We start from the raw sequence: 48041 nt of genomic DNA, 5'->3' as shown, positions 1-48041 counted from the left end.
GCCGGGCCAGCTCGGCGCGCATGATCAGCGCCATCACGCCGCCGATCAGGAAGAACGCGAACGACGTCGCCAGATAGAGCGTGCCGATCGTCTTGTGGTCGGTGGTCGTCAGCCACTTCACCACGACATTGCCGGGCTGCTTGCGCCGGACCGGCAGCTCGTCGGCGTGCGAGCCTTCAGCTGCCGCGGCACCCTGGGGTTCGTTGAGGATGCTCACAGGTTGTTCGTCCTCTGGTTCTTCTCGTGGCTCGTCTGCGCGATGCCGGCCGGAATGTAACCGGTCTGCCCCTTCTGCGCGAGCTCCTTGAGGTGCTGCGCGTAGCGCTCCGGGGAGACGACCTTCACGTTGAACAGCATCCGGGAGTGGTCCACGCCGCAGAGCTCGGCGCACTTGCCGAGGAAGGTGCCCTCCTTGTTCGGGGTCACCTGGAAGGCGTTGGTGTGACCGGGGATGACGTCCTGCTTCATCAGGAACGGCACCACCCAGAAGGAGTGGATGACATCACGCGAGGTCAGGACGAAGCGGACCGTCTTGCCCTTGGGCAGCCACAGCGTCGGGCCGGGGTTGTTCGTCTGCGGGTTCCGCGTGCCGGGCGTGCCGACGTCGTAGACACCGCCGGCGTTGGCCGGGAACTGGTTCCGCAGCTGGTCCGGAATGGCGTCCAGGTTCTTGTCGGTCTTGGCGTCACCGGAGGAACCAGGGACGTTCTCGATGTAGTTGAAGCCCCAGCTCCACTGGAAGCCGACCACGTTGACCGTGACGTCGGGCTTCTTCGAGGTGTCCAGGAGCTTCGACTCGTCCCGGGCCGTGAAGTAGAAGAGCACCGAGATGATGATGATCGGGACCACCGTGTACAGGGCCTCGATCGGCATGTTGTACCGAGTCTGCGGAGGAACCTCGACCTTGGTGCGGCTGCGCCGGTGGAACATGGCGCTCCACAGGATCAGGCCCCACACCAGCACGCCGACGGCGAGCGCGGCAGCCCAGGAGCCCTGCCACAGGGAGAGGATCCGCGGAGCCTCTTCCGTGGTCGGGGTGGGCATGCCAAGGCGGGGGAAGTCCTTGTATGTGCAACCGGTTGCGGTCGCCAGGACCAGGCCCGCGGTCAGTGCCTGCAGCAGCTTCCGCCGCATCGGGCGCCGCGGCGAGCGGTCGGAGCCGTTGGGACTCACGTAGCGCCTTCCCGAGAGTCTCGCCCGCGCGGTCGGCTGCGGCCTTCTCGCTGGTCGGTCGCCGCCCTGCGTCGGGCAGGGGTTTGGATGTTTATGCGGACCAAACCCTAGCCCACCCTCTCCGAGGGTTCGCGGGGAGGGGTGCCTACTAACCCGGGTGGTTCGCTTGATTGGCGGCTGCGGGTGCGTTGTGGCTGGTCGCGCCCCGCGGCGGAGCCCCTGATGTCACGGCCTCGCGCCCCGGGCCGGCCGCCTCCACCAGGGTCTTAACGTTGCCGTATGGCCTACTTCGACGCTTCCTCCGCCGTTCCCCTCCATCCCGTTGCCCGTCAGGCCCTGTTGGCCTCTTTGGATGAGGGATGGGCCGATCCCGCCCGGCTCTACCGGGAGGGACGCAAGGCCCGGATGCTGCTCGACGCCTCGCGGGAGGCGGCTGCCGAGGCCGTCGGCTGCCGTGCGGACGAGGTGGTGTTCACGTCGTCCGGCACCCGGGCCCTGCACACGGGGGTCGCGGGGGCGCTGGCCGGGCGGCGGCGGGTGGGACGCCACCTGATCGTGTCGTCCGTCGAACACTCCTCCGTCCTCCATTCGGCGGAGGTGTTCGAGGCGGACGGCGGGACCGTCACCCGGGTGGCCGTCGACCGGGCGGGAGCCGTCGACCCGGCGGGGTACGCGTCCGCGCTCCGGGCGGACACCGCGCTGGCGTGCCTCCAGTCGGCCAACCACGAGGTGGGGACCGTGCAGCCGGTGGCCGAGGTGGCGGAGGTGTGCCGGGCGGCCGGGGTGCCCTTGCTGGTGGACGCGGCGCAGTCGCTGGGCTGGGGGCCGGTCGAGGGCGACTGGTCGCTGCTCGCGGCCAGCGCGCACAAGTGGGGCGGGCCGTCGGGGATCGGACTGCTCGTCGTACGCAAGGGCGTGCGGTTCGCCGTCCAAGGGCCGGTGGACGAGCGCGAGTCGGGGCGGGCGCCCGGGTTCGAGAACATCCCGGCGATCGTGGCGGCCGTGGCCTCGCTGCGCGCGGTCCGGGCCGAGGCGGCCCAGGAGGCGGTACGGCTGCGGGGGCTGACGGAGCGGATCCGGGCGCGGGTGCCGGAGCTGGTGCCGGACGTGGAGGTGGTCGGCGACGCCGTGCGCCGGCTGCCCGGGATCGTCACGTTCTCCTGCCTCTACGTCGACGGCGAGGCGCTGCTGCACGAGCTGGACCGGGCCGGCTTCTCGGTGTCCTCCGGCTCCTCCTGCACGAGCAGCACGCTGACTCCCAGCCATGTGCTGAAGGCGATGGGGGTGCTGAGCGAGGGGAACGTACGGGTGTCCCTGCCGCCCGGCACGGCGGAGGCGGACGTGGAGCGGTTCCTGGAGGTGCTGCCGGAGACGGTGGCGGGCGTCCGGGAGAAGCTGGGGGCGCCCGCCCCGGTCGCCCGGGGCAGTGCGGAGGAACTGCTCGTCGACTCCCTCGGCAAGCGCTGCCCGGTCCCGGTCATCGAACTGGCGAAGGTGTTCGGCCGGGTGCCGGTGGGCGGGACCGTCCGGGTCCTCTCCGACGACGAGGCGGCCCGCCTGGACATCCCGGCGTGGTGCGAGATGCGGGGGCAGGAGTACGTCGGGGAGGAGCCGGCGGCCGGGGGAACGGCGTACCTGGTACGCCGGGTGAGCTGACCGGCCCCGAAGGGGCCCGGGGCTGTATCAGCTGAGGTGGGCCCGCACTTCCTGGCCGGCCTCGTCGCCGTACGCCTTCACGAACCGCTCCATGAAGTGCCCCCGGCGCAGCTGGTACTCCTGCGTCCCCACGGTCTCGATGACCAGCGTGGCCAGCATGCACCCCACCTGGGCGGCGCGCTCCAGGGAGACGCCCCAGGCCAGTCCCGACAGGAACCCCGCGCGGAAGGCGTCGCCGACACCCGTGGGGTCGGCCTTGCGCTCCTCCTCCGGGCAGCCGACGACGATCGGGTCCTCGCCGGCCCGCTCGATGCGCACGCCCCGGGAACCGAGCGTGGTGACCCGGTGGCCGACCTTGCCCAGGATCTCCGCGTCGCTCCAGCCGGTCTTGGACTTGATGAGCCCCTTCTCGTACTCGTTGGAGAAGAGGTAGGTCGCCCCGTCCAGCAGTATCCGGATCTCCTCGCCCTCCATCCGGGCGATCTGCTGGGAGAAGTCGGCGGCGAACGGAATGTTCCGGGAGCGGCACTCCTCGGTGTGGCGGAGCATCGCCTCGGGGTCGTCGGCGCCGATGAGGACCAGGTCGAGACCGCCAACGCGATCGGCGACCGTCTTCAGCTCGATCAGCCGGGCCTCGCTCATCGCGCCGGTGTAGAAGGAGCCGATCTGGTTGTGGTCGGCGTCGGTGGTGCACACGAAGCGGGCGGTGTGCAGGGTCTCGGAGATACGGACCGATTCGGTGTCGACGCCGTGCCGGTCGAGCCAGTCCCGGTACTCCTCGAAGTCGAAGCCGGCGGCGCCGACCAGGAGCGGCCCGGTGCCGAGCTGGCCCATGCCGAAGGCGATGTTGGCGCCGACGCCGCCGCGGCGTACGTCGAGGTTGTCGACCAGGAAGGAGAGCGAAACCGTGTGCATCTGGTCCGCGACGAACTGGTCGGCGAAGCGGCCGGGGAAGGTCATGAGATGGTCGGTGGCGATGGAGCCGGTGACTGCGATACGCACGAGTTCTCCTGCGGGAGGCTGCGTTGACAGTTCACGCTACCCGGTCCTGAGCCGCCACTGAAGCTGGCGAAACTACCCGATAGTAGCTCTTTTGCCGCAGGCCGGGCCGTGTCTACGGTGCGGGCATGACGAACCTCGAGGTCACCCCTTCCGCCCCGGCCGATCCCGACGGCGACCTCGCCGCGCTGCGCGGCGACTGCGCCCGGATGGCGCCGCACTGGGCGGTCCCGGAGCACCCCGCTTCCCGGCCGGTGCCGCCGTCCCTCATCCACGGGGTGCGCGTGCCGGCGCGGTCCGCGCGGCTGCTGGACGCGATGTCGGACTACGGCGACTGACCGCGGGGCGCGAGCAGCGGGAACCGCGCGCTCCCCTCCCGCGTCCCATCGCCGTCCCCCGCGCAGGGGACGCGGGACACGACGCAGCGAGGAGCGATGCGGTGAACACCGAGCGGTCTGAGAACTCCGGCGGCCCCGAGGGGCGCGACCGGTCCCCCGCGGCCCCGCAGCCGGGTGGCCGACGCCCCACCGCCGTCATCGTCGCCGTCGCCACCGCGGCCGTCCTGCTGGTCGGCGGCGGTGGCGCCTATCTCGCCACGGGCAACGGCACGGACGGCCGTACGGGTGGTCCGGCCGCCGCCGGCGGAGCCCACGGCACTCCCCCGCCGCTCACCCTGGACGGCTGGGCGCACTCCGGCACCGGCGGAATCGCACCCGGGGAGCCGGACCCGTACGGCGCCCGGTACGTGGCGCGGGGCGAGCTGCCCGACGGGCCCGGCTCGGCGCCGGTGTACGAGCCGGGGGCCGAGGTCGGCCGGGAGCGGGTGGTCCGGCTGGCGCAGGCGCTCGGGGTCGACGGGGCGCCGGTGGCCGAGGGGCGGATCTGGCGGGTCGGCGGGCAGGACGGCTCCGGGCCGAGGCTGACGGTGAACCGGGACGCTCCGGGTGGCTGGAGCTTCGACCGGTACGCGCCCGGGACCGACAACTGCCGGAAGGTCACCGTCTGCGCGCAGGACCCGGGCGCTCCGGCCGGCGACCCGGTGAGCGCGGCCGAGGCGGAGAGGGCGGCGGCACCGGTGCTGAGGGCGGCGGGGCTCGACGGCGCGAGGACCGACGCGAGCCGGGTCATGGGTGCCAGGCGGGTGGTCGACGCGGAGCCGGTGGTCGGCGGGCTGCCCACGTACGGCTGGACGACCGGCCTGACCGTCGACCGGAACGGCGAACTGGTCGGCGGGCACGGGCTGCTGGCGACGCTGGTGAAGGGTGACACGTACCCCGTGGTGGGCGCGGCGAAGACGCTGGAGCTGATGAACGGGGCTTCGGGGGACGGCCACCGGATGGGGATCGGGGGGTGCGCGAGCCCGGAGCCGCTGAAGGACCGGCTGGAGCAGCCGTGCGGCGCGTCCACGGGGGCGCCGAAGGCGGCCGGGGACACGGTGACGGTCGAGAAGGCGGTGTTCGGGCTGGCCGCGCACTCCGTCGGCGGGCGGCAGACGCTGGTGCCGTCCTGGCTGTTCCAGGTGCGGGGGTCCACGGCGGGCGGCGCGTTCACGGTGACGTATCCGGCGGTCGACCCGGCGTACCTGACCTCGGCGTCCGCGTCCCCGGCGCCGGAGCCCTCCCAGCCGTCCCAGGCGCCCGGGAAGAGCCGGAGCGTGAAGGTGGACGCCTATACGGCCGACGGGCGGACGCTGAGCCTGAGCTTCTACGGCGGGGTGTGCGCCGACTACCGGACGTCGGCGCGGGAGAGCGGCGGCCGGGTGACGGTGACGGTCACCGAGCGGCCCTGGCCGGGCCGGGTGTGCGTCCTGATCGCCAAGGAGTACGTGAAGACGGTGACCCTGGACGCGCCGCTGGACGGGCGGACGGTGGTCGGCACGGACGGCAAGGCGGTCCCGAGGGCGAAGCCGGGCTCGCTGCGGCCGGACGCGTCGGCGCAGCCGCGCTGACCGGGCGGGAAAGGTGAAGGCGGCGGCCCCCGGAAGGGGACCGCCGCCTTTCCCGGCCGTCAGAGCGTGCGGCTCTGCCGGCCGTCGGCTCAGCTGAAGGAGTCGCCGCAGGCGCAGGAGCCGGTCGCGTTCGGGTTGTCGATCGTGAAGCCCTGCTTCTCGATCGTGTCGACGAAGTCGACGGTGGCACCGCCGAGGTACGGAGCGCTCATCCGGTCCGTGACGACCTTGACCCCGCCGAAGTCCTTCACGACGTCGCCGTCGAGCGAGCGCTCGTCGAAGAAGAGCTGGTAGCGCAGGCCGGAGCAGCCGCCGGGCTGGACGGCGACGCGCAGCGCGAGGTCGTCGCGGCCTTCCTGGTCGAGCAGGGCCTTGACCTTGGCCGCGGCGGCGTCGGTCAGGATGATGCCGTCGGTGACGGTGGTGGTCTCGTCCGATACGGACATCTACATCTCTCCCGGGTTGTACGGAGACTGCTTGCCGACGAGTGCAACCGGCGCTTCCGCGGATTCATTCCGGGCCGGGCATTCGCGTTGTCGCGTTTCTGCTTCCGACTTCATGCTCGCACATGGTCCCCGGCACCGACAGCGGCCCGCGGAGGGACCGGAGCGGGATTCACGTCACATGGACGCTATGGCCATCGTCAAAGTGACGTGAACCGGTTATGATAGATAGCGTCAGTTAGACGAAAAGTAGAAAGGGTGCGTGTGGTGACCACCGCCCAGACCCCGGAGCTCGACGTGCAGCCGACTCCGCTCGCCCTGCTGCTGCTCGGCCGCGAGGCCGACCCGAAGAGCGAGCGGGGCGTCGAGTGTCCCGGAGACCTCCCGTCGCCCTCGGACCCCGACCTGGTCGAGCGCGCCCGCGCCGCCAAGGCCCGGCTCGGCGACAAGGTCTTCGTCCTCGGCCACCACTACCAGCGCGACGAGGTCATCCAGTTCGCGGACGTCACGGGCGACTCCTTCAAGCTGGCCCGGGACGCGGCCGCGCGCCCGGAGGCCGAGTACATCGTCTTCTGCGGTGTGCACTTCATGGCCGAGTCGGCGGACATCCTGACCTCCGACGACCAGAAGGTCGTGCTGCCCGACCTCGCCGCCGGCTGCTCCATGGCCGACATGGCGACGGCCGAGCAGGTCGCGGAGTGCTGGGACGTGCTGACCGAGGCGGGCATCGCCGAGCAGGTGGTCCCGGTGTCGTACATGAACTCCTCCGCCGACATCAAGGCGTTCACCGGCAAGCACGGCGGCACGATCTGCACCTCCTCCAACGCCAAGCGCGCCCTGGACTGGGCCTTCGAGCAGGGGGAGCCCTCGGCAACAAAGGTCCTCTTCCTGCCGGACCAGCACCTGGGCCGCAACACCGCCGTCCGCGACATGGGGATGTCCCTGGACGACTGCGTGGTCTACAACCCGCACAAGCCGAACGGCGGGCTGACGGCCGAGGAGTTGCGGGCCGCGAAGATGATCCTGTGGCGGGGGCACTGCTCGGTCCACGGCCGCTTCGGCCTGGACTCGGTCAACGACGTGCGCGCGCGCATCCCCGGCGTCAACGTGCTGGTCCACCCCGAGTGCAAGCACGAGGTCGTGGCGGCGGCGGACTACGTCGGCTCGACCGAGTACATCATCAAGGCCCTGGAGGCGGCCCCGGCCGGTTCCAAGTGGGCGATCGGTACGGAACTGAACCTGGTCCGCCGGCTGGCGAACCGTTTCGCCCCGGAGGGCAAGGAGATCGTCTTCCTCGACAAGACGGTCTGCTTCTGCTCGACGATGAACCGCATCGACCTCCCCCACCTGGTCTGGGCGCTGGAGTCCCTGGCCGACGGCAGCCTGGTCAACCGCATCGAGGTCGACAAGGAGACGGAGGCGTTCGCCAAGCTGGCGCTGGAGCGGATGCTCGCGCTTCCCCAGTAGGACCCCGCGCCTGCCCGGCACGACAGGAAGGGCCGGGTCTCCGCCGAGACCCGGCCCTTCGTCATGCCGTCACACTCCGGCCGGCTCCGGCGCGTCCTGAGGCACCGGCGGCTTCTTCGCCGCCCGCTTCTCGGCCCGGCGCTCCTTGCGGAGCTCCAGCATCGCGTAGAGCGTCGGCACCAGCAGGAGCGTCAGCAGGGTCGACGTGATCAGGCCGCCGATGACGACCACGGCGAGGGGCTGGGCGATGAAGCCGCCCTCGCCGGTGACGCCCAGCGCCATGGGGAGCAGGGCGAAGATCGTCGCCAGCGCCGTCATGAGGATGGGGCGGAGCCGGTGCCGGCCGCCCTCGATCACGGCTTCCACCACGCCGTGGCCCTGCGCCCGGTACTGGTTGATCAGGTCGATCAGCACGATCGCGTTGGTCACCACGATGCCGATCAGCATCAGCATGCCGATCATCGCGGGCACGCCCATCGGGGTGCCGGTGGCGAGCAGCAGACCGATCGCGCCCGTCGCCGCGAACGGGATGGAGACCAGCAGGATCAGCGGCTGGGCGAGCGAGCGGAACGTCGCGACCAGGACCATGAAGACGATCGCGATGGCGGCCAGCATGGCCAGCCCCAGGTTCTTGAACGCGTCGTCCTGGTCGGAGGAGACCCCGCCGATCTCGGCCGTGGCACCCGCCGGCAGCTTCAGGTCCTTGATCTTCGACTGGAGCTTGGTGCTGATCGCACCCGTGTTGTCAGCCGTCGGCCTCGCCGTGATCGTGGCGGCGCGCTGCCCGTCGATGCGGGTCAGGGACACCGGCCCGTCCACCAGCTTCACCGTGGCGATGTCACCGAGCTTCACCGGACCGAGGCGCAGCGCCTTGAGCTGGGCGAGCGTGGTCGCGGGCTTCGCCGACCTCACGACGACGTCCCGCTCGGTGTCGTCGAGGACCGCCTTGGCCACCGTCGTACCGCGCACGGCCTGCGCCACCGCGGCGCCCAGCTTCTGGTCGTCGAACCCGGCCGCCGCCGCCCCGGCCTTCGCCCTGACCGAGATCCGCGGCACGCTCTGCGCGAGGTCGCTGGTGACGTCCGTGACGTGGTCGAGGCCGGCGACCGTGGAGCGGACCTGCTCCGCCGCCGTCCGCAGCGCCTCGGCGTCGGACGCCTTGACGACCACGCTGAGGTCCTGGGCGCCGAAGCCGTCACCGGCCGACACGGTGGTCGTACCGATGCCCTCGAGCTTCTTCAAGCCGTCCTCAAGCTGCTTCTGCACGTCGTCGTAGGACGCGGAGTCCTTCAGCATCACCTGGTACGACGCCTGGTTGGTGTCGGTGCCGCCGCCGAAGGCCGCCATGAAGCCGGACGAGCCGACGGTGACCTGGTAGTCCTTCACCCCCTCGGTGGTGGCGAGCAGCTTCTCCACCCGCTTGGCCTGCGCGTTCGTGGCGGCGAGGCTGGTGCCGGGCTTCAGCTCCTGCTTGACCGTGAGGACTTCCTGGTCGCCCTGGTCGAAGAAGTTCGTCTTCAGCAGGCCGGACATGCCGAACGTGACGACCAGGACGACGAGCGCGATGAGCACGCTGGTGAGCCGGCGGCGCGTCGCGAACCGCAGAACGGGCACGTACGCCCGCTGGAGGCGGCTGCCGGCCTCCTTCTCCTCGGCCTCGCGGCGGGCCTGCGCCGCGTCCTCGTGGGTGCCCTTGGGGGCGCGCAGGAACCAGTACGACAGGACCGGCACGACCGTCAGCGACACGAGCAGGGAGGCCAGCAGGGCCGCCGTCACCGTGAGGCTGAACGAGCCGAACAGGGCGCCCACCATGCCGCCGACCAGGCCGATCGGCAGGAACACGGCGACCGTGGTGAGGGTGGAGGAGGTGACCGCGCCGGCCACCTCGCGCACCGCCGTGAGGATCGCCTCCTTGCGCTCCTCGCCGTAGCCGAGGTGCCGCTTGATGTTCTCCAGGACCACGATCGAGTCGTCGACGACCCGGCCGATGGCGATGGTCAGCGCGCCGAGCGTGAGCATGTTCAGGGACAGGCCGCGCGTCCACAGCACGATCAGGGCCAGCACCACCGACAGCGGGATGGAGACCGCCGTCACCAGCGTCGAGCGGACCGACGCGAGGAAGACCAGGATCACCAGGACCGCGAAGACCAGGCCGAGCGCGCCCTCCGTGGTCAGGCCCTTGATGGACTTGGACACGGCCGGGCCCTGGTCGCTGACGACCGTGAGCCGCGCGCCCGCGCCGAGGTCCTCGCGCAGGCCGGGCAGCTTGTCCTCGACCGCGTTCGAGATGGAGACCGCGCTGCCGTCGTGGTCCATCGTGACGCTGACGGCGAGGCTGGGCCGGCCGTCGGTGCGGGTGAGGGAGTCGGCCGGGGCGGGCCGTTCCTCGACGGTGGCCACGGCGCCGAGGCGCACCGGCCGCTGCACGCCCTCGCCGGTGACCATCAGGTCCTTGATCTGCTCCAGCGAGGTGAAGCCGCCGCCGACCTGGACGGTGCGGTTGGCGCCGTCCTCGTCGAAGGAGCCGGCCGGTATGGTCGCGCCGCCCGCCTGGAGGGCCTGGCCGAGCGCGGCCGGGGTGAGGCCGGCCCGCGCCAGCTTCGCGTCGTCGGGGGTGACGGTGACCTGGAGGTCGCGCACACCGGTGACCTGGACGCGGCCGACGCCGTCGATGTCCTTCAGGGCCGGCACGACGGTGGTGTCGAGCTGGTCGGCGAGCGCCTGCTGGTCCTTGTCGGAGGTGACGGCGAGGACCACGGTCGGCATGTCGTCCGTGGAGCCGGAGACGACCTGCGGGTCGACGTCGTCCGGGAGCTGGTTGCGGGCCCGGTTCACGGCCTGCTGGACGTCGGAGACGATCCGCTTGGTGTCGTTGCCGTAGTCGAAGGACGCCATGATCACGGCATTGCCCTCACTGGCGGTGGAGGTGACACCGGTGACGCCGTCGACGCCTTGCAGGTTGTCCTCGATGGGTTCGACGACCTGCTTCTCGACCACGTCGGGCGAGGCACCCTGGTACGGCGCGATCACCGACACCATGGGCAGTTCGATGGTGGGCAGCAGCTGCTGTTTGATCTGGGGTATCGCGATCAGCCCGAAGGCGAGCGCGATGAGGGACACGAGCCCGACGAGGGCGCGCTGGGCAAGGCTGAACCTGGACAGCCAGGACATGGGTCAGGGTCTCTCATCTGTGAGCGGCAGAAGTCTCCACCACCCTGAGCCATCCCGGAGGGCCCTTCCGTAGGCCCCAGGTCCCGTTCCTCCGCCGCCCCCTACTCCGCGCGCAGTAGACCCGGGTGGAGATCAGTCCATCCTCGGACGTACCAGCCCCGACTCGTACGCGATGACGACGAGCTGCGCCCGGTCCCGCGCGCCCAGCTTGGCCATGGCCCGGTTGACGTGCGTCTTCACCGTCAGCGGGCTGACCGCCAGCCGCTCGGCGATCTCGTCGTTGGAGTGGCCGCCGGCGACCAGGACGAGGACCTCCCGCTCCCGGCCGGTGAGGGTGCCGAGCCGCTCGGAGCGGGCGGGGTCGGGGCCGTCGCCGTCGTCGCCCCCGGCGAGGAAACGGGCGATCAGGCCCTTGGTGGCCGCCGGGGACAGCAGTGCCTCGCCACCGGCCGCGACCCGGATGGCGTTCAGCAGTTCGTCCGGCTCGCTGCCCTTGCCGAGGAAGCCGGAGGCACCGGCGCGCAGTGCCCGCACGACGTAGTCGTCGACCTCGAAGGTGGTCAGGATGACCACGCGGACCTGCGCGAGGGACGGGTCGGCGCCGATCTGCCGGGTGGCGGCCAGGCCGTCGGTGCCGGGCATCCGGATGTCCATGAGGACGACGTCGGGGCCGTGCTCCTTCGCCAGCCGGACCGCTTCCGCACCGTCCGATGCCTCCCCGACCACCTCCATGTCGGGCTCGGAGTCGACCAGCACCCGGAACGCGCTGCGCAGCAGTGCCTGGTCGTCGGCGAGCAGGACGCGGATGGTCATACGGGCTCCCCCTGGGCCGTCGTCGTCTTGACGGGCAGGATCGCATGGACGCGGAACCCGCCGCCGTAGCGGGGTCCGGTGGTCAGGGTGCCGCCCAGGGCGGTGACCCGCTCGCGCATGCCGAGCAGCCCGTGCCCGCCGCCGTCCTCGGACGCACGGCCGGCCTCGGGGCCGCCGGGCTCGCCCGGTCCGTCGTCCAGGACGGTGACCTCGACGTTCGGCCCGACGCGTACGACGCTCACCTCGGCCCCGGCCTCGGGACCCGCGTGCTTGCGCACATTGGTCAGGGCCTCCTGGACGATCCGGTAGGCGGCCAGGTCGACGGCGGCGGGCAGTTCGGTGCCCTGGTCGGCGCGGGCCACGGATACCGGCAGGCCCGCGCTGCGGAAGGTGTCGGCCAGCTCCTCCAGGCGGCTCAGGCCCGGAGCGGGTTCGGTGGGGGCCTCAGGGTCACCGCTCTGGCGGAGCAGGCCGACGGTGGCGCGCAGCTCGCCGAGCGCGCTGCGGCTGGCCTCCCGGACGTGCGCGAGGGCCTCCTTGGCCTGGTCGGGCCGCTTGTCCATGACGTGCGCGGCGACCCCGGCCTGCACGTTCACCAGGGCGATGTGGTGGGCGACGACGTCGTGCAGATCGCGGGCGATGCGCAGCCGCTCCTCGGCGACCCGGCGGCGGGCCTCCTCCTCCCGGGTGCGTTCGGCGCGCTCGGCGCGGTCCCGGATGGCCTGGACGACCGCGCGGCGGCTGCGTACGGCGTCGCCGGCGGTGGCGCCGATGCCCGTCCAGGCGAGGACGCCGAGGTTCTCCTGGGCGTACCAGGGCAGCGGGCCGGCGAGCATGGCGGCGGCCGTCAGCACGGTCATGGTGAGCAGGCCGAGGCGCCAGGTGGTGGAGCGGTCGGTGGTCGCGGCGACGGTGAACAGGGCGATGACGGCGGACATCGCGACCGGGGCGCGGGGGTCACCGGTGACGCACTCGACCAGGGAGACGGTGCCGGTGACGGCGAGGACCGTCCTGGGTGCTCGGCGCCGGAAGACGAGCGCTGCCGCGCCGGCCAGCATGAGGACGAGGCTGAGGACGGCCGGGGTGCGGATGCTCCAGGTCAGACCGTGGTGGCCCTGGGGCGCGGCGAAGGAACCGGCGGCCATGCAGGCCAGCACGCCGGCGGCGAGCGCCGCGTCCGCCGCCAGGGGGTGCGCCCTGAGGCCGCAGCGGGCGCGTTCGAGAGTGCTCACGGTGTGCACAGTACGGTCCCGGCACCGGCCGGCGGCAGGGTGCCGGTGCGGGCGGTGCCGGACGCCGGGCGATGTCGGAGACCGAGGACCAGGCGGCACCGGACGCCGGGCAGCGGAAGACACCGGACGCCGAGGACCAGGCGACACCGGACACCGGGCAGCGGAAGACACCGGACGCCGAGCGGTGCGGGGGCCGACCGGGGGCGGGGGCGGGCAGACGTCCCGTCCCCTGCGTTGTGCCTGGACCGGCCGGGGGCCTCAGCCCGGGATCAGCCCGTCGTCGCTGAGCATCTCCCGGACCTCGTCCAGCGTCGCGTCCGGCGCCGGGAGGATCAGCTCGGAAGGTTCCAGCGCGTCGTCCGGGAGCGGGGTGCCGAGCCGGCGGACGGAGTCGAGGAGGGCGCCGAGCGTGCGGCGGAAGCCCTCCTCGTCGCCGCTCTCCACCTCCTCCAGCAGTTCGTCGTCCAGCTTGTTCAGCTCGACGACGTGGGAGTCGTCCAGCGTCACCTGGCCCTCCCCCATGATCCGTACGATCACGTCGGCCTCCTCGGCTCGGGCCCCGGCGCCGGGCTACTGCTTGTCGAAGCGCGGGGTGTCCTGCGGCTGCTGCTGGGACTGCCCCTGACCGGTGCCGCCCTCGATGGCCTGCTGCGGGGAGCCCCCGGCCAGCTCGGCCTTCATGCGTTGCAGTTCCAGCTCTACATCCGTACCACCGGAGAGCCGGTCCAGCTCGGCCTGGATGTCGTCCTTGTGCATGCCGGACTGGTCGTCGAGGGCACCGGAGGCGAGCAGTTCGTCGATGGCGCCGGCCCGGGCCTGGAGCTGGGCGGTCTTGTCCTCGGCGCGCTGGATGGCGAGGCCGACGTCGCCCATCTCCTCGGAGATGCCGGAGAAGGCCTCGCCGATGCGGGTCTGGGCCTGGGCGGCGGTGTAGGTGGCCTTGATGGTCTCCTTCTTCGTACGGAAGGCGTCCACCTTGGCCTGGAGGCGCTGGGCCGCCAGGGTGAGCTTCTCCTCCTCGCCCTGGAGGGTCGCGTGCTGGGTTTCGAGGTCCGTGACCTGCTGCTGGAGGGCGGCGCGGCGGGACAGCGCCTCGCGGGCCAGGTCCTCACGGCCGAGCGCGAGCGCCTTGCGGCCCTGGTCCTCCAGCTTGGAGGACTGCTGCTGCAACTGGTTGAGCTGGAGCTCCAGGCGCTTGCGGGACGTGGCCACGTCGGCGACGCCACGGCGGACCTTCTGGAGCAGCTCCAGCTGCTTCTGGTACGAGTAATCGAGGGTCTCGCGCGGGTCCTCGGCCCGGTCAAGGGCCTTGTTCGCCTTCGCGCGGAAGATCATCCCCATACGCTTCATGACACCGCTCATGGGCTTCGCGCGCCCCCTTCTGACGGACTCCAGCTCACAGATCCTGCGACAGGACCCACAGTACGGGCCCTGCTTCCATTACCGCACTGTTCGCGGGGTGATGCGCTCATCCCCGAGGACGACTGCGGACCGTTCCGCTCCGGCGTAGGGAGTAGGTGATCCACCCCGATGCCGCCGGAAGCCCTCTGTGTGTCCCCTCTGTCCCCCTAGAGACGTCCGGTGTTGCCGGATCGTTCCCCACCGGGCTGGGGTCCATGCCGGTGCAGCCCTTACCCTTGGGTTTTGTGTTCCGTAGCCGTGCCAAGGAAGAGAAGGCCCCGACCGCCGACAAGGCGCCGGTGACCCTCTCCAAGCAGCCCCGCGACCCGCAGGCCCCGAAGGGCAGGCCCACTCCCAAGCGCAGTGAGGCCCAGTCCCAGCGCCGCAGCGTCGCCCGTACTCCGACGAACCGCAAGGAGGCCGCGAAGCGCCAGCGCGAGGAGCGGCGCCAGGCCCTGGAGCGGCAGCGCCAGGCGCTGGCCAGCGGCGACGAGCGCTACCTGCCGGCCCGGGACAAGGGCCCGGTCCGCAAGTTCGCCCGGAACTGGGTGGACTCGCGGTTCAACGTGGCGGAGTTCTTCCTGCCGCTCGCGGTGGTCATCCTGGTGCTGAGCGTGGTGCGGGTGCCCGCGATCCAGAGCATCGCGCTGCTGCTGTGGCTGATCGTGATCGTGCTGATCGTGCTGGACGGTGCGGTCAGCGGCTTCCGGCTGAGGAAGCGGCTCCAGGAGCGCTTCCCGGACGAGAACACGCGTGGCGCGGTCGCCTACGCCCTGATGCGGTCCTTGCAGATCCGCCGGCTCCGGCTGCCGAAGCCGCAGGTCAAGCGCGGAGAGCGGCCCTGAGCGCTGACGCTTTCACCGGGGGCGCGGCCGATGCCTGGCTGGACGGGCTGGGCGGCCTGCGGGATGTCGTGTGCCAGGAACTGGTGGCCCGGCAGCTCGACGAGCAGATAGCCGGGCGGTTCCCGGTCGGGCAGCGGCTGCGGGTGCTCGACGTGGGGATGGGCCAGGGCACGCAGGCGCTGCGGCTGGCCCGGCTCGGCCACCATGTGACCGGGGTCGAGCAGGACGCGACGATGATCGCCGCCGCGCGGGACGCCGTGGCCCGGGAGCCGGAGGGCATCCGGAAGCGGGTGCGGCTGGTGCAGGGCGACGGGCGGGACACCGGTGTGCACTTCCTGCCGGGCAGCTTCGACGTGGTGCTGTGCCACGGCGTGCTGATGTACGTGGAGGAGCCCGACCCCCTGGTGGCGGGGCTGGCCCGGGTGCTGGCGCCCGGCGGTCTCCTCTCCCTCCTGGTCCGCAACGGCGACGCGCTCGCCATGCGTCCGGGCCTGTCCGGGGACTGGTCGGGGGCCCTGGCCGCCTTCGACACCACCTCCCACCTCCCCCATCCTCGAACGGACTCGGACGGGGGGACCCCCCTCCGCCTCGGCCCGGACGTGCGGGCCGACCGGCTGGCGGCCCTCACCGCCACGCTCGACGGCATCGCCGCCCCGCTGCACGCCTGGTACGGCGTCCGGGTCTTCACGGACACGGCGGCGGACGGCGCGGCGCTCCCGGACGACCTGGGGACCCTGCTCGCGGTCGAGGAGCGGGCCGGGCGCACGGACCCCTACCGCGGGGTGGCGGCGCTGCTGCACCTGTGCGGGGTACGGGGCTGAGCACGTTCGGGGGAACAGCGCGGGACGGATGATCACCACACGGTGAGACTCGGGACATGGACGCTTCCCGTACCCGCGCGCGTGCCCTTGGAAGAGCCGTCCCGGCCGCCGCGCTGGTGTGCTGCGCGGCCCTCGCCGCCGGCTGCACCTCCCCCGCCGCCCAGGCCGGGCGGGACGCCGCGGCGGCCACCCGGGCGGCCGTGCCGATGGCCGCGAACGACTTGCAGAGCCAGTACCAGAAGGTGATCCGGGAGGTCCTGCCGTCGGTCGTGCAGATCCAGGCGAGCCGGGACCTGGGCTCCGGGGTGGTGTACGACGACAAGGGGCACATCGTCACCAACGCGCACGTTGTCGGGTCGGAGAAGACCTTCCAGGTGACCACGGCCAACAACGAGGAACCGCTCACCGCGAGCCTGGTCTACTCCTACCCCGAGCAGGATCTCGCCGTGGTCCGGCTGGACAGGGTGCCGGACGGGCTGAAGCCGGCGGTGTTCGGGGACTCCGAGAAGGTGCAGGTCGGCCAGATCGTGCTGGCCATGGGGTCGCCGCTCGGGCTGTCGTCCAGCGTGACCGAGGGCATCGTCTCGGCGACCGGACGGACCGTCAGCGAGGGTGACTCGGGCGGCGGCACGGGCGCGACGATCGCGAACATGGTGCAGACCTCGGCGGCGATCAATCCCGGCAACAGCGGCGGCGCCCTGGTCGGCCTCCAGGGGCAGGTGATCGGCATCCCGACGCTCGCGGCGGCCGACCCGACCTTCGGGAACAGCGCGGCGCCCGGCATCGGGTTCGCGATCCCGTCGTCGATGGTGCGGACGATCGCCGACCAGATCGTCCGGGAGGGCAAGGTCGTCGAGTCCGGGCGGGCGGCCCTCGACATCACCGCGCGGACGGTCGTGAACGACCGCTACCAGCCGAGCGGGGTCGCGGTGGTCACCGTCCGCGCCGGCGGCGCGGCCGACCGGGCGGGCCTGCGCGCCGGCGACATCATCACCGCGGTGGGCGGCCGGCCCGTCACCACCATCACCTCACTCGCCGAGGCGCTGGCGGGCGACAAGCCGGGCCGGCGCACCACGGTCACCTACCAGCGGGACGGCACCGAGAAGACGGTCGAGGTGACACTGGGCGAGCAGTGAGGAGGGTGCCCCCTCCTCACCCCGTTCACGGCCGGGTCACGCGTCGGCGTGCAGGCTCATCGGCCCGTAGATCTCGGCCGTCTCCTCGAACAGCCGCACCTGGTCGGCCCCGCCCTCCAGCAGCGCCTTCCAGTGCTCCCCGATCCAGGACTCGGCATCCCCCTGCGTGGTGAACTCCTCGGGCTGCACCGCCGGCTGGACCTCCGTCCCGTCGGCCTTCTCGAACCGCCACGTCCATGCCGTCATCTGGGCCTCCTTTGATCCAACACCTGCCCCCGCAGCGTATGCGCTCCGCCGGGTCGGCCGTTAGAGGCGGTGGATCATCCGGGTGGCCGGTCGCGCGAGACCTCGGGGGTCAGGCGAAAATCGGTCCGTGGAAGTAACTCTGCTCGGTACCGGCGCCCCGGCGGGACTGCCCCGCCCCGACTGTTCCTGTGCCGTGTGCGCGACCGCGCTCGGGCCGGACGCGCGGGCCGCGACCGCGGCGCTCGTGGACGGGACGCTGCTGCTGGACCTGACGCCGGGCGCGGCGTTCGCGGCGGCCCGCGCCGGACAGTCACTGGGCGGGGTACGGCAGGTGCTGCTGTCGCATCCGCACGACGGGCCGGCGGTGGAGGTCCCGGCCGGGCTGCCGCAGCCCGGCCGGGTGCCGGACGGGCGGGAGTTGGCGCTGCTGACGGGGCACCGGGTGCGGGCCGTGGCGATGGACGCGGGCGGCACCGGGTACGCGGTGACCGGGCCGGACGGGCAACGGCTGCTGTACCTGCCGCCGGGCGGGGCGCCGGCGGGGCTGGAGGGGGCGACGGCGGAGTCGTACGACATGCTCCTCGCGGACGTCGCGGGCCGTCCCGACGCGCTCGCCCGGCTCCGCGCGGTCGGCTCGGTCGGCCCCACGACGGATGTGCTCGCCGTCCACCTGGACCACGATGTGCCGCCCGGCCCGGAGTTGCGGCGCCGGCTCGCGGCGGCGGGGGCGCGGGCGGTGCCGGACGGTACGACGCTGGTGGTGGGGGCGTACGAGGAGGTGCCGGACGTGCCGCGGCGGACGCTGGTGCTGGGCGGGGCGCGCTCGGGCAAGTCGGTGGAGGCGGAGCGGCGGCTGGAGGCGTTCCCGGAGGTGCTGTACGTGGCGACGGGCGGCACGCGGGGCGGGGACGCCGAGTGGGCGGCCCGGGTGGCCGTGCACCGGGAGCGGCGGCCGGGGTCGTGGCGTACGGCGGAGACGACGGACCTGGTGCCGGTGCTCGCGCAGGACGGGCCGCCGGTGCTGGTCGACTGTCTGTCGCTGTGGCTGACGGACGTGATGGATTCCGTGGGGGCGTGGGACGACGCGGAGTGGGCGGGCGGGGGTGAGAAGGCGTTGCGGGAGCGGGTGCGGGAGCTGACGGCCGCGGTGCGGGGCACTCGGCGGACCGTGGTGGCGGTCTCCAACGAGGTCGGCTCCGGCATCGTCCCCGCGACGGCTTCCGGCCGCCGCTACCGGGACGAACTGGGCCGTCTGAACGCGGCGTTCGCGAACGAGTGCGAACAGGTCCTGCTGGTCGTGGCGGGCCAGGCACTGGTGCTCCGGGGCTGACGGGGTGCCCCAGCGCCCGGAGGGGCGCGGGGCCGTGTCCACGCTCACCCCGCGTCCTTCCGCGCCACCACCCGGTACGCGTTGGAGAAGCGCGTGCGCCGCAGCAGCGGAGCGCACCCGTGGTCCAGGGCCGAGGCCAGGGCCTGGACGGGGACCGCGGCGAGTTGGACGACCGGGTGGGCCTGGGCCACGGCGAGGGCGACGGCCGCCGAGAGGTCGTACGGCACGTGCGGGCTCGTGCGGTCCGTGACCAGGATGGTGCAGCCCAGGGACCGCAGTTCGGCGCGGAGGTTGGCGAGCGGCACCAGGTGCAGATGGCGCGGCTGGCCGTACGGCAGCCACCACCTGCCCAGCAGCGTGGCGAACAGGCAGCGCGGGTCGGGGACTTCGACGACCAGGTGGCCGCCGCGCCGCAGCACGGTCAGCGCGGCGCGCAGTTCGGCGCGCGGGTCGGGCGCGTGCTGAAGGTGGTGGAACAGGGTGACGACGTCGTAGCGGGCGCGCAGCCGGGCCGCCATGCCGGGGGTCGTGAGGTAACCGCGGTGCGCCTCCTCCACGCGGCCCTCCAGCAGCGCCTGCTCCACCCGGGCCGTCGGGTCCAGCCCGTCGAAGCTGGTGTAGGGGAAGAACTCCTTCGCCGCCTCGGGGAAGCGGGCGTGGCCGGTGCCGACGTCCAGCCAGCTCTCCGGTTCCCGCAGCGCGGACAGCCGCCAGGCGGTGGCGCGGTGCCGGCGGCGCACGGCACGGGCGGGGAGGATCCGCGCGGCGAACTCCTCCAGGTGTCTTTCGTAGAAGTCGCGGTGGAAGAAGGCGAGCCCCTCCGCGCTGAGCCGGGGGTTCTGGAAGGCGTGGCCGCAGTCCCGGCACGCGTCGAGGACGAACCTGCCCGACCGGTGGCGCAGCGGGTCGGGCGCGCGCAGCCGGGTGCGCAGGCGGGGGGAGCCGCACCAGGGGCAGTCCTCGCGGCGGGGCTCCTGGAAGGGGTCGTGGGGGGTGGTGATCTGCGGGGTGAGGGGCGAGGTCGGCATGGGCGTGCTCCCTGTGCGACATTCCGCGGCAAACCGGAACGTATGGGATCACACCCTGAGGTGCAAAGACGTCATGGGGGTGTGGTGGCGATGTGGCGCGGGCGTGTTCGTCCGCTGGCGGTACTGTTCGGCGAATGAGCAGCCTTAATCTGGACGACTTCACCGATCTGATCGAGCGCCCGGACGGGGGCGTGCGCCGAGACGCCGAGGCCCGGCGTGAGCGCCAGATCGTGCCGCCGGGAGCGCTGGGCCGCCTGGACGAACTGGGCGAGTGGCTGGCCGCCGCGCGCGGCACCGTGCCGGTGCGGCCGGTCGAGCGGCCCCGGGTGGTGCTGTTCGCCGGCGACCACGGCGTCGCGGAGCTGGGCGTGTCGGCGCGGCCCGCGGGCGGTGCGGAGCACCTGGTGCGGGCGGTACTGGAGGGCACGAGCCCGGTGGCCGTGCTCGCGCGCCGGCTGGAGGTGCCCGTACGGGTCGTGGACATGGCCCTGGACTGCGACCCGGACGCCTTCCCCAAGGACGTGGTGCGGCACCGGGTGCGGCGGGGCAGCGGCCGTATCGACGTCGAGGACGCGCTCACCCCGGAGGAGGCCGAGGCCGCGCTGCGGGCGGGTGTCGCGGTCGCCGACGAGGAGGCCGACTCCGGGACCGATCTGGTGGTCCTCGGCGATGTCAGCGTGGGCGGGACCACGGTGGCGGCGGTGCTGGTCGCGGCGCTGTGCGGGACCGACGCGTCCGTGGTGACCGGACGCGGCGGGGAGGCGATCGACGACCTGGCGTGGATGCGCAAGTGCGCGGCGATCCGCGACGCGCTGCGGCGGGCCCGGCCGGTGCTCGGGGACCAGTTGCAGTTGCTGGCGACCGTGGGCGGGGCGGACCTGGCGGCGATGACCGGGTTCCTGTTGCAGTGCGCGGTGCGGAAGCTGCCGGTGGTCCTCGACGGGGTCGTGGCCGCCGCGTGCGCCCTGGTCGCGCAGCGGGTCGCGTTCCGGGCGCCGGACTGGTGGCTGGCCGGGCACGACAGCGGGGAGCCGGGCCAGGCGAAGGCGCTGGACCGGATGGCCCTGGAGCCGCTGCTGGAGCAGGGGGTGAGGGTCGGCGAGGGCGTCGGCGCGCTGCTGGCGCTGCCGCTGGTGCTGAGCGCCGCCGCGCTGGCGGCGGAGCTTCCCGAGCGGCCGGCGGCCGAGAAGGAGCCGGAGCAAGAGCAGGACGTGTGAGGCCGATGCCGCCGACGGGCTGAAAAGTGCGGTTCGCCGGAGCCGCACCCATATGATCCTGCACCATGGGAGATGTCCGAATTGCCGTGGAGCAGCGAGCCGAGGCGGCGCGGACGGGTGAGCGAGCGCGGCGGTCCACCGGGGCTTCCCGGCGGGCCGCCGCGTTCGCCGTCTGGTACCTGCGGACCGTCGCCTTCGTCAACTTCCTCAGCGCGGTGTGGGTCTCGCTCGGCCAGGACGTGCGCCGGCACAACCAGGACGACTTCTTCACGCCGTACCTGCTGACGGCCGGCTTCGCCTCCGGTGTGTTCACCGCCTTCCTCGCGATCACCATGCGGCGCCGCAAGCGGGCCGCGTGGATCCTCAACCTGGTGATGAGCGGGCTGTTCCTGGCGCTGTTCGCGTTCGCCATGGCGTTCCCGGAGATCCGGCGGTACCCGCAGAACTGGGTCTCCCTCGCCCTGACCGCCGCCTTCGTCGGCGCGCTGCTCGCCGGCCGCCCGGAGTTCTACGCCAAGGGCGACCGGTCCAACCCCCGGCTCGCGGCCACGGTGGCCGTCGGCGGCGGGCTGGTGGCGAGCCTGCTGGCCGGGCTGCTGGTCACGGTCACGAACCAGGCGCCGGACGCGGCCCGGTCCACGTTCCCGGAGCGCTGGCACTACGGCACCCTGCGCCTGGTGTCGGTGGCGGCCGAGGAGTCCCACTTCCCCGGGATCGACCCGCCCAACTGGGCCAACGTGACGATCAACGTGCTCAGTACGGCCCTCGTGCTCGCCGTGTTCTACGCCGCCTTCCGGTCCCGGCGGGCCGTCGACCCGCTCACCGAGGACGACGAGAAGCGGCTGCGCGAGCTGCTGGGGCGGCACGGCGACCGTGACTCGCTCGGCTACTTCGCGCTGCGCCGGGAGAAGAGCGTGGTGTGGTCGCCGACCGGGAAGGCCGCCGTCGCCTACCGGGTGGTCGGCGGGGTGAGCCTCGCGTCCGGGGACCCGATCGGGGACCCCGAGGCCTGGCCGGGGGCGATCGCCCCGTGGCTCGCCCAGGCGCGGGCGCACGGCTGGATCCCGGCGGTCATGGGGGCGGGCGAGGAGGCCGGGACGGTCTACTCCCGGCACGGTCTGGACGCCCTGGAGCTCGGGGACGAGGCGGTCGTGGAGGTCGCCGAGTTCACGCTGGAGGGCCGGGCGATGCGCACCGTCCGGCAGGCCTACAACCGGGTGAAGCGGGCCGGGTACCGGGTGCGCGTCCGCCGGCACGAGGACATCCCGGCCCACGAGATGGCGCAGCTCGTGGAGCGTGCCGACGACTGGCGGGACGGCGCCACCGAGCGCGGCTTCAGCATGGCGCTCGGCCGGCTCGGGGACCCCGGGGACGGCCGGTGCGTGATGCTGGAGTGCACGGACGCCGAGGGGCGGCTGCGGGCGCTGCTGTCCTTCGTGCCGTGGGGGCCGCACGGGCTGTCCCTGGACCTGATGCGGCGGGACCGGGACTCCGACAACGGGCTGATGGAGTTCATGGTCATCGAGCTGCTGCAGCGGGCCGACGAGATCGGGATCACGCAGGTCTCACTCAACTTCGCGATGTTCAGATCGGTCTTCGAACGTGGCGCGCGCCTCGGTGCCGGACCGGTGCTGAGGCTGTGGCGGTCGCTGCTCAGCTTCTTCTCGCGCTGGTGGCAGATCGAGTCGCTGTACCGCGCCAACGCCAAGTACCGGCCCATCTGGGAGCCGCGGTTCCTGCTCTTCGAGAAGAGCGCGGACCTACCGCGCATCGGCCTCGCGTCGGCGCGGGCGGAGGGGTTCCTGGAGGCGCCGGGGCTGCCCAAGTGGCTGCATCGCAGGCACCTGGACACGCATCGATGAGACACGCACGACGGGGGAACGCTCGATGGCCACGACGCTCGGCGGGGGAACGTTCGAGGAGGGGCGTCCGGTGAGGACGCCGGCCCGCTGGGCCCGTGCCGAGTGGGGGCCGCTGTACGCCGCCGTGCGCGGGCCCCTGCGGCGACGGGGCCCGGCGGCGGCCCCGTTGACGGTCGCGGCGGTGGGCCTGACGGCGTTCCTCCAGTACGTGCAGAACCAGCCGTGGGGGTACCAACTGGTGCAGGACGTGGGTGCCGTACGGGCCGACGACCCGCTGTGGCTCGCCCTGCTGCGCACCCCCCTGTCGCTGTTCGTGCCCGCGCTGGACCTGCCGGTGTGGGGGGCGCTGGCACAGGTCCTGCTGGTGTTCGGGATCGCCGAGCTGTGCCTGGGCTGGTGGCGGACGCTGACCATCGCCTACGTCGCCACGCTCGCCGGAACCCTGTACGCGCGCCTCGGCATCACCCTGGGCGCGCACGCCCCGTTCGGGCTGCCGTGGACCGACGGGCAGGTGGTGGACACCGGCCCCTCGGCGGCCGTCGTGGGGCTCGCGGTGTTCGTGAGCTGGCGGTACGGCGCCTACGCGACGGCGGGCGCGGTGACGCTGGCGATGGTCGTCGAGGTGCTGCTCAAGGAGAACCTGGCGGGCAAGGAGCATCTGGCCGCGCTGATGGCCGTGGGGCTGCTGTGTCTGCTGGCGGCGGCGCGGCACCGCGGGACGCCCCTGGCCGGCCGCGCCCGCGGTCAGCGGTGGCCGGGCAGGCGCGCCGGGCGGGGGTCGGGCTTGCCGCCGATCCAGTCCTGAACGGCGCGGCTCGGCCGCGCCCAGCGGCGGTCGTGCCGGTAGGCGCGCAGGGCGGCCCTGGCACGGGCGCGGGGACGGCGGCCGTAGAAGCGGCGGGCCCACGGGGAGCCGGGGCGGGCGAGCCGGACCGCGCCGACGAGCGCGACCAGCGGCACGATCACCCCGAAGAGCGCGGTGCGGGCCTTGCCCTTGTGCAGGGCGACGAGGGAGAAGAGGAAGTTCGCGACGATGTTGGAGATGACCGTGCCGCGGTCGGCCAGTTCCTGCCGGGAGAGGTCGTTGACGCCGAACGGGACGAAGCCGGCGAGCAACAGGCCGACCAGGGCGGCGGTGAGCACGACGACCTCGACGCTCTTGCGGCCCTCCTCGGTCCAGTAGACGTCGTCCAGGTGCAGGATCAGCGCGAACTCGTCCAGGACCAGGCCCGCGCCCATGCCGAACAGCACGGCCGAGACGACCCCGCCGGCGCCGTGGCGGTCGCTGGCCACCGCACCGAAGCCGCCGACGACGGTGAGGACGACCCCGGGGACGACGTGGTGGATGTGCAGCCCGCCCGCCCTGACGTTGCCGAACGGGCCCCTGCCCGCCCGGATCAGCCGGGTGATGACCCGGGTCACGACGAAGGTCAGGACGAAGGAGGCGAGGGCCAGCAACAGCGGAAGCTTGCCCGGCTCGACGATGTTCCGCACCCACCAGTGCCCCATGTGCGCACTTTATCCCTCCGGGGTCCGGGGAAGGGACGCGCGCGGGGCCGACGGCCGGCGGCCGGGTGGAGCTCGGGAGGCCGCTGGTGGCCGGGGTGAGGCCCGGCAGGTCCGGCCGCCGGACGGGACCCCGGAGGACGGCCGCCGGGCGCGACCCGGGGGCGGCCGGGACAGGGCCCCGGGAAGCGGTGGCAGCCGGGGGGAGGCCCGGCCGCCGGACGGGCCTGCGAGGGCCGGGCGCCGGGCGCGACCCGAGGGTCCGGGCGCCGGACGGGCGGGCGCGTGGTGGGAGGCGGGGCAGGCGGCGGATAGCCTGCGCCGGTGTTCACGTCCTCACCCTCCTCCCCGTCCCCCGCGTCCTCTCCGTCCTGCCTCCGGGACGGACTCCGGTTCGCCTTCGGCACGCTCACCGTGCTGCCCGTCCGGGTGCACCGCTGGGACCGGGGGGCCGCGCGCGCGGGCATGGTGTGCGCGCCGGTGGCCGGGCTGGTCGTCGGCGGGGGCGCGGCCGGGCTCGGCCTGCTGCTGCTCCTCCTCGGCGCCGGCCCGCTGCTCGCCGCCGTCGCCTCGGCCGCCGTACCGGCCGCACTGACCCGCGGGCTGCATCTCGACGGGCTCGCCGACACCGCCGACGGGCTGGGCAGCGGCAAGCCCGCCGAGGACGCGCTGCGGATCATGAAGCAGTCGGACATCGGACCGTTCGGGGTGCTCACCCTCGTCCTGGTGCTGCTCGCCCAGGTCGCCGTACTGGCACAGCTCTACGGCGACTCCTGGGCCCGGGGTGCCGTGGCGGCCGTGGTGTCGGCGGTCGCGGCCCGGCTGGCGCTCACCCTGGCCGCCCGCGCCGGGGTGCCGGCGGCCCGCCCGGAGGGGCTGGGGGCGGCGGTGGCCGGGGTGGTCCCGAAGGGCACGGCGCTGGCCGTGGCGTTCGCCGTCGTGGCGGCGGCCGGGGCGGCGGGCGCCGGCCTCGGCGGGTACGACGGCGCGCGCACCGCCCTCGCCGTGGCCGCCGCCGTCGCCGTCGCCGACCTGCTGCTGCGCAGGTGCGTCCGCAGGTTCGGCGGGGTCACCGGCGATGTGTTCGGCGCGGTCGCGGAGACGGCCGCGGTCACGGCGCTCGTGGTGCTGGCCCTCGGCCGTTAGCGCCTTTGGGCCCGGGGGCCGTACGTCCCGTGGCGGTCTCCGGTCCGTCGTGACCGGTCGTGCCCGCGGCGGTGCCGCGCACCGACCACGGCCTCGCGCCCCTTCGGGGCGCGTCGGCAACGGGCGTAGTCTCGTCACGGGTGTTCGCCGACAGGGTGAAGGCCCCGGTTGTCACCAGTGCCCAGCCCTGGGCCTAGGGTCGGCTCCCGGGCCCGGTCGACCCACCCCATTTCGGCCACAGCGAACTTCACATCGGAAGCGAGATTTCACCACCGTGACTGCTCTGACTCTCAGCACCGCCGCGGCGCCCGGCCTGCGGGCCGACGCGATCGTGATCGGTGTCGCCAAGGGCGCCCAGGGGCCCGTCGTCGCGCCGGGCGCCGAGGCCGTGGACAAGGCGTACGACGGCAAGCTGGCCGGCGTCCTGGAGACCCTCGGCGCCTCGGGTGCCGAGGGCGAGCTGACGAAGCTGCCCGCGCCGGCCGGCTTCAAGGCCCCGCTCGTGGTGGCGGTGGGCCTCGGCGCGCAGCCCGCCGACAAGGACGGCGAGGACGGCGAGGACAGCGGCCCCGGCTACGACGCCGAGGCGCTGCGCAAGGCCGCCGGCGTGGCCGCCCGCGCGCTCGCCGGATCGAAGAAGGCCGCGTTCGCGCTGCCCGTCGACAACCCCGGCGCGGTCGGCGCGATCGGCGAGGGCATCCTGCTCGGCGCCTACTCCTTCGACACGTACAAGGGCGACGCCCAGAACGCCGGCAACGGCAAGGCCAGGAACGGCAAGGCGCCGCTGGCCGAGGCCGCGCTGCTCGGCGGCAAGCCGCGCGACGCCGCCCACAAGGGCGCGGTCGCCCGCGCGGTCGCGGTCTGCGAGGAGCTGAACCGCGCCCGCGACCTGATCAACACCCCGCCGAACGACCTCACCCCCGCCTCCTTCGCCGGCATCGCGCAGGCCGCGGCCAAGGAGCACGGCATCAAGGTGCAGGTGCTCGACGACAAGGCCCTCGTCAAGGGCGGCTACGGCGGCATCCTCGGCGTCGGCGGCGGCTCCGCGGCCACCCCCCGCCTGGTGAAGCTGTCGTACACGCACCCGAAGGCGGTCAAGCACCTGGCCTTCGTCGGCAAGGGCATCACCTACGACTCGGGCGGCATCTCGCTGAAGCCGGCCGGGCACAACGAGACGATGAAGTGCGACATGAGCGGTGCCGCCGCCGTGTTCGCCGCGGTCGTCGCCGCCGCGCGCCTCGGCCTCCAGGTCAATGTCACCGGCTGGCTGGCGCTGGCCGAGAACATGCCGTCCGGCTCCGCCGTGCGCCCGGGTGACGTGCTGCGCATGTACAGCGGCAAGACGGTCGAGGTGCTCAACACCGACGCCGAGGGCCGGCTGGTGCTCGGTGACGCGCTGTGGGCGGCCTCGCAGGAGAACCCGGACGCGATCGTGGACGTGGCCACGCTGACCGGCGCGATGATGCTGGCGCTGGGCAGCCGGACGTTCGGTGTGATGGCCAACGACGACGCGTTCCGCTCCGCGGTGCACGAGGCGGCGGAGGAGGTCGGCGAGCCGGCATGGCCGATGCCGCTGCCGGAGCACCTGCGCAAGGGCATGGAGTCGTCCGTGGCCGACATCGCGAACATGGGCGAGCGGATGGGCGGCGGCCTCGTCGCCGGGCTCTTCCTGCGCGAGTTCGTCGGCGAGGGGATCACGTGGGCGCACCTCGACATCGCCGGTCCGGCGTTCAACGAGGGCGGCCCCTTCGGGTACACGCCGAAGGGCGGCACGGGGTCGGCGGTGCGCACGCTGGTCCGTCTCGCGGAGCTGACCGCCGCGGGTGACCTGGGCTAGCGTTCGCCCACCGGCCCGGTCCCGTCAGTACGGCGGGTGCGGGGCGTGGGTGCTGGTCGCGCCCGCGGCGCAGCCGCACGTCGACACAGCCCCGCGCCCCTCGGGCCGGTTGCCACGCGCCCCCCTGCCCCGGCGCGCCCTCGTTCCCCGGTGAACGTGGGACGTCTCACACACCGGCCCCGCGTCTCGATCGCCTCCGACAAGTGCGAAGATGGAGCCCGGCAGGACAGGGCCCCACCGAAGGGCCGAAGCATCAAGCGGCCGGACACCAGCCGCCAGCCGGTCATCGGAGACCGGCGTACGGCGCACATGCATGGAGGACGTGACGTGGCGAACGACGCCAGCACCGTTTTCGACCTAGTGATCCTCGGCGGTGGTAGCGGTGGTTACGCCGCGGCCCTGCGCGGGGCGCAGCTGGGCCTGGACGTCGCCCTGATCGAGAAGGACAAGGTCGGCGGCACCTGCCTGCACCGGGGTTGCATCCCCACCAAGGCCCTGCTGCACGCGGGCGAGATCGCCGACCAGGCCCGCGAGAGCGAGCAGTTCGGTGTGAAGGCCACCTTCGAGGGCATCGACGTCCCGGCCGTCCACAAGTACAAGGACGACGTCGTCTCGGGTCTGTACAAGGGTCTTCAGGGGCTCATCGCCTCCCGCAAGGTGACCTACATCGAGGGTGAGGGCTACCTGTCCTCCCCGACCTCCGTCGACGTCAACGGCCAGCGCATCCAGGGCCGCCACGTCCTGCTGGCGACCGGCTCCGTGCCGAAGTCGCTGCCGGGCCTGGAGATCGACGGCAACCGCATCATCTCCTCCGACCACGCCCTCGTCCTGGACCGCGTGCCGAAGTCCGCGATCATCCTGGGCGGCGGTGTCATCGGCGTCGAGTTCGCCTCGGCGTGGAAGTCCTTCGGTGCCGACGTCACGATCATCGAGGGCCTGAAGCACCTCGTCCCGGTCGAGGACGAGAACAGCTCGAAGCTTCTTGAGCGCGCGTTCCGCAAGCGCGGCATCAAGTTCAACCTGGGCACCTTCTTCCAGAAGGCCGAGTACACCCAGGACGGTGTGAAGGTCACCCTGGCCGACGGCAAGGAGTTCGAGGCCGAGGTCCTGCTGGTGGCCGTCGGCCGCGGCCCGGTCTCGCAGGGCCTGGGCTACGAGGAGGCCGGGGTCGCCATGGACCGCGGCTACGTCCTCGTCGACGAGTACATGCGCACCAACGTCCCGACCATCTCCGCCGTCGGCGACCTCGTCCCGACGCTCCAGCTCGCGCACGTCGGCTTCGCCGAGGGCATCCTGGTGGCGGAGCGCCTGGCCGGTCTGAAGGTCGTCCCGGTCGACTACGACGGTGTTCCCCGGGTGACGTACTGCCACCCGGAGGTCGCCTCCGTCGGTATCACCGAGGCCAAGGCCAAGGAGATCTACGGCGCGGACAAGGTCGTCGCTCTGAAGTACAACCTGGCGGGCAACGGAAAGAGCAAGATCCTGAAGACCGCGGGCGAGATCAAGCTCGTCCAGGTCAAGGACGGTGCCGTCGTCGGCGTCCACATGGTCGGCGACCGCATGGGCGAGCAGGTCGGCGAAGCCCAGCTGATCTACAACTGGGAGGCGCTGCCGGCCGAGGTCGCCCAGCTCATCCACGCCCACCCGACGCAGAACGAGGCGCTCGGCGAGGCCCACCTGGCCCTGGCCGGCAAGCCGCTGCACTCCCACGACTGAGCCTTCGGTCAACGGGCGCGACGACACAGACTTCCGCAATTCGTTAGGAGCAACCGAAACCATGGCGGTTTCCGTAACCCTTCCGGCGCTCGGTGAGAGCGTCACCGAGGGCACTGTCACCCGCTGGCTGAAGGCCGAGGGCGAACGCGTCGAGGCCGACGAGCCGCTGCTCGAAGTCTCGACCGACAAGGTCGACACCGAGATCCCGGCCCCCGCCTCCGGCGTGCTGGCCTCCATCAAGGTCGCCGAGGACGAGACGGTCGAGGTCGGCGCCGAGCTGGCCCTGATCGACGACGGCACGGGTGCCCCGGCCGCCGCCCCGGCCCCCGCCGCCGCCGAGGCCCCCGCCCCGGCTCCGGCCCCCGAGCCGGCCCCGGTCGCCGAGGCCCCGGCCGCCCCGGCTCCCGCCCCCGCCGCCGAGGCCGCCCCCGCCGGTGGCGCCGAGGGCACGGACGTGGTCCTGCCCGCGCTCGGTGAGTCCGTCACCGAGGGCACCGTCACCCGCTGGCTGAAGTCGGTCGGCGACAGCGTCGAGGCCGACGAGCCGCTGCTCGAAGTCTCCACGGACAAGGTCGACACCGAGATCCCGGCGCCCACCTCCGGCGTGCTGCTGGAGATCGTGGTCGGCGAGGACGAGACCGCCGAGGTCGGCGCCAAGCTCGCCGTCATCGGCGCTCCGGGTGCTGCCCCGGCCGCCGCTCCGGCGCCTGCCGCCCCGGCCCCCGCCGCCGCCCCGGCCCCTGCTCCGGCTGCCGCCCCCGCGCCCGCGCCCGCCCCGGCTCCGGCTCCGGCCCCCGCCGCTCCGGCCCCGGCGCCCGCCCCGGCCCCGGCGCCCGTCGCCGCTGCCCCGGCCCCCGCACCGGCGCCCGCCCCGGCTCCGGTCACCCCGGCGACCGCGCCGACCTCCCCGACCGCCACCCAGGCGACGGACGAGGGCGCGTACGTCACCCCGCTGGTGCGCAAGCTCGCCGCCGAGAACGGCGTCGACCTGGCCACCGTCAAGGGCACCGGCGTCGGCGGCCGTATCCGCAAGCAGGACGTCATCGCCGCCGCCGAGGCCGCGAAGGCCGCCGCCGCTGCCCCGGCTCCGGCCGCTGCCGCCGCCCCGGCCCCCGCCAGGAAGGCCCCGGCGCTGGAGGTCTCCCCGCTGCGCGGCCAGACCGTCAAGATGCCGCGCATCCGCAAGGTCATCGGCGACAACATGGTCAAGGCGCTGCACGAGCAGGCCCAGCTGTCGTCGGTCGTCGAGGTCGACGTCACCCGCCTGATGAAGCTGCGCGCCAAGGCGAAGGACTCCTTCGCGGCCCGCGAGGGCGTCAAGCTCTCCCCGATGCCGTTCTTCGTCAAGGCCGCCGCGCAGGCGCTGAAGGCCCACCCGGTCATCAACGCCAAGATCAACGAGGCCGAGGGGACCATCACCTACTTCGACACCGAGAACATCGGTATCGCGGTGGACTCCGAGAAGGGCCTGATGACCCCGGTCATCAAGCACGCCGGCGACCTCAACATCGCGGGCATCGCCAAGGCCACGGCCGAGCTGGCGGGCAAGGTCCGGGCCAGCAAGATCACCCCGGACGAGCTGTCCGGTGCGACCTTCACCATCTCCAACACCGGTTCGCGCGGCGCGCTGTTCGACACGATCATCGTGCCGCCGGGCCAGGTCGCGATCCTCGGCATCGGTGCCACGGTCAAGCGTCCGGCCGTCATCGAGACCGAGGAGGGCACGGTCATCGGCGTCCGCGACATGACCTACCTGACCCTCTCCTACGACCACCGCCTGGTCGACGGCGCCGACGCGGCCCGTTACCTGACGGCGGTCAAGGCGATCCTGGAGGCGGGCGAGTTCGAGGTCGAGCTCGGCCTGTAAGGCTTGTCCTGCCCGAACGCCCCGTCCGGAACCTCTCCGGGCGGGGTGTTCGTGTTTGTCGGCATACGGAGCGTGTAAGCCTCGTCTCACCTGCACCACAGCACCCCGACGCGCCTACCCGCGGAGCGAACCGGCCGTATTGTCTAAACGTCAGCCCTCCCTAAGGAGCCCTCATGACCGCGCCCGTCGTCCACTCGCTGCGCGAGCAGATCCGCGAGCACATCGTGGAGGGGATCGTCAGCGGGCGTTGGCAGCCGGGCGAGCGCATCGTGGAGCGCCGGATCGCCACCGAGCTGGAGGTCAGCCAGACCCCGGTCCGCGAGGCCCTGCGCGAGCTGGAGTCCCTGCGCCTGATCGAGTCGGCCCCCAACAAGGGCGTCCGGGTACGGAACCTGACGGCGGCGGACCTGGAGGAGAGCTACCCGGTCCGGGCCGGTCTGGAGGCCATCGCGGCCGAGCTGGCGGCCGACCGCCTCGCGGAGGACTGCTCGGCGCTGGAGCCGCACGTCCTGGCGCTGTACGAGGCCGACCGGGAGGCGGACGGCACGGCGCAGGTACGGCACACGGTCGGCTTCCACCGGGAGCTGGTCCGCGCGGCCCGCAACTCGGTGCTGCTGCACACCTGGGAGGGCCTCGGCATCGAGGTGTTCACGGCGCTGTCCATCCGCTGGCTGGGCACCGTGCAGCAGTCGTACGCGGAGGAGCACGAGGAGCTGGTCCAGGCGTTCAAGCGCCGGGACCCCCGGATCCCCGAGCTGGTGAAGGCCCATGTGCTGGGCTGCGCCCCGCGCGCGTGACCCAGTCGAGCACCCCCACGCTCACCTGCGAAAACTCGGCAATTCCACGTCACCGGGTGCCATCGCCCAAGGCACCGCGTGCCGACTTTCTCCAAATCAAGAGGTTTTGGCCCTCAACCCTTTGATCGATCATCGATCAGGGAGTTACAGTCACCGACGGACGCGCGACGGAGTCGCACAACGACACCGCCACCGAGGTCCGCCCGCCCTGTCCTGCCAAAGACCAAGGGCACCCCCGAACCCTTACCTGTGAGGGAACCCCCTTCGACTGAGGAAGGCGGCGACATGACCGACCCCAACGCCATCCAGCCGAGCGCGCTCGACCAGCTCCCGGACCGCGACCCGGAGGAGACCGCCGAGTGGCAGGCCTCCCTCGACGCCGTCGCCAGGGAGGCCGGACCGCACCGCGCCGCGTACCTGATGCGCCGCACGCTGGAGCGCGCCGAGGCGGGCGGCATCGCGCTGCCGAAGCTCCTCGAAACGGACTACGTCAACACCATCCCCACCTCCGCGGAGCCGGCGCTGCCCGGCGACCCGGAGATGGAGGCCCGGATCACCGCGTGGAACCGCTGGAACGCCGCCGCCATGGTGACCCGCGGCGCGAAGCACGGCGTCGGCGGCCACATCGCCACCTTCGCCTCCGCGGCCTGGCTGTACGAGACCGGCTTCAACCACTTCTTCAAGGGCAAGGAGGGTGACGGCTCCGGCGACCAGCTCTACATCCAGGGCCACGCCTCCCCCGGCATCTACGCCCGCGCCTTCCTCGACGGCCGGCTCAGCGAGCACCACCTGGACAACTTCCGCCAGGAGGCCGGCGGCAACGGCCTGCCGTCGTACCCGCACCCGCGCCGGCTGCCCTGGCTGTGGGAGTTCCCGACGGTGTCGATGGGCCTCGGCCCGCTCTCCGCCATCTACCAGGCACGCTTCAACCGCTACCTCACCAACCGCGGCATCAAGGACGTCTCCGCCTCCCACGTCTGGGCCTTCCTCGGCGACGGCGAGATGGACGAGCCCGAGTCGACGGCGGCCCTCGCGCTGGCCGCGCGTGAGCAGCTGGACAACCTCACCTTCGTCATCAACTGCAACCTCCAGCGCCTGGACGGCCCGGTCCGCGCCAACTTCAAGATCGTGCAGGAGCTGGAGGCCCAGTTCCGCGGCGCCGGCTGGAACGTCGTCAAGACGCTGTGGGGCTCGGCCTGGGACGAGCTGTTCCAGCTCGACACCACGGGCGCGCTGGTACGCCGGCTGCGCGAGGTACCGGACGCGCAGGTCCAGACGTACCAGACCCGCGGCGCCGCCTACATCCGCGAGGACTTCTTCGGCAAGGACCCGGCGCTCGCCGAGATGGCGAAGCTGCTGAGCGACGACAAGATCCTCGACTGCTTCCACTTCTCCCGCGGCGGTCACGAGCCGCGCAAGGTCTACGCCGCGTACAAGGCCGCCGTCGAGCACAAGGGCGCGCCGACCGTGATCCTGGCCCAGACGGTCAAGGGCCACACCCTCGGCGAGGGCTTCGCGTCGAAGAACGCCAACCACCAGATGAAGAAGCTGACGGTGGACGAGTTCAAGGCGATGCGCGACCTGCTCGGCCTGCCGATCAAGGACAGCGACTTCGCCGACGGTGTGGTGCCCTACGGCCACCCGGGCGCCGACTCCCCCGAGGTCCGCTACCTCCAGGAGCGCCGCGCGGCCCTCGGCGGCCCGGCCCCGGCCCGCCGCACGCACGCGCTGGCCCCGCTGCCGGCCCCCGCCGAGAAGGCGTTCGCCTCCTTCGACAAGGGCTCCGGCTCCCAGAACGTGGCCACCACCATGGCCTTCGTCCGCCTGGTCAAGGACCTGGTCCGCGACAAGGAGACGGGCAAGCGCTGGGTGCCGATCGTCCCCGACGAGGCGCGGACCTTCGGCATGGAGAGCCTGTTCCCGTCCCTGGGCATCTACTCCCCCAAGGGCCAGACGTACGAGCCGGTCGACCGCGACCAGCTGATGTACTACAAGGAGGCCAAGAACGGCCAGATCCTCAACGAGGGGATCACCGAGGCCGGTTCGATGGCCGACTTCATCGCCGCGTCCACCGCGTACGCGACGCACGGCGAGGCGATGATCCCGTTCTACATTTTCTACTCGATGTTCGGCTGGCAGCGCACCGCCGACCAGATGTGGCAGCTCGGCGACCAGCTCGGCCGCGGCTTCCTCGTCGGCGCGACGGCCGGCCGTACGACCCTCACCGGTGAGGGCCTCCAGCACGCCGACGGCCACTCCCCGGTGATCGCCGCGACCAACCCGGCCGCGCTGACGTACGACCCCGCGTTCGCCTACGAGATCGCGGTGATCGTCCGTGAGGGTCTGCGCCGGATGTACGGCGAGGCCAAGCCGGGCGAGGACCAGAACGTCTTCTACTACCTGACGGTCTACAACGAGCCGCTGCCGCAGCCGGCCAAGCCGCAGGGCCTCGGCATCGACGAGGGCATCGTCAAGGGCCTGTACCGCTTCAACACGGCCGAGTCCGCGGGCGTGTCCGTGCCCGCCAACGCCCCGCGCATCCAGCTGCTGGGCTCGGGTACGGCGATCCACTGGGCCGTCCAGGCGCAGAAGCTGCTGGCCGAGGAGTGGGGGGTGGCCGCGGACGTGTGGTCGGCGACCTCCTGGTCGGAGCTGCGCCGGGACGCCATGGAGGCCGACGCGGCGCTGCTGCGGGGCGAGGAGCGGGTGCCGTACGTCCGCCAGGCGCTCCAGGGCGCCGAGGGTCCGGTGCTGGCGGTCTCCGACTACATGCGCCAGGTCCCGGACCAGATCGCGCAGTGGGTCGAGCAGGACTGGTCCTCGCTGGGCGCCGACGGCTTCGGCCTGTCGGACACCCGTGAGGCCGCCCGCCGCCACTTCGGCGTCGACGCCCAGTCGATCGTCGTCGCGGCCCTGGCCCAGCTCGCCCGGCGCGGCGAGGTGAAGGCCACGGCGGTCAAGGAGGCCCGGGAGAAGTACGGGCTGTAAGGGACCGCGCAGCAGGTGAGGAGGCCCCCGCTTCGGCGGGGGCCTCCTGCATGATGTGGGCATGCGCGCCGCACGTCTGATCAAGATGGTCCTCCTCCTCCAGTCCCGGCCCGCCATGACCGCCGCTGAGCTCGCGCGCGAGCTGGAGGTGTCGGAGCGGACCGTGACGCGGGACGCGCAGGCGCTGTCGGAGGCGGGGGTGCCGGTGTACGCCGACCGGGGCCGGGCCGGCGGGTACCGGCTGGTCGGCGGGTACCGGACGCGGCTGACCGGGCTGGCCCGCAGCGAGGCGGAGGCGCTGTTCCTGAGCGGGGTGCCGGGGGCGCTGCGCGAGATGGGGCTCCAGGACGCGGCCTCGGCGGCCCGGCTGAAGGTGTCGGCGGCGCTGCTCCCCTCGCTGCGGGACGCGCCGGACACCGCCGCGCAGCGGTTCCACCTGGACGCCCCGGCCTGGTTCCGCGAGCCCGAGGCACCCGCGTGGCTGCCGCTGATCGCCGAGGCGGTGTGGGAGGACCGGCGGATCGACGCCGGCTACCGGCGCGGGGACGGGACCGTCGAGCGGCGGCTGGAGCCGTACGGGCTCGTGCTCAAGGCGGGCGTCTGGTACCTGTGCGCGCGGGTGGCCGGGGCCGGTGCCTTCCGGACGTACCGGATCGACCGGTTCGCCGCGGTGGCCGCGCTCGACGAGCGGTTCGACCGCGACCCCGGGTTCGACCTGCCCGGCTTCTGGGCGGAGCAGGCCGAGCGGTTCGCCCGGTCGATCCTGCGCGCGGAGGTGGTCGTGCGGCTGTCCCCGGAGGGCGTGCGCCGGCTGCCGCACGCGGTCGATCCGCTGGGCGCGCGGGAGGCGCTGGCGGACGCGGGCGCCCCGGACGCCGAGGGCTGGGTGACGGTGACGCTGCCGGTGGAGTCGGAGGAGGTCGCGCACGGCCAGCTGACCGCGCTGGGGCCGGAGGCGGAGGTGCTGGCGCCGGCGAGCCTGCGGGAGCAATGCGCGGCGGACGCGGCCCGGCTCGCCGCGCTGTACCGCCATGACGACGACTGACGACGGCTGACGACGACCCGCCGTGCTCCGCGTGCGCCCCACCGGTCGAGGCCCGATGCTGGTGGCGTGATGGACGAGACGGAGTTCTGGGAGCTGATCGACGCCACCCGCGAGGCCGCCGGGGGCGATCCCGAGGAGCAGGCCGACGCGCTCGTGGAACGGCTGCTCCGGCTGGAGCCCGATCTCGTCCTGGACTTCGCCCGTCACTTCGAGGCCCGGTACAACCGCGCCTACCGCTGGGACCTGTGGGGCGCCGCCTGGCTGCTGCTGGACGGGTGCAGCGACGACGCGTTCGACTTCTTCCGGTGCTGGCTGATCGGCCAGGGCCGGAAGGTCTTCGAGGGCGCCGTGCACGAGCCGGACGCGCTGGCCGAGCTGCTGGGCGACTTCGACGAGGAGATCGACGGCGACGGCGAGGAGCTGGGGTACGCGGCGGACGAGGCGTACGAGCAGCTGACCGGCACCGTCGCGCCGGACCTGGGCATCGCCCCGGCGCCGGCCGAGCCGGAGGGCACGCCCCTGGACCTGGAGGACGACCGGGTGCTCGCGCAGCGGTTTCCCCGCCTGTGGCAGCGGTTCAGGGGGTGAGGGCGGTGCCGGGGTCCGTCGTCACCCTCCCGTCCGTCCCGCGGACCCGAGGGCCCGTGGCCGGCCGGCCTCGGCCGCGTGGTGCGGCGGGGCCGCGCCCGCCTGGTCGAGGGCGGACGCGGTGACGGCGGCCGGGCCGAGGACGACGGTCACGACCGCGCAGACCACCGCACAGGGCCCGCGGCCGGTCCGGGCCCGTCCGGCCCGTCCGGCCCGTCCGGCCCGTCCGGCCCGTTCCCGCGCGCACTCGCCACGGCCGTCGGTACGGACACTGCTCATGGACCTCACCTGTTCCCGCCTGCGATCGGATTGCGTCGTGCACGACCGCAGGGCGGGCGGCTCGGTGCGGGCTGCGTGCCGCCTGTGGCCTCCCTGCGCCCCGGGGAGGCGGCGCTCCCGGACCGCTGGGCGTGCCCGCGATGTGCCCTGTGCCACCTGGTGGAACCATCGTCCGGGTCCGGGGCGTTTCCGGTGGTACAGGCGTACGTGGCCGGTTCCGCCGCCCGGTGGCGGCCTCGCGTGCGCGGGGCCGATGGGCGGACCGGTCCCGTCCGTGGTGAGAGGTTGAGGGAGAGGCGGCTCGGTGGACCTGCTCGACCTGGTGCTCGTATTGGTGATCGTCGTCTACGCGGTGTCCGGATATCGCCGCGGACTGGTGGCCGGATGTGTCTCGCTGGCCGGGTTCGTGGGCGGCGCGGCCGTCGGTGTGTGGGTGCTGCCGTGGGTGACGGGCCAGGTGGAGCGGGGCACGGCGACGGCGACGGTGCTCGCGGTGCTGACGGTGCTGGTGCCGGCGGTGGTGGGGCACGAGCTGGCGGGCCGGCTGGCGCTGCGGCTGCGCGGGGAGCTGGACCGGGGGCCGCTGCGGGTGGCGGACGGCATAGGGGGCGCGGCGGCGAACTCGGTCGCGGTGCTGATCGTGGCCTGGGTGGCGGCGAGCGTGCTGAGCGCGGCCCCGTCGCAGACCCTGACGACGGCGATACGGAACTCGACGGTGCTGGGCGCGGTGCAGGAGGCGATGCCGCAGACCACACCCGCCTGGTTCTCGCGGGCCACGTCCGCGCTGACCGAGGCGGGCTTCCCGCAGGTGTTCAACCCGTTCGAGAACGAGTCGACGGCCCGGGTGGCCCGGCCGACCGGTGACAGCGTCACGCCTGCCGCGACGAGCGCCGCCCGGCTGAGCACGGTGAAGATCGAGGGCGCCGTGGGCACCGAGGGCCGCGAGGGCAGCGGGTTCGTGTACGCGCCCCGGCGTGTGATGACCAACGCGCACGTGGTGGCCGGCATCGGCCGGCCGAGCGTGCGGGTCGGCGGGGTCGGGCCGTCGTACGCGGCCCGGGTGGTGCTGTTCGACCCGGACCGGGACGTGGCGGTGCTGTACGTGCCGGATCTGCGCGCCCCGGTGCTGCCGTTCGACGGGGGTGCCGTGCGCGGGGACTCGGCGGTGGTGGCGGGCTATCCGCAGGACGGGAGCCTGAACCTCCAGGCGGCGACGGTCGGGAACCGGGTGCGGGCGACCGGCCGGAACATCTACAACGACCGCACGGTCACCCGGGAGATCTACGCGATCCGCTCCACGGTCCGGCCGGGCAACTCCGGCGGCCCGCTGCTGACCACGGACGGCCGGGTGTTCGGGGTGGTCTTCGCCCGCTCCACCTCGGACGCCGAGACGGGGTACGTGCTGACGGCGGCCGAGGTGGCGGGCGACGCCCGGCGCGCGGCCACGGCGACGGCGCCGGTGGACACGGGCGAGCTGGTCAGTTCGTAGGCACCGCGGGGCTCACAGGGCCAGGCCCATGCAGACGTCGTCGACGTACGCGCCGTCGATGAGGAACTCCCCGGGCAGCACGCCCTCGACGGCGAAGCCCTCGGACTCGTACAGCCTCCGGGCCGGGGTGTTGTGCCCGAGCACGCGCAGGGTGAGGCGCCGTGCGCCGCGCCGCCGCGCCTCCTCGACGGCGGCCCGGACCAGCGCGCGTCCGACGCCCCGCCCGCGCGCCTCGTCGGCGACGGCGAAGCCCTGGATGGCCAGGACGTGCGCGTTGGAGGCGAGCGGGGTCGGGTGGGTGAGCCGGATGTAGCCCAGGACGCGCCCGTCGGCCTCGGCGACGAGGTACTGCTGCGGCGGGTGCCGCTCGTCGAAGAACGGCGGGTACGGCGGCTGCGGCGGGGGCATCACCGCGTGCAGCGGGGACCAGGTGGCCCGGTCGAGGGCGGCCAGCGGCTCCTCGTCGGCGGCGCGGGCGCTGCGTATGTACGGCTCGGGCATGGTGATCACCCTAAGGCGGGCGTCCGGGCGGTCCCAACGGGTTTCCTGTCGGCGGTGCGGTCATGCTGGGGCCATGGAACGTTCACGTATCGCGGTGGCCGGCGCGTCCGGTCTCATCGGCAGCGCTCTGGTGCGGTCCCTGGCCGCGGACGGGCACGAGGTGGTCCGGCTGGTGCGCCGGGAGCCCCGGGGCGCGGACGAGGTCCGCTGGGACCCCGGGCGGAGTCACGTCGACGCGGCCGGGCTGACCGGGTGTGACGTGGTGGTCAACCTGGCGGGGGCCGGGGTGGGCGAGCGGCGCTGGACGCCGGAGTACAAGCGGCTGCTGCGGGACAGCAGGGTGCTGGGCACGGCCGCGCTGGCGGAGGCGGCGGCCTCCCTGCCGCGACCGCCGCGGGTGTTCGTGAACGGCAGCGCGATCGGCTTCTACGGCGACACCGGCGACCGGGTGGTGGACGAGGACGCGCCGCCGGGCGACGGTTTCCTGTCCGCGCTGTGCGTGGAGTGGGAGGAGGCGGCGGCGCCCGTGACGGAGGCGGGGGTGCGGACGGTGTTCCTGCGCACGGGTCTCGTGGTGGCCCGGGGCGGCGGGGCCTGGGGGCGGCTGTTCCCGCTGTTCCGCGCGGGGCTCGGGGGGCGGCTGGGAGACGGGCGGCAGTACTGGTCGTACATCGCGCTGCACGACGAGGTCGCCGCGATCCGGCATCTCATCGACGGCGACGGCCTGTCCGGGCCGTTCAACCTGACGGCGCCCCAGCCGCTGACGAACGGTGAGATCACGGAGGCGATGGCGCGGGTGCTGCACCGCCCGGCGGTGTTCGCGGTGCCCGCCCCCGTGCTGCGGGCGGCGCTCGGGGAGATGGCCGGGGATGTGCTGGGCAGTCAGCGGGTGGTGCCGAGGCGGTTGCTGGAGTCGGGGTTCCGGTTCGCGTTCCCGGGCATCGACGAGGCGATCCGCGCGGCGGGGTGAGCGGAGGGCGTGAGCGGGTGGGACGGTCGCGGCGGGATGAGCCGGCTGGCAACACCGGCGAACGAAAGTGACCATATGCGACCTCTATGCGACCGTGCCCTGTTGATGCGCGACTGTCTCTGACCGATCACGCCCCTACCCTCGACCCGAACTCGGGTATCCCTTGCGCCTGTTGGGGGCATGACGTCTCCACCGGTCGCGCAACCACAGGAGGGGCCTCGTGCTTGAGCCCGCGTACCAGGTGGACGTCGTCATCGTGGGAGCCGGAATCGCCGGTCTCTCGGCGGCTCATCGGCTGACCAGCGCAGGAATCACGACCGCGGTCCTGGAGGCCGCCCCGTACGTCGGCGGTCGCATGTCGACCGAGAAGGTCGACGGCTTCCGGCTCGACCGCATCGGACAGCTGCTGTCCACGTCCTACCCCGAACTCCGCCTGAGTCCGGGCCTGGACGCCCTGACCGTGCGCTGTTTCGCACCGGGCGTACTGCTGCACCGGGACGGCCGCACCCATCGCGCGGGCGCGCCGGCGGGCGGTGGGAGCGCGCGGGGCGCACGGGGCGCACTCCATGTGGTGCGCGCCCTCGCCAACGCCCCCCGGGGTACGGCGGCCACGCCCGGCGCGCCGGTGGGCGGCGCGGTGGACCAGGCCCGGCTGGGCGCGGCGCTCGGCCGGATCGCCACGGCCCCCGTCGACCGCGTCCTGGCCCGCCCCGAGATGCCGGCCGCCCTCGCCCTGGCCCAGCGCGGGGTCCCGGCGCGCACCATCGACGGCTTCCTGCGCCCGCTGCTCGCCACGCTGCTGTGCGACCCGGAGCTGACCACCTCCAGCCGGTGCGCCGACCTGGCGCTGCGCGCCTTCGCGAGCGGACGGCTGTGCGTGCCGGAGGGCGGCGCCGAGGTGCTGCCGGAGCTGCTGGCCGGGGGGCTCCCGCCGGGCACCGTGCACACCGGGGTGCGGGTCACCTCGGTGTCCACCACCTCGGTGGCGACCGCCGAGCACGGGGAGATCCGCTGCCGGGCGGTGCTGCTGGCGACGGACGCGCGCGCCGCGGCCGGACTGCTGCCGGGGCTCAGGGTGCCGGACTTCCACCCGGTGACGGTCGTCCACCACACCACGGACGAGCCGGCGGCGGCGTTCGCGACGGGCACCTCGCTGCTGCTGGACGCCGACCGGGGCGGGCCGGTGGCGCACACGGCGGTCCTCAGCAACGTGGACCCTAGCCGGGCACCGGCCGGCCGCGTCCTGATCTCCTCGACGGTGCTGGGCACGCCACCGGAAGGGGTGGACACCGCCGTCCGCATCCACCTCTCCCGCCTCTACGGCACCTCCACGCGCCGCTGGGAGACGCTGGCCGTGCACCACACCCCGGAGGCGGTCCCCGCGATGCGCCCGCCCCACGACCTGCGCCGCCCGGTACGCCTCCTGGCGGGTCTCTACGTCTGCGGCGACCACCGGGACACCAGCACGGTCCAGGGCGCCCTGCACTCGGCCCACCGCGCCGCGGCAGCCATCCTGGCGGACCTGGGCGCGAGGGGCTCGATGCACAGCGCGGACCCGGTCCCGACGATGCCGAGGGCGGCGTAACCGCCCGAAGGGGCGCGGGACCGTATCGATGTGCGGCTCCGCCGCGCGGGCGCGCTCCACGACACCGGAACTACCCCAGCGCCGCCACCTTCTCCCGGTACACCCGCACCGGCGCCGCGTCCCGGTAGGGCTCCAGCCGCCGCTCGAACTCCTTCACGTACTCCACGGCGCGAGCCGACCGCATCTCCGCGGCCTGTCCCGCCGCCTCCGCGGCGATCGCGCACGCCTGGTCCAGTTCGCCGAGGCCGAGACGGGCGGTGGCGAGGACGATCCGGCAGAACAGGCGGCTGCGGGCATAGGCGGGCGCCCGGAGCTGGAGGGACCGCTCGGCGTGCTGCGCGGCGGCCCGGAACTGCTGGAGATCCCGGTGGCAGTGGCCGAACTCGTCGGCGAGCTGCGCCTCGTCGAAGAACGCGGCCCAGTACGGCACCTCGTCCCCGGGCCGGGCCGCCTCCAGGGCGCGTTCGGCCCGCACGAGCGCGGCGGTGCACGCCCGCACCTCCCCCAGTACGCCGTGCGCCCGCGCCTCGGAGGCGTGCAGCAGCGCCTGGACGACCGGCGGGGCGCCCGTGCCGACCCCCTGCTGGGCGACCCGTGCCAGCTGCACGGCCTCCCTGCCGTGGCCGAGGTAGACGGCCTGGCGGCTCATGGTGACCAGGACGTAGGAGCCGTAGGCCCGGTCGCCGGCCGCCTGGGCGAGCCGCAGGGCCTGCACGAAGTACCGCTGGGCGAGCCCGTGCGCGGCGATGTCGTACGACGTCCAGCCCGCGAGCCGGGTCAGGTCGGCGGCGGCGGCGAACAGGCGGCGGCCGGTCTGCTCGTCGTAACTGCCGCGCAGCATCGGCTCGCACTCGTGCTCCAGGTAGCGCACCAGCGCCTGCCGGGCGTGGCCGCCGCCGAACCGGTCGTCGAGGGTGCGGAACAGCTCGCCCACCGAGTGCAGCGCGGCGATGTCACCGCCGGTGACCCTGTGGCCGGGGGCGCGCTCGGCGTGCGTCCGCAGCCGCGGCGGGACCAGCGGCCCCGGCTGCGGCGCCCTGGCCGCGCCGGGCCGGCCCTGCGGCGGCACCCGGGGTACCGGCTCGCGGGCCACCCGGTCGTCGGCCTTGCCGATCAGCCAGTCCCGGCTGGGCACCACGAGCCCCGCCGGGGTGAAGGCGATCTTGCGCAGTTCGGCGTGGCTGCCGGAGTCCTTGCGCCACAGCCCGCTGACGATGTCGACGGCCTCCTCGGGGGTGGCCGCGAACTCCAGCCCGGCGTACACCGGCGCACACGCGTCCAGGCCGAGATCCTGGGCGGTGAGCCGGCGCCCGAGCCGGCGTGTGAAGACCTCGGCGATCAGGGCGGGGGTCGTACCGCGTGGCTGTTGGCCGCGCAGCCAGCGGGTGACCGAGGTCTTGTCGTATCTGAGGTCCAGCCCGTGTTCCAGGCCGAGCTGGTCGACGCGACGGGCCAGACCCGCGTTGGAGAACCCCGCTTCTGCGATGAGCGCGGCGAGCTGGCGGTTGGGGGTGCGCTGCGCGGGTCGGTCCGTCATCTGCGGTGCGGTCTCCTGCCTTCCGGGCCGGTCGATGTGCCCGGATTGCCTTTGAGCAGCCCTTATGGCCTCACGAACGGCGCGAATGTAGCGGAGAGTGAGCAGACGGTCGCATACTTCGCCGTGCATTCATCCGATCGTGTGAGGAACGCCCTCAGGGCTGACGTACTCCGGTCGGACGTACAGTGGCGAGGGCGCGTTACGCGCCTGACACACCGGTCGCTGAGGGAGGCGCTTGCCGTGAGTGAGTTGCGGTTCGTCCGCATGGGGTTCGGTGCGGATGCCGTCGATTACCAGGAGGCCTGGGACGAGCAGCGCCGGGTGCACGCGGCCCGGTTCGCCGACGAGGTCCCGGACACCGTGCTCCTCCTGGAACACCCCCCGGTGTACACGGCCGGCCGGCGCACCGAGGACAGCGAGCGCCCGCTGGACGGCACCCCGGTCATCGACGTGGACCGCGGCGGCAAGATCACCTGGCACGGTCCGGGCCAGCTGGTGGGCTACCCGATCCAGAAGCTGCCCCGCCCGGTGGACGTGGTCGCGCACGTGCGGCGGCTGGAGGAGGCGATCATCCGCGCCTGCGCCGAATTCGGCCTGGAGACCACCCGGGTGGAGGGCCGTAGCGGCGTCTGGGTGCTCGGCGACCCGGTCGAGCAGCGGCCGGCGCTCGGAGGACTGTCCCTGGACTTCGACCCGCGGCTCACCGACGAGGAGTTCGACCCGCGGCTCAACGGCCCCGAGTACGCCCCGTCCAACGCGGGCCAGCGGCGCGAGGACCGCAAGATCGCGCAGATCGGCATCCGGGTGGCCAAGGGCGTCACCATGCACGGCTTCTCGTTCAACGTGAACCCGGACATGAAGGCGTTCGACCGGATCATCCCGTGCGGGATCCGGGACGCGGGGGTGGCCTCCCTCGCGGCCGAGCTGGGCCGGGACATCACCATCGACGAGGTCCTGCCGGTGGTCGAGAAGCACCTGCGGGACGTCCTGGAGAACGCGGAACTGAAGCCGCGGGTGATCGAGAAGGCGTCCGCCTGACCGTCCGCCGGGGGAATGCGCCCTGCGACAGCGGGGTTGGCCCGAGCGGCAGGGCGCACACAGTATCGGCGTACCCTGGGGTACGCCGAAGAATCGAAGTCACAGGGAGCCGGTCGTGTCCGCAGTCGCACCCGACGGACGCAAAATGCTGCGCCTTGAGGTCCGCAACAGCCAGACCCCCATCGAGCGCAAGCCCGAGTGGATCAAGACCCGGGCGAAAATGGGCCCCGAATACACGAAGATGCAGAACCTCGTGAAGAGCGAGGGGCTGCACACGGTGTGCCAGGAAGCCGGCTGTCCGAACATCTACGAGTGCTGGGAGGACCGCGAGGCCACCTTCCTCATCGGCGGCGACCAGTGCACCCGGCGCTGTGACTTCTGCCAGATCGACACCGGCAAGCCCGAGGCACTGGACCGGGACGAGCCGCGCCGCGTGGGCGAGTCCGTGGTCACCATGGACCTGAACTACGCCACCATCACCGGCGTCGCCCGCGACGACCTGGAGGACGGCGGCGCCTGGCTGTACGCGGAGACCGTGCGCCAGATCCACCAGCAGACGGCGGACCGCGAGGGCGGCCGGACGAAGGTGGAGCTGCTGGCCCCGGACTTCAACGCGGTCCCCGAGCAGCTCGCCGAGGTGTTCGCCTCCCGCCCCGAGGTCTTCGCGCACAACGTCGAGACGGTCCCGAGGATCTTCAAGCGGATCCGCCCCGGCTTCCGCTACGAGCGTTCCCTGAAGGTCATCACCGAGGCCCGCGACTACGGCCTGGTGACCAAGTCGAACCTGATCCTCGGCATGGGCGAGACCCGCGAGGAGGTCAGCGAGGCGCTGAAGCAGCTGCACGACGCGGGCTGCGAGCTGGTCACCATCACCCAGTACCTGCGCCCGTCGGTGCGCCACCACCCGGTGGAGCGCTGGGTGAAGCCGCAGGAGTTCGTGGAGCTGAAGGAGGAGGCCGAGCAGATCGGCTTCTCCGGTGTGATGTCCGGCCCGCTGGTGCGCTCCTCCTACCGCGCCGGGCGGCTGTACCAGATGGCCGTGGAGAAGCGTGGCACGTACGTCGCCGCCCAGGCGGTGTGAGCCGCGCGTGTGAATTCGCGCACAAGTTCCTACCGGTCAGTAATGGCCGAGACGACGCGGTCTCGACCGTCCTCGCTGATGAGGGCGCCGTCGGGGCCGCGTCGGCGTTCCAGCCCCTCGCACCAAGGCTTCATGCGTGTTTGACCGGTCGGTCACGCCCTGGTAACACCAATCAGTGACTCTCTTATCACGCCCCGTATCTCCATCGCTCAGAGGGGGGACCTCGATCATGCAGGCCGCACCCGTACGCGCCACCGCCATCCCGTCCTTCACCGGCGCCCTGCGCGCCGTGGAGTCGCTGCTCCTGAGCGGCGGTCAGCGCACCGCCCGCCGTAACGCCTGGACCTCCGTCCTGGAGGACCGCCGCCGCGCCAAGGACCGGGTCGAGGCCCAGCGGTTCCTGGACCAGGCCGCCGGCCAGTCCTGACGCCGCCCCGGCGGGCCCGTGCCGCCCGCCGGGCACTGCCGTCGTCCGCGCTCCCGGGGGCACGTAGACTTCGTGGCATGGCGAGGAAGGAAACCGCGGCGGACGCCGCGAACGCAGGGCGACTGAAGCAGATCGCCCTCACGTACAAGATGACCCGCAAGGCCGACAAGAAGATCGGTCTTGTACTCGCGGCCGTCGGCATCGGCACCCTCGGTGTCTTCCTCGCGATCGGCTTCCTGATCGGGCACCCGGTCTACCTGGGCATCTTCGGCCTGCTGATCGCCCTGCTGGCGACCGCGATCGTGTTCGGCCGCCGCGCCGAGCGGGCCGCGTTCGGTCAGATGGAGGGCCAGCCGGGCGCCGCCGCGGCCGTGCTGGACAACATCGGCCGGGGCTGGACGACGACGCCGGCGGTGGCGATGAACCGCAGCCAGGACGTGGTGCACCGGGCCGTCGGCAAGGCCGGCATCGTGCTGGTCGCCGAGGGCAACCCGAACCGGGTGAAGAGCCTGCTGGCCGCCGAGAAGAAGAAGATGAACCGCATCGTCGCCGACGTGCCGGTGCACGACCTGATCGTCGGCAACGGCGAGGGCCAGGTCGAGCTGAAGAAGCTCCGCACGACGATGCTGAAGCTCCCGCGCGTGCTGACCGGTCCCCAGGTGACGGCCACCAACGACCGGCTGCGGGCGCTGGGCGACCTGATGAGCAACATGCCGCTGCCGAAGGGGCCCATGCCGAAGGGCATGAAGCTGCCCAAGGGCGGGCCCCGGGGGCGCTGACCCGGCCCCTGGCGTGGACACGCCGCCGAACGGAGTATCCGGCCGGTAATCGGCTCATACGCTCCTAGCCTTCGGAATGTGACAAAACGACACATTGCGTACCTGGCATGCGCCACGACCCTCGTCGGCACGGTCATCGGCGCCGCTCCGGCGTCCGCTGCCCACAAGACCCTCGTGGTGCATCCGGGTCAGTCGATCCAGAAGGCGGTCAACTCCGCCAAGGCCGGCGACACCGTGTTCGTGCTCGCCGGCACCTACCGTGAGAGCGTCACGGTGAAGACGGCGGGCCTCACCCTGCGAGGCGCGGGCCCCGGCACCGTGATCCAGCCCCCCAAGAAGAAGACCAAGCCCGCGCCGCACGGCAAGAAGGCCGCCGTCACCTGCCTCTCGGACGGCAACGGCATCTGTGTGGTCGGGGGCAAGAACAAGCCCGTCAAGGACGTCACCGTCTCCGACCTCAAGGTGACCGGCTTCGCCAAGTCCGGCGTGTTCACCATGGGCACCGACCACCTGACCGTGAAGCGTGTGATCGCCGAGCACAACGGCCAGTGGGGCATCGCCCAGGAGCACTCCACCCGCGGCGTGTTCCGCAACAACACCGCCCGGAGCAACGGGGACGCGGGGATCTTCCTCGCCAACAACGTCAAGGCCGAGCAGGGGGCCACGGACAGCAAGGGCGCGGTGATCGACCACAACCGGCTGGAGGCCAACCGGATCGGCATCACCGTCCGCCGGCTGCGCAACCTCGCCGTCACCCGCAACTACGTCCTCGGCAACTGCGCGGGCGTGTTCGTCGTCGGCGACGAGAACAAGCCTCGGGCCGGCGCCCTCACCGTCAGCGACAACCTGGTCGACCGGAACAACAAGTTCTGCCCGAAGACCGCCCGGCTGCCCTATCTGAAGGGCTCGGGCATCGTGCTGACCGGCACCGAGAAGGCCCTGGTGACGCGGAACAGGGTCACCGGGCACACGGGCAAGTCCCCGCTGTCGGGCGGCATCGTCCTGTTCAAGAGCTTCGTGGGCGCCACGAGCGAGCAGAACCGGATCACCGCCAACCATCTGGCGAACAACTCCCCGGCGGACCTCGTCAACCAGGAAGCCGCCAAGACCCGCAACGCCTTCACCGGCAACTCCTGCCGGGTCTCCAAGCCCGCGGGCCTGTGCTGACCGGACGGCCGTAACCGATCCACGCAAGGAAGGAAGGCGGCACATGACCGCACCATCCCGCGCGCCCTCTGCTCCCCCCGAGCCGGGGGCACCTCCCTCCCCTCCCCCGCCGATGCGGCTGCGCGAGCTCGTGTTCGGGGCGGCCTGCGCCGCCGCGGTCCGCGCCGCCGCCCGGCTGGGCGTCGCCGACGCGCTCGGGGACGCCCCCATGACCGTGGAGACCCTGGCGGCCGAGGTGCGCGCCGAGCCGAAGCCGCTGCGCCGGCTGCTGCGCGCCCTGTCCTGCTACGGCGTCTTCGCCGAGCGGCCGGACGGGACGTTCGCCCACACCGAGATGTCCCGGCTGCTGCGCGAGGACGACCCGAACAGCCTGCGGGCCATCGCCATGTGGTGCACCGAGCCGTGGACCTGGGACGCCTGGCCACTGCTGGACCGGGCCGTGCGCACCGGCCGGAACGTCGTGGAGGACCTCTACGACAAGGAGTTCTTCTGCTACCTCAACGAGGACGCCCCCGAGTCCGCGGACGTCTTCAACCGCGCGATGACCCGCTCCAGCGAGCAGTCGGCGCGTGAGGTGGCGGCCCTGCTGGACCTGTCCGGCAGCAGCTCGGTCGCGGACATCGGCGGCGGCCAGGGGCATGTGGTGGCGTGCCTGCTGGACAAGTACCCGGCGATGCGCGGCAGCCTGCTCGACCTGCCCCGGGTGGTGGAGAACGCCCTGCCGCGGCTGCGCGAGGGCGGCGACCTCGCCGACCGCGCGCGGATCGTGCCCGGCGACGTCCGGGAGGCGGTCCCGGTCGAGGCCGACGTCTACATCATCAAGAACATCCTGGAGTGGGACGACGAGTCCACGGCCCGGCTGCTGGGCAACGTGGTCGCGGCGGGCGGTCCCGGCACCCGGGTGGTGGTG

Annotated in this window: 42 protein-coding genes and 1 pseudogene (1 of these 43 only partly in view); 28 read left to right on the top strand and 15 right to left on the bottom strand. The window is 73.0% G+C overall.

The features are described from left to right. Together IE294_RS33745 and ctaC are read right to left on the bottom strand one after the other, a co-directional pair. Positions 1-217 (bottom strand): annotated as a pseudogene (locus tag IE294_RS33745) (aa3-type cytochrome oxidase subunit I); the annotation flags it as partial. After that, a complete protein-coding gene (gene ctaC / locus IE294_RS33740) occupies positions 214-1173 on the bottom strand; it encodes an aa3-type cytochrome oxidase subunit II (RefSeq protein WP_041665120.1) in 960 nt (319 codons plus the stop codon). The gene ctaC and the pseudogene IE294_RS33745, both read right to left, overlap by 4 nt. 279 nt (positions 1174-1452) lie before the next feature. Here ctaC and IE294_RS33735 point away from each other — a divergent pair, with 279 nt between their 5' ends. After that, positions 1453-2829 (top strand): cysteine desulfurase/sulfurtransferase TusA family protein, encoded by a 1377-nt coding sequence (locus IE294_RS33735; protein ID WP_189892452.1) that lies wholly within the window; start codon positions 1453-1455, stop codon positions 2827-2829. A 27-nt stretch (positions 2830-2856) separates the two neighbouring features. Here IE294_RS33735 and IE294_RS33730 read toward each other — a convergent pair whose 3' ends face one another. Then, positions 2857-3831 (bottom strand): carbohydrate kinase family protein, encoded by a 975-nt coding sequence (locus tag IE294_RS33730; protein WP_189892450.1) that lies wholly within the window; start codon positions 3829-3831, stop codon positions 2857-2859. A 125-nt stretch (positions 3832-3956) separates the two neighbouring features. Here IE294_RS33730 and IE294_RS33725 point away from each other — a divergent pair, with 125 nt between their 5' ends. After that, the gene (locus tag IE294_RS33725) at positions 3957-4166 is read left to right on the top strand and encodes a hypothetical protein (protein ID WP_189892448.1); all 210 of its coding nucleotides are present in this window, start codon (positions 3957-3959) and stop codon (positions 4164-4166) included. A gap of 101 nt (positions 4167-4267) precedes the next feature. Next, positions 4268-5776, top strand: coding sequence for a hypothetical protein (locus IE294_RS33720; protein WP_189892446.1), 1509 nt, complete (start codon positions 4268-4270; stop codon positions 5774-5776). An 89-nt stretch (positions 5777-5865) separates the two neighbouring features. Here IE294_RS33720 and IE294_RS33715 read toward each other — a convergent pair whose 3' ends face one another. Beyond that, on the bottom strand, positions 5866-6222 hold the full coding sequence (locus tag IE294_RS33715; RefSeq protein ID WP_030340884.1) for an iron-sulfur cluster assembly accessory protein: 357 nt from the start codon (positions 6220-6222) through the stop codon (positions 5866-5868). 264 nt (positions 6223-6486) lie between these two features. Between IE294_RS33715 and nadA the strand changes: the two genes are divergently transcribed. After that, positions 6487-7686, top strand: a complete 1200-nt coding sequence (gene nadA, locus IE294_RS33710) for a quinolinate synthase NadA (RefSeq protein ID WP_189892444.1) — start codon at positions 6487-6489, stop codon at positions 7684-7686. A gap of 69 nt (positions 7687-7755) precedes the next feature. On the opposite strand, the gene IE294_RS33705 is transcribed toward nadA, so the two are convergent. From IE294_RS33705 to IE294_RS33685, 5 genes are all read right to left on the bottom strand, one after another. Further along, positions 7756-10857, bottom strand: a complete 3102-nt coding sequence (locus tag IE294_RS33705; RefSeq protein ID WP_189892442.1) for an efflux RND transporter permease subunit — start codon at positions 10855-10857, stop codon at positions 7756-7758. 132 nt (positions 10858-10989) lie between these two features. Then, a complete protein-coding gene (locus IE294_RS33700) occupies positions 10990-11670 on the bottom strand; it encodes a response regulator (protein ID WP_014672248.1) in 681 nt (226 codons plus the stop codon). After that, positions 11667-12902: a sensor histidine kinase gene (locus IE294_RS33695; protein ID WP_189892440.1), complete on the bottom strand. Its 1236-nt coding sequence runs from the start codon at positions 12900-12902 to the stop codon at positions 11667-11669. Before IE294_RS33695 ends, IE294_RS33700 begins: the two co-directional genes overlap by 4 nt. A 258-nt stretch (positions 12903-13160) precedes the next feature. Beyond that, on the bottom strand, positions 13161-13439 hold the full coding sequence (gene pspAA, locus IE294_RS33690; protein ID WP_189892439.1) for a PspA-associated protein PspAA: 279 nt from the start codon (positions 13437-13439) through the stop codon (positions 13161-13163). Positions 13440-13472: 33 nt separating this feature from the next. Continuing rightward, positions 13473-14252: a PspA/IM30 family protein gene (locus IE294_RS33685; protein ID WP_078611732.1), complete on the bottom strand. Its 780-nt coding sequence runs from the start codon at positions 14250-14252 to the stop codon at positions 13473-13475. 266 nt (positions 14253-14518) lie between these two features. On the opposite strand from IE294_RS33685, the gene IE294_RS33680 reads away from it, so the two are divergent. The 3 genes from IE294_RS33680 to IE294_RS33670 all read left to right on the top strand — a co-directional run bounded on the left by IE294_RS33680 (position 14519) and on the right by IE294_RS33670 (position 17105). After that, complete coding sequence (locus tag IE294_RS33680; protein ID WP_189819340.1) at positions 14519-15148, top strand: DUF3043 domain-containing protein; 630 nt, start codon at positions 14519-14521, stop codon at positions 15146-15148. 83 nt (positions 15149-15231) lie between these two features. Further along, positions 15232-15969, top strand: a complete 738-nt coding sequence (locus tag IE294_RS33675) for a class I SAM-dependent methyltransferase (protein WP_189892467.1) — start codon at positions 15232-15234, stop codon at positions 15967-15969. Between the two features lie 56 nt (positions 15970-16025). Further along, complete coding sequence (locus IE294_RS33670) at positions 16026-17105, top strand: S1C family serine protease (RefSeq protein ID WP_189892437.1); 1080 nt, start codon at positions 16026-16028, stop codon at positions 17103-17105. 36 nt (positions 17106-17141) lie between these two features. Here IE294_RS33670 and IE294_RS33665 read toward each other — a convergent pair whose 3' ends face one another. Beyond that, a complete protein-coding gene (locus IE294_RS33665) occupies positions 17142-17351 on the bottom strand; it encodes a hypothetical protein (protein ID WP_030658323.1) in 210 nt (69 codons plus the stop codon). A gap of 127 nt (positions 17352-17478) precedes the next feature. Between IE294_RS33665 and IE294_RS33660 the strand changes: the two genes are divergently transcribed. Further along, on the top strand, positions 17479-18681 hold the full coding sequence (locus tag IE294_RS33660) for a bifunctional adenosylcobinamide kinase/adenosylcobinamide-phosphate guanylyltransferase (protein WP_189892435.1): 1203 nt from the start codon (positions 17479-17481) through the stop codon (positions 18679-18681). 44 nt (positions 18682-18725) lie between these two features. Here IE294_RS33660 and IE294_RS33655 read toward each other — a convergent pair whose 3' ends face one another. Continuing rightward, a complete protein-coding gene (locus tag IE294_RS33655; protein WP_189892433.1) occupies positions 18726-19709 on the bottom strand; it encodes a class I SAM-dependent methyltransferase in 984 nt (327 codons plus the stop codon). Positions 19710-19843: 134 nt separating this feature from the next. Between IE294_RS33655 and cobT the strand changes: the two genes are divergently transcribed. The 3 genes from cobT to IE294_RS33640 all read left to right on the top strand — a co-directional run bounded on the left by cobT (position 19844) and on the right by IE294_RS33640 (position 23593). Continuing rightward, the gene (cobT, locus tag IE294_RS33650; RefSeq protein WP_189892431.1) at positions 19844-20926 is read left to right on the top strand and encodes a nicotinate-nucleotide--dimethylbenzimidazole phosphoribosyltransferase; all 1083 of its coding nucleotides are present in this window, start codon (positions 19844-19846) and stop codon (positions 20924-20926) included. Positions 20927-20991: 65 nt separating this feature from the next. Then, a complete protein-coding gene (locus tag IE294_RS33645) occupies positions 20992-22788 on the top strand; it encodes a phosphatidylglycerol lysyltransferase domain-containing protein (RefSeq protein WP_229917548.1) in 1797 nt (598 codons plus the stop codon). A gap of 70 nt (positions 22789-22858) precedes the next feature. Further along, entirely contained in the window at positions 22859-23593 is a 735-nt protein-coding gene (locus tag IE294_RS33640; RefSeq protein ID WP_189892464.1) for a hypothetical protein, read from the top strand. Here the strand turns inward: IE294_RS33640 and IE294_RS33635 are convergent. Further along, complete coding sequence (locus IE294_RS33635; protein WP_189892429.1) at positions 23533-24297, bottom strand: hypothetical protein; 765 nt, start codon at positions 24295-24297, stop codon at positions 23533-23535. The genes IE294_RS33640 and IE294_RS33635 overlap by 61 nt on opposite strands. Before the next feature lie 321 nt (positions 24298-24618). On the opposite strand from IE294_RS33635, the gene IE294_RS33630 reads away from it, so the two are divergent. From IE294_RS33630 to IE294_RS33595, 8 genes are all read left to right on the top strand, one after another. Beyond that, the gene (locus IE294_RS33630) at positions 24619-25440 is read left to right on the top strand and encodes an adenosylcobinamide-GDP ribazoletransferase (protein WP_189892427.1); all 822 of its coding nucleotides are present in this window, start codon (positions 24619-24621) and stop codon (positions 25438-25440) included. A 274-nt stretch (positions 25441-25714) separates the two neighbouring features. Then, positions 25715-27277 (top strand): leucyl aminopeptidase, encoded by a 1563-nt coding sequence (locus tag IE294_RS33625; protein WP_189892425.1) that lies wholly within the window; start codon positions 25715-25717, stop codon positions 27275-27277. A 327-nt stretch (positions 27278-27604) separates the two neighbouring features. Continuing rightward, entirely contained in the window at positions 27605-28993 is a 1389-nt protein-coding gene (gene lpdA / locus IE294_RS33620) for a dihydrolipoyl dehydrogenase (protein ID WP_189892424.1), read from the top strand. A gap of 61 nt (positions 28994-29054) precedes the next feature. Then, positions 29055-30860, top strand: a complete 1806-nt coding sequence (gene sucB / locus IE294_RS33615) for a 2-oxoglutarate dehydrogenase, E2 component, dihydrolipoamide succinyltransferase (RefSeq protein WP_189892422.1) — start codon at positions 29055-29057, stop codon at positions 30858-30860. 173 nt (positions 30861-31033) lie between these two features. Continuing rightward, a complete protein-coding gene (locus tag IE294_RS33610; RefSeq protein WP_189819351.1) occupies positions 31034-31657 on the top strand; it encodes a GntR family transcriptional regulator in 624 nt (207 codons plus the stop codon). A 285-nt stretch (positions 31658-31942) separates the two neighbouring features. Continuing rightward, the gene (gene aceE / locus IE294_RS33605; protein ID WP_189892420.1) at positions 31943-34645 is read left to right on the top strand and encodes a pyruvate dehydrogenase (acetyl-transferring), homodimeric type; all 2703 of its coding nucleotides are present in this window, start codon (positions 31943-31945) and stop codon (positions 34643-34645) included. Positions 34646-34706: 61 nt separating this feature from the next. Beyond that, entirely contained in the window at positions 34707-35690 is a 984-nt protein-coding gene (locus IE294_RS33600) for a helix-turn-helix transcriptional regulator (protein ID WP_189892418.1), read from the top strand. Between the two features lie 69 nt (positions 35691-35759). Continuing rightward, the gene (locus tag IE294_RS33595) at positions 35760-36278 is read left to right on the top strand and encodes a DUF4240 domain-containing protein (RefSeq protein ID WP_189892463.1); all 519 of its coding nucleotides are present in this window, start codon (positions 35760-35762) and stop codon (positions 36276-36278) included. A gap of 21 nt (positions 36279-36299) precedes the next feature. On the opposite strand, the gene IE294_RS48035 is transcribed toward IE294_RS33595, so the two are convergent. Beyond that, complete coding sequence (locus tag IE294_RS48035; protein WP_229917550.1) at positions 36300-36557, bottom strand: hypothetical protein; 258 nt, start codon at positions 36555-36557, stop codon at positions 36300-36302. A gap of 304 nt (positions 36558-36861) precedes the next feature. On the opposite strand from IE294_RS48035, the gene IE294_RS33585 reads away from it, so the two are divergent. After that, positions 36862-38046: a MarP family serine protease gene (locus IE294_RS33585; RefSeq protein WP_189892415.1), complete on the top strand. Its 1185-nt coding sequence runs from the start codon at positions 36862-36864 to the stop codon at positions 38044-38046. Between the two features lie 12 nt (positions 38047-38058). Here the strand turns inward: IE294_RS33585 and IE294_RS33580 are convergent, their stop codons facing one another. Further along, positions 38059-38547: a GNAT family N-acetyltransferase gene (locus tag IE294_RS33580; RefSeq protein ID WP_189892413.1), complete on the bottom strand. Its 489-nt coding sequence runs from the start codon at positions 38545-38547 to the stop codon at positions 38059-38061. Positions 38548-38620: 73 nt separating this feature from the next. On the opposite strand from IE294_RS33580, the gene IE294_RS33575 reads away from it, so the two are divergent. Together IE294_RS33575 and IE294_RS33570 are read left to right on the top strand one after the other, a co-directional pair. Beyond that, the gene (locus tag IE294_RS33575; protein WP_189892411.1) at positions 38621-39517 is read left to right on the top strand and encodes a TIGR01777 family oxidoreductase; all 897 of its coding nucleotides are present in this window, start codon (positions 38621-38623) and stop codon (positions 39515-39517) included. A 220-nt stretch (positions 39518-39737) separates the two neighbouring features. Next, a complete protein-coding gene (locus IE294_RS33570) occupies positions 39738-41102 on the top strand; it encodes an NAD(P)/FAD-dependent oxidoreductase (RefSeq protein WP_189892409.1) in 1365 nt (454 codons plus the stop codon). 70 nt (positions 41103-41172) lie between these two features. Here the strand turns inward: IE294_RS33570 and IE294_RS33565 are convergent, their stop codons facing one another. Continuing rightward, a complete protein-coding gene (locus IE294_RS33565; RefSeq protein ID WP_189892407.1) occupies positions 41173-42639 on the bottom strand; it encodes an NsdA family TPR-like regulatory protein in 1467 nt (488 codons plus the stop codon). A gap of 240 nt (positions 42640-42879) precedes the next feature. Here IE294_RS33565 and lipB point away from each other — a divergent pair, with 240 nt between their 5' ends. From lipB to IE294_RS33535, 6 genes are all read left to right on the top strand, one after another. Then, entirely contained in the window at positions 42880-43677 is a 798-nt protein-coding gene (gene lipB / locus IE294_RS33560; protein WP_189892405.1) for a lipoyl(octanoyl) transferase LipB, read from the top strand. 115 nt (positions 43678-43792) lie between these two features. After that, positions 43793-44758, top strand: coding sequence for a lipoyl synthase (gene lipA / locus IE294_RS33555; RefSeq protein ID WP_030656676.1), 966 nt, complete (start codon positions 43793-43795; stop codon positions 44756-44758). A 229-nt stretch (positions 44759-44987) separates the two neighbouring features. Continuing rightward, positions 44988-45185, top strand: coding sequence for an SCO2195 family GlnR-regulated protein (locus IE294_RS33550; protein WP_014672278.1), 198 nt, complete (start codon positions 44988-44990; stop codon positions 45183-45185). Between the two features lie 77 nt (positions 45186-45262). Continuing rightward, on the top strand, positions 45263-45964 hold the full coding sequence (locus tag IE294_RS33545) for a DUF4191 domain-containing protein (RefSeq protein WP_103817970.1): 702 nt from the start codon (positions 45263-45265) through the stop codon (positions 45962-45964). A gap of 78 nt (positions 45965-46042) precedes the next feature. Beyond that, positions 46043-47131 carry a right-handed parallel beta-helix repeat-containing protein gene (locus IE294_RS33540; protein ID WP_189892403.1) on the top strand — a complete coding sequence of 363 codons (1089 nt, stop codon included), beginning with the start codon at positions 46043-46045 and terminating at the stop codon, positions 47129-47131. Between the two features lie 43 nt (positions 47132-47174). Continuing rightward, positions 47175-48041: the 5' portion of a methyltransferase gene (locus IE294_RS33535; RefSeq protein WP_229917547.1), read on the top strand. The gene runs 198 nt beyond the window's last position; the window shows 867 of its 1065 coding nt (coding positions 1-867); the start codon lies at positions 47175-47177; its stop codon lies off the right edge, out of view.

Origin of the sequence: Streptomyces canarius, assembly GCF_014650735.1 — a bacterium.
Lineage (GTDB): Bacteria > Actinomycetota > Actinomycetes > Streptomycetales > Streptomycetaceae > Streptomyces > Streptomyces olivaceoviridis.
This window is presented reverse-complemented; position numbering and strand designations above follow the sequence as displayed.

What these genes read in the sequence shown, in the direction of transcription:
- IE294_RS33725 (WP_189892448.1), top strand. Translation starts at nt 3,957, where the DNA reads ATGACGAACCTCGAGGTCACCCCTTCCGCCCCGGCCGATCCCGACGGC.
- sucB (WP_189892422.1), top strand. Translation starts at nt 29,055, where the DNA reads ATGGCGGTTTCCGTAACCCTTCCGGCGCTCGGTGAGAGCGTCACCGAG.
- IE294_RS33680 (WP_189819340.1), top strand. Translation starts at nt 14,519, where the DNA reads ATGCCGGTGCAGCCCTTACCCTTGGGTTTTGTGTTCCGTAGCCGTGCC.
- IE294_RS33550 (WP_014672278.1), top strand. Translation starts at nt 44,988, where the DNA reads ATGCAGGCCGCACCCGTACGCGCCACCGCCATCCCGTCCTTCACCGGC.
- IE294_RS33635 (WP_189892429.1), bottom strand. Translation starts at nt 24,297, where the DNA reads ATGGGGCACTGGTGGGTGCGGAACATCGTCGAGCCGGGCAAGCTTCCG.
- IE294_RS33700 (WP_014672248.1), bottom strand. Translation starts at nt 11,670, where the DNA reads ATGACCATCCGCGTCCTGCTCGCCGACGACCAGGCACTGCTGCGCAGC.
- IE294_RS33600 (WP_189892418.1), top strand. Translation starts at nt 34,707, where the DNA reads ATGCGCGCCGCACGTCTGATCAAGATGGTCCTCCTCCTCCAGTCCCGG.
- IE294_RS33665 (WP_030658323.1), bottom strand. Translation starts at nt 17,351, where the DNA reads ATGACGGCATGGACGTGGCGGTTCGAGAAGGCCGACGGGACGGAGGTC.
- IE294_RS33685 (WP_078611732.1), bottom strand. Translation starts at nt 14,252, where the DNA reads ATGAAGCGTATGGGGATGATCTTCCGCGCGAAGGCGAACAAGGCCCTT.
- IE294_RS33705 (WP_189892442.1), bottom strand. Translation starts at nt 10,857, where the DNA reads ATGTCCTGGCTGTCCAGGTTCAGCCTTGCCCAGCGCGCCCTCGTCGGG.
- IE294_RS33575 (WP_189892411.1), top strand. Translation starts at nt 38,621, where the DNA reads ATGGAACGTTCACGTATCGCGGTGGCCGGCGCGTCCGGTCTCATCGGC.
- IE294_RS33565 (WP_189892407.1), bottom strand. Translation starts at nt 42,639, where the DNA reads ATGACGGACCGACCCGCGCAGCGCACCCCCAACCGCCAGCTCGCCGCG.
- IE294_RS33580 (WP_189892413.1), bottom strand. Translation starts at nt 38,547, where the DNA reads ATGCCCGAGCCGTACATACGCAGCGCCCGCGCCGCCGACGAGGAGCCG.
- IE294_RS33645 (WP_229917548.1), top strand. Translation starts at nt 20,992, where the DNA reads ATGGGAGATGTCCGAATTGCCGTGGAGCAGCGAGCCGAGGCGGCGCGG.
- IE294_RS33670 (WP_189892437.1), top strand. Translation starts at nt 16,026, where the DNA reads ATGGACGCTTCCCGTACCCGCGCGCGTGCCCTTGGAAGAGCCGTCCCG.
- IE294_RS48035 (WP_229917550.1), bottom strand. Translation starts at nt 36,557, where the DNA reads ATGAGCAGTGTCCGTACCGACGGCCGTGGCGAGTGCGCGCGGGAACGG.
- IE294_RS33735 (WP_189892452.1), top strand. Translation starts at nt 1,453, where the DNA reads ATGGCCTACTTCGACGCTTCCTCCGCCGTTCCCCTCCATCCCGTTGCC.
- IE294_RS33715 (WP_030340884.1), bottom strand. Translation starts at nt 6,222, where the DNA reads ATGTCCGTATCGGACGAGACCACCACCGTCACCGACGGCATCATCCTG.
- IE294_RS33655 (WP_189892433.1), bottom strand. Translation starts at nt 19,709, where the DNA reads ATGCCGACCTCGCCCCTCACCCCGCAGATCACCACCCCCCACGACCCC.
- aceE (WP_189892420.1), top strand. Translation starts at nt 31,943, where the DNA reads ATGACCGACCCCAACGCCATCCAGCCGAGCGCGCTCGACCAGCTCCCG.
- IE294_RS33610 (WP_189819351.1), top strand. Translation starts at nt 31,034, where the DNA reads ATGACCGCGCCCGTCGTCCACTCGCTGCGCGAGCAGATCCGCGAGCAC.
- cobT (WP_189892431.1), top strand. Translation starts at nt 19,844, where the DNA reads ATGAGCAGCCTTAATCTGGACGACTTCACCGATCTGATCGAGCGCCCG.
- IE294_RS33545 (WP_103817970.1), top strand. Translation starts at nt 45,263, where the DNA reads ATGGCGAGGAAGGAAACCGCGGCGGACGCCGCGAACGCAGGGCGACTG.
- IE294_RS33595 (WP_189892463.1), top strand. Translation starts at nt 35,760, where the DNA reads ATGGACGAGACGGAGTTCTGGGAGCTGATCGACGCCACCCGCGAGGCC.